53 protein-coding genes and 1 tRNA gene (1 of these 54 running past the window's edge) are annotated in these 57,671 nt (G+C 48.3%); 23 read left to right on the top strand and 31 right to left on the bottom strand.

All coding sequences use genetic code 11. The features are described from left to right. From surE to BM299_RS09245, 9 genes are all read left to right on the top strand, one after another. On the top strand, positions 1-371 hold the 3' end of the coding sequence (gene surE / locus BM299_RS09285) for a 5'/3'-nucleotidase SurE (RefSeq protein WP_092483307.1). Its footprint begins 418 nt before the window's first position; 371 of the gene's 789 nt are visible here — the last part of the coding sequence; the start codon falls outside the window, past its left edge; it ends in the stop codon at positions 369-371. A 231-nt stretch (positions 372-602) separates the two neighbouring features. Next, the gene (fusA, locus tag BM299_RS09280) at positions 603-2,624 is read left to right on the top strand and encodes an elongation factor G (RefSeq protein ID WP_092483305.1); all 2,022 of its coding nucleotides are present in this window, start codon (positions 603-605) and stop codon (positions 2,622-2,624) included. Positions 2,625-2,844: 220 nt separating this feature from the next. Further along, on the top strand, positions 2,845-3,708 hold the full coding sequence (gene panB, locus BM299_RS09275) for a 3-methyl-2-oxobutanoate hydroxymethyltransferase (protein ID WP_092483303.1): 864 nt from the start codon (positions 2,845-2,847) through the stop codon (positions 3,706-3,708). Further along, positions 3,709-4,647 carry a ketopantoate reductase family protein gene (locus BM299_RS09270; protein WP_092483301.1) on the top strand — a complete coding sequence of 313 codons (939 nt, stop codon included), beginning with the start codon at positions 3,709-3,711 and terminating at the stop codon, positions 4,645-4,647. A gap of 30 nt (positions 4,648-4,677) precedes the next feature. Next, complete coding sequence (locus BM299_RS09265) at positions 4,678-5,709, top strand: TRAP transporter substrate-binding protein (RefSeq protein WP_092483299.1); 1,032 nt, start codon at positions 4,678-4,680, stop codon at positions 5,707-5,709. 102 nt (positions 5,710-5,811) lie between these two features. Further along, the gene (locus BM299_RS09260) at positions 5,812-6,294 is read left to right on the top strand and encodes a TRAP transporter small permease (RefSeq protein ID WP_092483297.1); all 483 of its coding nucleotides are present in this window, start codon (positions 5,812-5,814) and stop codon (positions 6,292-6,294) included. Next, complete coding sequence (locus BM299_RS09255) at positions 6,291-7,580, top strand: TRAP transporter large permease (protein ID WP_092483295.1); 1,290 nt, start codon at positions 6,291-6,293, stop codon at positions 7,578-7,580. The genes BM299_RS09260 and BM299_RS09255 overlap by 4 nt, the downstream gene beginning before the upstream one ends. A 436-nt stretch (positions 7,581-8,016) precedes the next feature. Then, positions 8,017-8,241, top strand: a complete 225-nt coding sequence (locus tag BM299_RS09250) for a hypothetical protein (protein ID WP_092483293.1) — start codon at positions 8,017-8,019, stop codon at positions 8,239-8,241. 185 nt (positions 8,242-8,426) lie between these two features. Beyond that, entirely contained in the window at positions 8,427-8,690 is a 264-nt protein-coding gene (locus tag BM299_RS09245; RefSeq protein ID WP_092483291.1) for a hypothetical protein, read from the top strand. A gap of 260 nt (positions 8,691-8,950) precedes the next feature. Here BM299_RS09245 and BM299_RS09240 read toward each other — a convergent pair whose 3' ends face one another. Further along, the gene (locus BM299_RS09240) at positions 8,951-9,268 is read right to left on the bottom strand and encodes a cupin domain-containing protein (RefSeq protein WP_165608246.1); all 318 of its coding nucleotides are present in this window, start codon (positions 9,266-9,268) and stop codon (positions 8,951-8,953) included. A gap of 84 nt (positions 9,269-9,352) precedes the next feature. Beyond that, positions 9,353-9,922, bottom strand: coding sequence for an HPP family protein (locus tag BM299_RS09235; RefSeq protein WP_092483404.1), 570 nt, complete (start codon positions 9,920-9,922; stop codon positions 9,353-9,355). A gap of 377 nt (positions 9,923-10,299) precedes the next feature. Here BM299_RS09235 and BM299_RS09230 point away from each other — a divergent pair, with 377 nt between their 5' ends. Beyond that, positions 10,300-10,623 carry a nitrous oxide-stimulated promoter family protein gene (locus BM299_RS09230; RefSeq protein ID WP_342741329.1) on the top strand — a complete coding sequence of 108 codons (324 nt, stop codon included), beginning with the start codon at positions 10,300-10,302 and terminating at the stop codon, positions 10,621-10,623. A 58-nt stretch (positions 10,624-10,681) separates the two neighbouring features. Here BM299_RS09230 and BM299_RS09225 read toward each other — a convergent pair. Beyond that, positions 10,682-10,757, bottom strand: a tRNA-Trp gene (locus BM299_RS09225). Positions 10,758-10,896: 139 nt separating this feature from the next. On the opposite strand from BM299_RS09225, the gene BM299_RS09220 reads away from it, so the two are divergent. The 12 genes from BM299_RS09220 to BM299_RS09170 all read left to right on the top strand — a co-directional run bounded on the left by BM299_RS09220 (position 10,897) and on the right by BM299_RS09170 (position 22,023). Continuing rightward, entirely contained in the window at positions 10,897-11,832 is a 936-nt protein-coding gene (locus BM299_RS09220) for a D-alanine--D-alanine ligase (RefSeq protein ID WP_092483288.1), read from the top strand. Positions 11,833-12,050: 218 nt separating this feature from the next. Next, the gene (locus BM299_RS09215) at positions 12,051-13,076 is read left to right on the top strand and encodes a hypothetical protein (protein ID WP_092483286.1); all 1,026 of its coding nucleotides are present in this window, start codon (positions 12,051-12,053) and stop codon (positions 13,074-13,076) included. 95 nt (positions 13,077-13,171) lie between these two features. Next, positions 13,172-13,363 carry a hypothetical protein gene (locus BM299_RS09210; protein ID WP_092483284.1) on the top strand — a complete coding sequence of 64 codons (192 nt, stop codon included), beginning with the start codon at positions 13,172-13,174 and terminating at the stop codon, positions 13,361-13,363. A 54-nt stretch (positions 13,364-13,417) separates the two neighbouring features. Further along, a complete protein-coding gene (locus tag BM299_RS09205) occupies positions 13,418-16,174 on the top strand; it encodes a UPF0182 family membrane protein (RefSeq protein ID WP_245779711.1) in 2,757 nt (918 codons plus the stop codon). Positions 16,175-16,218: 44 nt separating this feature from the next. After that, complete coding sequence (locus tag BM299_RS19285) at positions 16,219-16,371, top strand: hypothetical protein (RefSeq protein WP_165608245.1); 153 nt, start codon at positions 16,219-16,221, stop codon at positions 16,369-16,371. A gap of 125 nt (positions 16,372-16,496) precedes the next feature. Beyond that, positions 16,497-17,255: an alpha/beta fold hydrolase gene (locus BM299_RS09200; RefSeq protein WP_092483280.1), complete on the top strand. Its 759-nt coding sequence runs from the start codon at positions 16,497-16,499 to the stop codon at positions 17,253-17,255. 25 nt (positions 17,256-17,280) lie between these two features. Further along, complete coding sequence (locus BM299_RS09195; RefSeq protein WP_092483278.1) at positions 17,281-18,378, top strand: 6-phosphofructokinase; 1,098 nt, start codon at positions 17,281-17,283, stop codon at positions 18,376-18,378. A 38-nt stretch (positions 18,379-18,416) separates the two neighbouring features. Beyond that, on the top strand, positions 18,417-18,689 hold the full coding sequence (locus tag BM299_RS09190) for a late competence development ComFB family protein (protein ID WP_092483276.1): 273 nt from the start codon (positions 18,417-18,419) through the stop codon (positions 18,687-18,689). A gap of 18 nt (positions 18,690-18,707) precedes the next feature. Next, positions 18,708-19,583, top strand: coding sequence for a radical SAM protein (locus BM299_RS09185; RefSeq protein ID WP_092483274.1), 876 nt, complete (start codon positions 18,708-18,710; stop codon positions 19,581-19,583). A gap of 97 nt (positions 19,584-19,680) precedes the next feature. Next, positions 19,681-20,154, top strand: coding sequence for a hypothetical protein (locus BM299_RS09180; RefSeq protein WP_092483272.1), 474 nt, complete (start codon positions 19,681-19,683; stop codon positions 20,152-20,154). Positions 20,155-20,184: 30 nt separating this feature from the next. After that, the gene (locus tag BM299_RS09175; protein ID WP_342741328.1) at positions 20,185-21,360 is read left to right on the top strand and encodes a glycosyltransferase family 4 protein; all 1,176 of its coding nucleotides are present in this window, start codon (positions 20,185-20,187) and stop codon (positions 21,358-21,360) included. Positions 21,361-21,483: 123 nt separating this feature from the next. Further along, positions 21,484-22,023 (top strand): DUF2179 domain-containing protein, encoded by a 540-nt coding sequence (locus tag BM299_RS09170; RefSeq protein ID WP_092483270.1) that lies wholly within the window; start codon positions 21,484-21,486, stop codon positions 22,021-22,023. Positions 22,024-22,285: 262 nt separating this feature from the next. Here BM299_RS09170 and BM299_RS09165 read toward each other — a convergent pair whose 3' ends face one another. The 11 genes from BM299_RS09165 to BM299_RS09115 form a co-directional block, all read right to left on the bottom strand. Then, positions 22,286-23,632 carry a pyruvate/oxaloacetate carboxyltransferase gene (locus BM299_RS09165; protein WP_092483268.1) on the bottom strand — a complete coding sequence of 449 codons (1,347 nt, stop codon included), beginning with the start codon at positions 23,630-23,632 and terminating at the stop codon, positions 22,286-22,288. Positions 23,633-23,686: 54 nt separating this feature from the next. Further along, a complete protein-coding gene (gene mdh / locus BM299_RS09160; RefSeq protein WP_092483266.1) occupies positions 23,687-24,613 on the bottom strand; it encodes a malate dehydrogenase in 927 nt (308 codons plus the stop codon). 180 nt (positions 24,614-24,793) lie between these two features. Then, a complete protein-coding gene (locus BM299_RS09155; protein WP_092483264.1) occupies positions 24,794-26,317 on the bottom strand; it encodes an acyl-CoA carboxylase subunit beta in 1,524 nt (507 codons plus the stop codon). An 18-nt stretch (positions 26,318-26,335) separates the two neighbouring features. Further along, positions 26,336-26,737, bottom strand: coding sequence for a methylmalonyl-CoA epimerase (mce, locus tag BM299_RS09150; RefSeq protein ID WP_092483262.1), 402 nt, complete (start codon positions 26,735-26,737; stop codon positions 26,336-26,338). Positions 26,738-26,824: 87 nt separating this feature from the next. Then, on the bottom strand, positions 26,825-27,226 hold the full coding sequence (locus BM299_RS09145) for a cobalamin B12-binding domain-containing protein (protein ID WP_092483260.1): 402 nt from the start codon (positions 27,224-27,226) through the stop codon (positions 26,825-26,827). An 18-nt stretch (positions 27,227-27,244) separates the two neighbouring features. After that, positions 27,245-28,915, bottom strand: coding sequence for an acyl-CoA mutase large subunit family protein (locus BM299_RS09140; protein WP_092483258.1), 1,671 nt, complete (start codon positions 28,913-28,915; stop codon positions 27,245-27,247). 34 nt (positions 28,916-28,949) lie between these two features. Then, positions 28,950-29,816: a succinate--CoA ligase subunit alpha gene (gene sucD / locus BM299_RS09135; RefSeq protein ID WP_092483256.1), complete on the bottom strand. Its 867-nt coding sequence runs from the start codon at positions 29,814-29,816 to the stop codon at positions 28,950-28,952. 43 nt (positions 29,817-29,859) lie between these two features. Beyond that, the gene (gene sucC, locus BM299_RS09130; RefSeq protein WP_092483254.1) at positions 29,860-30,972 is read right to left on the bottom strand and encodes an ADP-forming succinate--CoA ligase subunit beta; all 1,113 of its coding nucleotides are present in this window, start codon (positions 30,970-30,972) and stop codon (positions 29,860-29,862) included. A gap of 177 nt (positions 30,973-31,149) precedes the next feature. Then, the gene (locus BM299_RS09125; RefSeq protein ID WP_092483398.1) at positions 31,150-31,704 is read right to left on the bottom strand and encodes a Fe-S-containing hydro-lyase; all 555 of its coding nucleotides are present in this window, start codon (positions 31,702-31,704) and stop codon (positions 31,150-31,152) included. Between the two features lie 24 nt (positions 31,705-31,728). Further along, positions 31,729-32,571, bottom strand: coding sequence for a fumarate hydratase (locus BM299_RS09120; protein WP_092483252.1), 843 nt, complete (start codon positions 32,569-32,571; stop codon positions 31,729-31,731). A 252-nt stretch (positions 32,572-32,823) separates the two neighbouring features. After that, complete coding sequence (locus tag BM299_RS09115; RefSeq protein WP_092483250.1) at positions 32,824-34,518, bottom strand: sigma-54 interaction domain-containing protein; 1,695 nt, start codon at positions 34,516-34,518, stop codon at positions 32,824-32,826. 169 nt (positions 34,519-34,687) lie between these two features. Between BM299_RS09115 and lexA the strand changes: the two genes are divergently transcribed. Beyond that, positions 34,688-35,296, top strand: a complete 609-nt coding sequence (gene lexA / locus BM299_RS09110) for a transcriptional repressor LexA (protein ID WP_092483248.1) — start codon at positions 34,688-34,690, stop codon at positions 35,294-35,296. A 439-nt stretch (positions 35,297-35,735) separates the two neighbouring features. On the opposite strand, the gene BM299_RS09100 is transcribed toward lexA, so the two are convergent. The 17 genes from BM299_RS09100 to miaB form a co-directional block, all read right to left on the bottom strand. Then, complete coding sequence (locus BM299_RS09100; protein ID WP_245779710.1) at positions 35,736-37,157, bottom strand: TRAP transporter large permease; 1,422 nt, start codon at positions 37,155-37,157, stop codon at positions 35,736-35,738. Beyond that, a complete protein-coding gene (locus BM299_RS09095) occupies positions 37,154-37,663 on the bottom strand; it encodes a TRAP transporter small permease (protein ID WP_092483244.1) in 510 nt (169 codons plus the stop codon). The genes BM299_RS09100 and BM299_RS09095 overlap by 4 nt, the downstream gene beginning before the upstream one ends. An 88-nt stretch (positions 37,664-37,751) precedes the next feature. Continuing rightward, positions 37,752-38,789, bottom strand: coding sequence for a TRAP transporter substrate-binding protein (locus BM299_RS09090; RefSeq protein WP_092483242.1), 1,038 nt, complete (start codon positions 38,787-38,789; stop codon positions 37,752-37,754). 46 nt (positions 38,790-38,835) lie between these two features. After that, positions 38,836-39,873 carry a TRAP transporter substrate-binding protein gene (locus BM299_RS09085; protein ID WP_342741327.1) on the bottom strand — a complete coding sequence of 346 codons (1,038 nt, stop codon included), beginning with the start codon at positions 39,871-39,873 and terminating at the stop codon, positions 38,836-38,838. Positions 39,874-40,031: 158 nt separating this feature from the next. Further along, complete coding sequence (locus BM299_RS09080) at positions 40,032-40,736, bottom strand: response regulator (protein ID WP_092483238.1); 705 nt, start codon at positions 40,734-40,736, stop codon at positions 40,032-40,034. Continuing rightward, positions 40,723-42,342 (bottom strand): ATP-binding protein, encoded by a 1,620-nt coding sequence (locus BM299_RS09075; protein ID WP_245779709.1) that lies wholly within the window; start codon positions 42,340-42,342, stop codon positions 40,723-40,725. The genes BM299_RS09080 and BM299_RS09075 overlap by 14 nt, the downstream gene beginning before the upstream one ends. A 101-nt stretch (positions 42,343-42,443) precedes the next feature. Beyond that, positions 42,444-43,352, bottom strand: a complete 909-nt coding sequence (locus BM299_RS09070) for a selenium metabolism-associated LysR family transcriptional regulator (protein WP_092483234.1) — start codon at positions 43,350-43,352, stop codon at positions 42,444-42,446. After that, a complete protein-coding gene (locus tag BM299_RS09065) occupies positions 43,352-44,590 on the bottom strand; it encodes a methionine gamma-lyase family protein (RefSeq protein ID WP_092483232.1) in 1,239 nt (412 codons plus the stop codon). The genes BM299_RS09070 and BM299_RS09065 overlap by 1 nt, the downstream gene beginning before the upstream one ends. Before the next feature lie 34 nt (positions 44,591-44,624). Further along, the gene (locus BM299_RS09060) at positions 44,625-45,587 is read right to left on the bottom strand and encodes an AAA family ATPase (RefSeq protein ID WP_245779715.1); all 963 of its coding nucleotides are present in this window, start codon (positions 45,585-45,587) and stop codon (positions 44,625-44,627) included. A 102-nt stretch (positions 45,588-45,689) separates the two neighbouring features. Beyond that, positions 45,690-45,929: an RNA chaperone Hfq gene (gene hfq / locus BM299_RS09055; protein WP_092483230.1), complete on the bottom strand. Its 240-nt coding sequence runs from the start codon at positions 45,927-45,929 to the stop codon at positions 45,690-45,692. A 33-nt stretch (positions 45,930-45,962) separates the two neighbouring features. Beyond that, entirely contained in the window at positions 45,963-47,735 is a 1,773-nt protein-coding gene (gene miaA / locus BM299_RS09050) for a tRNA (adenosine(37)-N6)-dimethylallyltransferase MiaA (RefSeq protein ID WP_131820630.1), read from the bottom strand. A 14-nt stretch (positions 47,736-47,749) separates the two neighbouring features. Continuing rightward, positions 47,750-49,630: a DNA mismatch repair endonuclease MutL gene (gene mutL, locus BM299_RS09045; protein WP_092483226.1), complete on the bottom strand. Its 1,881-nt coding sequence runs from the start codon at positions 49,628-49,630 to the stop codon at positions 47,750-47,752. Continuing rightward, on the bottom strand, positions 49,612-50,970 hold the full coding sequence (locus BM299_RS09040; protein ID WP_092483392.1) for a histone deacetylase family protein: 1,359 nt from the start codon (positions 50,968-50,970) through the stop codon (positions 49,612-49,614). The genes mutL and BM299_RS09040 overlap by 19 nt, the downstream gene beginning before the upstream one ends. Continuing rightward, positions 50,970-52,655, bottom strand: coding sequence for a hydantoinase/oxoprolinase family protein (locus tag BM299_RS09035; RefSeq protein ID WP_092483224.1), 1,686 nt, complete (start codon positions 52,653-52,655; stop codon positions 50,970-50,972). Before BM299_RS09035 ends, BM299_RS09040 begins: the two co-directional genes overlap by 1 nt. A gap of 95 nt (positions 52,656-52,750) precedes the next feature. Then, on the bottom strand, positions 52,751-55,354 hold the full coding sequence (gene mutS / locus BM299_RS09030) for a DNA mismatch repair protein MutS (RefSeq protein ID WP_092483222.1): 2,604 nt from the start codon (positions 55,352-55,354) through the stop codon (positions 52,751-52,753). A gap of 190 nt (positions 55,355-55,544) precedes the next feature. After that, entirely contained in the window at positions 55,545-55,925 is a 381-nt protein-coding gene (locus BM299_RS09025) for a YlbF/YmcA family competence regulator (protein WP_092483220.1), read from the bottom strand. Positions 55,926-55,943: 18 nt separating this feature from the next. Next, positions 55,944-57,269, bottom strand: a complete 1,326-nt coding sequence (miaB, locus tag BM299_RS09020) for a tRNA (N6-isopentenyl adenosine(37)-C2)-methylthiotransferase MiaB (protein WP_092483218.1) — start codon at positions 57,267-57,269, stop codon at positions 55,944-55,946. Between the last annotated feature and the right edge of the window lie 402 nt (positions 57,270-57,671).

Raw genomic sequence — 57,671 nt, 5'->3', positions numbered from 1 at the left:
CCGCTTTTGCCGGTTTGATTATTCCCGGTTTGATGAAAGGGAATAATACCCGGGAATGCAACCTGGTGAATATCAATGTTCCGCCCGGTAAACCGAGGGGTATCAAGGTAACCAGGCTGGGTAACCGGCGTTATGTAAACATTTTTCACAAGCGGGTTGATCCGCGGGGAAGAACCTATTACTGGATGGCCGGCGAACCAGAGGATTCCGTGCCGGAAAACCCTGCAGTGGAAGCGGATGTTGATGTGGAAGCCATAAAAAACAAGTATGTATCAGTTACCCCGCTGCACTTTGATTTGACGGACTTTCAGGCAATCCACTACCTGCAAGATATGATTGACGGCCAAGAATTTAATATTTTTGAATTATAAAACACTTGGTTTTAAAATTTTTTTGCTAAATAAACCGTGAAACAAGGAATTTATCATTATTTTGTAGAAGTAAAATTCTAGCCGACTCGGAACCCGTTTCTATAATGTCTAAATGCGCCCTTCGGGCTATTTTTATGTCTAAATCCCATTTTTGGCCAATTTTGGCTTATAATTAGTATAGAAAAAGGGTCGAGGGGAAACCATTATTTACAAAAAAGGAGGCAAGTAATTTTGAAGAATTATGACACTGAACAACTCCGCAACATCGCATTTGTGGGGCATGGTGGTGCGGGCAAAACATCCCTGGTGGAAGCCATGCTTTTCAACACCGGGGTTATAAACCGACTGGGCCGTGTAGAGGACGGAACCACCGTAGCGGATTATCACCCGGAAGAAATCCAGCGTCAATCGACAGTGCATACAAGTCTGGTTCCTGTTGAAATAAACAACATAAAGTTAAATATTTTGGATACGCCCGGCTTTTCTGATTTTATCGGCGAAGTCAGGGGAGCCCTGCGGGTTGCCGATACCGCCTTGTTTGTCCTTTCCGCAGTGGACGGAGTACAGGTACAGCATGAAATTATCTGGAAGTTCACCCAAAAAATCAACCTGCCCAAAGTCGCATTTATCAATAAAATGGACCGGGAGAACGCCAGCTTCAGCAAGCTGCTTGACGAATTGAACGGCAAATTTAAAGCCAACTTTGTACCCATCAACTTTCCCATAGGTGAAGGTCTTGACTTCAAAGGCATTGTGGATGTACTAAATCAAAAAGCCTATGAGTTCGGTGGCGACGGCAAGCCCCGGGAAGTTGATATCCCGGGCGACCTGCAGGACCAATTGGAAGAATACCGCGAAAAGCTGGTAGAGGCCGCTGCCGAGGGCGATGACGACCTGACCATGAAGTACCTTGAGGGCGAGGAATTAACCCCCGGGGAAATCCTTACAGGGTTACAGAAGAGTATCGCTATTGCCAAGGCAGTGCCGGTTCTGTGCGGTTCCGCCACCAAAAACATGGCTATAACCAACTTGTCCGAATTCCTGGCCGGGTACTTGCCCGCACCGCAGTGCGAAGACGGCCCCATGGCCGCTCTGGTATTTAAAACCCTGGCGGACCCCTATGTCGGTCGCATGAACTTTATTCGCGTATTCCGCGGCACTTTCAAAGCCGACGCTCAGGTTTATAACGCCACCAAGGAAAAGAACGAAAAGATCGGCCAGGTGTTATTTGTTCGCGGCAAGCACACCGAGCAAACTTCCCAGGCAAGTTGCGGCGATATGGCAGTTGTCGTCAAACTCACCGATACCGGCTCCGGTGATACGCTGTGCGACAAAGACAAGAAAGAACAGTTGGAAGGCATTGACTTCCCGGTTCCCAACTATACCGTGGCCATTGTGCCCAAGAGTAAAAACGACGAGGACAAACTGGGCGACGCGGTGAACAAACTGCTGGATGAAGATCCTTCACTCAAGGTGGAGAAAAACACTGAAACCAAGCAGACTTTGCTGACCGGCATGGGCGAAGCCCACGTAAATATCACCATCAATAACTTGAAGCGCCGTTACGGTGTAGACGTGGAAGTGGAAGAACCGAAAGTGCCTTACCGGGAAACCATTCGCGCCAAAGTTGAAGTGGAAGGCAAGCATAAGAAACAATCCGGCGGTCGCGGCCAGTACGGTCACGTCTGGATCCGTTTCGAACCGCTGCCCGAGGGCGACTTCGAATTCAATGAAGAAGTATTCGGCGGCGCCGTGCCGAGAAACTACTTCCCGGCAGTGGAAAAAGGCTTGCGCGAAGCCATGGCGGAGGGCGCCCTGGCCGGTTTTCCCACCGTGGGTCTTAAAGCCACATTATATGACGGTTCCTATCACAGCGTAGACTCCTCTGAAATGGCATTTAAAATTGCCGCTTCCCTGGCCTTTAAAAAGGCGGTTCCCCAGGCCAAACCCGCACTGCTGGAGCCCGTCATGTACGTGGAAGTTAGCGTGCCGGATGAGTTCATGGGTGACATTATCGGTGACTTCAATACCAAGCGCGGTCGCGTGCTGGGCACCGATCAAACCGATGACGGCACTGTTATCAAGGCCCATGTGCCCCTGGCGGAAATGTTCAAATACGCCAATGACCTGAAATCAATGACCCAGGGTCGCGGCCAGTTCAAAATGGAGTTTTACAGTTACGAAGAGGTTCCCGCCAACCTGGCCGACAAAATTATTGAAAAGGCCAAAGCGGAAGCCGAAACCGAAAAATAAAAAGATACCGTATTCTGGAAGGGACCGGGGTTGTACCCGGTCCCTTTAATACTTCGCCTATTTTTCTAAAAAATCAATTATTTCAAGCAGGAATTTCGACAACTATAAAAAGAATTAAATAATTTACACATATTATTACCTGAACATTAAAAATTAGGCCGATGCCTTAGCAAGTTTGTCTGAAGTAAACTTAAATAAATATAGTGGGGAGGAGTACGTTATGGACAAAAAAAAGGTTAATATATTAAGGCTGCGGGAGATGAAGCAGCAAGGCCGGAAAATCACCATGGTTACGGCCTACGATTACGCGATGATGACCCAGGTGGATAAGGCCGACATTGATCTGGTACTGGTGGGCGATTCTGCGGCCATGACCATGCTGGGTTACGAAGGTACCGTACCTGTCGACATGGACACCATGCTTATTTTCAACCAGGCTGTTTCCAGAGGAGGCAAGCATACCTTCCTGGTGGGCGACATGCCCTTTATGTCCTATGAAGTTAGCATTGAAAAGGCCGTGGAAAATGCCGGTCGGATAATGAAAGAAGGATTTATGGACGCTGTCAAGCTGGAAGGCGGGGAACGAATGGCGAATACGGTGGCGGCCATAGTAAGAGCCGGCATTCCGGTGATGGGCCATATTGGCTTGACGCCGCAAAGCGCCGCCCAGTTGGGCGGGTTTAGCGTGCAGGGTAAGAATATCGATGGTGCCAAACAAATAGTAAAGGATGCTATCGCCTTGGAAAACGCCGGGGTGTTTGCCATTGTACTGGAAGCCATTCCCTCCGCCGTGGCCAAAATCATTACGGCCAAAGTGCAGGTACCGACCATCGGCATCGGGGCCGGACCTTATTGTGACGGGCAAGTTCTGGTGATTCATGACCTGCTTGGTTTGTTCGACAGGTTCACACCCAAATTTGTCAAACGATATGCCGCACTGGGCGAAGAAATGCAAAAGGCTTTAAACACTTTTGCCGGGGAAGTGCGCAGGGGCGAGTTTCCCGCCCGTGAGCACACTTTTACCATGTTGGAGGAAAACGAGGAAAGGCTGATCGCTGAATTAACAGAGGAGGGTATTTTGTAAGTGAAAATTGCTGTAATCGGAGCGGGCGCCATGGGTTCCCTGTTCGGCGCTTACCTGGCCGGGGGAGGTCACCAGGTCGCCCTGGTGGATGTTTGGCGGGAACATGTGGAAATGATCAACAAACAAGGTTTAAGAATAGAAGAAAAAAGCGGGGAAAAGATCGTTTCTTTGACCGCGGAGAAAGATACGCGCAACCTCGGGGCACAAGATCTGGTTATTATTTTCGTCAAATCCTATAATACCGCTGATGCTGTAAATACTGCCCGTAACCTGTTTACAGAAAGTACCGTCATACTCACCCTGCAAAACGGGCTGGGTAACGCCGAGATTATTGCCGACACCGTGCGAAATGCCACCGTGCTTGCCGGAACCACCGCCCACGGCGCCACCGTCCTGGGCCCCGGATACATTCGCCATGCCGGAGTAGGTGAGACCATTATCGGCATTTATAAAGGCGCCGGTGACCGCCGCGTCCATGACATCGCCGACACTTTTACCAATTGCGGTATCAAGACCAGGGTAGTCGATGATATTGCCAGCCAGCTATGGGGCAAATTGTTGATTAATATTGGCATCAATCCCCTGACAGCCCTTTTAAACGTTACCAACGGACGGCTGGTAGAATACGATGCCACCTGCGCTTTGATGCAAATGCTGGTCTCCGAGGGGGAAGCGGTGGCCCGGGCCGGGGGTATAAACATACCTTATGCCGATGTCCTGGAGAAAGTAAAGCAAGTGGCCGTAGCCACAGGTACAAACCGTTCTTCCATGCTGCAGGACCTCGATAAGGGAGGTAGAACTGAAATTGACTTTATTAACGGAGCAGTTGTACGGGAAGGCGCCAAACTGGGCATCTCAACCCCGTATAACGAGATGGTGACCCAATTAATTAAAGCGGTGGAAGCTATCAGAGAGTTTAATGTTAATAATAAACAATAACTAAAATATTTTTACGGAGGTGTGCTGACAATGTCATTACGCAAAGCGGCCTGGCTGGTTGCCATATTACTGGTGCTGTCCCTGGTTGTCCTGGGTTGTGCCGCAGAAGACAAAAATAAGGACCAGGCAGGCGGGGAGGCCGAGGGTAAAATTATTTTAAAAGCCGGACACGCTGTGGCGGAATCCCACCCGTATCACCTGGGATTGGAAAAGTTTAAACAGATAGTAGAAGAAAAAACCGGTGGACAAGTACAAATCGACATCTATGCCAACGGTACCATCGGCTCGGAACGCGACATGATTGAAGGGCTGCAACTGGGCACCATCGACCTGGTGCTGACATCCACGGGACCGGTCATTAACTTCGTACCGGAAATGGGCGTCGTTGACTTACCATTTTTATTTAGCAGCCGTGAACACGCTTACCAAGTGCTGGACGGAGAAATTGGCCAGGATTTGCTGGAACAATTCGGTGATATAGGCATCGTTGGACTGGCCTTCTGGGAAAACGGTTTTCGTAACCTGACCAACTCCGAGCGACCCATTAACAGCGTGGAAGATATCCAGGGGCTTAAAATCCGCACTATGGAAAACGAAGTGCACCAGGCGGCATTCAAAGAATTGGGCGCCGACCCCACCCCGATGGCCTGGGGCGAAGTTTATACCGCCCTGCAACAAAAAACCATAGACGGGCAGGAAAACCCTATACCTATTATTTATAACATGAAAATATATGAAGTCCAGAAATACCTAGCGCTAACCGGTCACTTCTATTCACCGGCCCTGCTTTTAATCGGACAAAAAAGCCTAGATAAACTTAGTCCCGAGCAGCAAAATATTATCAAAAAAGCAGCGGTAGAAGCTGCCACATACGAGCGGGAGCAAATTAAAGTGCAGGAAGATGAGCAGCTTGCCAAGCTGGAAGAAAAGGGCATGGTTATTACCAGGCCGGATAAAAACGCTTTACGGGAAGCCACCATGGCTGTTTACGAAAAATATGAAGGCCGTTTTGGCAAGGACACAATTCAAAAAATCCTGAATGCCGACCCCAACAAGAAATAAGGCAAAGGGGTAACAACAAGGGGGTTTGTTCCTATTAGGGACTTACCCTCTTTGATTTGATGCAAACTATTTAGGGGAACTTAACAGGAGGCTGACAAAAAAATGTATGCCCTTTCCCACCTGGCTAATTGTTTGGAAAAAGCCTGTAAAACTATCATTTTTACCCTCTTTATTGTTATGGTAATAACCACCTTTGCCCAGGTTATCTTCCGCTTTGTATTTTTTTCACTGAGCTGGTCGGAAGAGCTATCCCGTTACTGCCTGGTATGGCTAACCTTTGTTGGCGGCGCGCTGGGTGTGCGCAAAAAAATCCATGTGGCTGTGGAGGCCGTAACCTTACTCTTTCCTAGGAGCCTAAAAATAGCTGTATCTCGTTTTAACTACGTGTTGCTGGCCGTTTTGGCCATATTATTAATCAAATATGGTATTACTGTATCCGTTTTAAATATGCAGCAGCTTTCACCGGCCATGCACATACCCATAGGCCTGTCGTACGCCGCATTACCCGTAGGCGGCCTATTAATTTTAATTTTTTCCCTGGAATTAATCTTCCACCCCGAAAGAAAAGGGGGGGAAACCCGATGACTGTAGCCTTAATTCTATTACTTGTGTTGCTATTACTGCTGCTGGTCGGCTTTCCCATAGCTTTTTCCCTAGCAATGGCTGCAGTGGCGGCACTGCTTTCCAAGGGGACCATACCGCTTACGGTAGTTCCCCAACGTTTATTCACAGCCACAGATTCATTTATATTGCTAGCCGTGCCCTTTTTTGTGCTGGCCGGTGAACTGATGCAACATGGCGGCATATCCCGGCGGCTGGTTAACTTCGCCAGTGACCTGCTGGGCTGGATAAGCGGGGGCCTGGCCCTGGTTAGCATTGCTTCAGCAGCTTTTTTCGCCGCCATTTCCGGTTCCTCGGCTGCCACTACCGCAGCCATCGGTGGCGTAATGTACCCGGAAATGCGCCAAAGGGGGTATAAACCGGACTTCACCGCTGTTGTCCAGGCGGTGGGCGGCACGCTGGGTGTGGTCATCCCCCCCAGTATTCCATTGATTATCTATGGCGTGATCACCGGCGCCTCAATTGGCGACTTGTTCCTGGCCGGAATCATCCCCGGCCTCCTGGGCGCCGCGGTATACATGGCCGTAGCCTGGAAAATGGCCGGGAAACTCGGTTATAAAACCATGCAGCGCAGCAGCCTGAAAAAAACCTGGCACTCTTTCCGGGAAGCCAGCTGGGGGCTCTTAATGCCCGTCATTATTTTAGGTGGCATCTACGGAGGGGTATTTACCCCCACAGAAGCCGCAGTGGTAGCCGTTGTGTACGCCCTTTTGGTAGGGTTCTTTATATACAAAGAGCTCAACTGGAAAAATTTTTACAGTATGTTGGTCAAGTCCGGGCTCACCAGCGCCATGATTATGCTGCTAATTGCCACCGCCTCCTTGTTCACCTGGATAATGACTATCGAAAACATTCCTCAGGCGATTACGGGAGCAATCCTATCCATGACCGAAAGTAAATTAGTTTTTCTACTGCTGGTGAATATGGTTTTCTTAATAGCAGGGATGTTTCTGGACACTGTGGCTATCATATTACTGCTTATCCCGATTTTTTTTCCCATCGCTTTGCAGCTAGGGGTGGACCCCGTACACTTCGGAGTAATTGCGGTGTTTAACCTGGCCGTAGGGCAAATGACGCCACCCTTTGGCGTTTGCTTGTTCGTGTCCTCGGGTGTATCAGGCGTCAGCCTGGAAAAGCTGTTCAAAGCGGTACTACCTTATTTGCTGGCCGCTTTTATCTTAATTCTTTTGTTAACCTACGTGCCCTCATTAAGCCTGGGCATACTAGAATTATTTGCCAAAAGCATATGAAAATAGGGTAAACCCCCATGCCGCTAACGCGCCGCCAGCAGATAATGAAAAAGTATGCTAGTGGGCCGGTGGCTCCCCGCAAGTGATGTACGAAAGCACCGGTAACAGCAGCCGGCGAAGCCCTGGGCAAAACCGAACGAGCGGGCGTGATGCCCGCGAGAGCCCGAACTGAGCTAGAACGGCGAATTGAGGGCGATCCGGTTTTGACCGGGACGAGCCGTTGGTGCTGTCGGCGCGAAAGTTTTGAACGCAGCGGGGAGCACACCGGCCCTTAACCACAATTGTTCAGGATATTAAAAAGGGGTTGATTATTATGGAAGAACTGGTTTCCAGGTGGGTGACCGCCATGCAGGCCATTTGCGACCCCGCCTTCGGTCTCACGGCCCAACCACCTCCACGGCGGGCATAGCCATCCTGTTGGGTGGTTAACGGGCCGGTGGCCGGGCTATTGGGCATGAATTCCGGGCAAAACCTTTTCGGGCCGGGCAACCGGGCCAACGCCACCATCGGGCGGGCCGTACGCCTGGCCATGATGAACCTGGGCGGTTATGAATTTGACCGGGCCACCCAGGGAAATACACCTACTGCATTGCTGAAGATGAAACCACCCAGTGGGAACCCCTGCATGTGCTGCGGGGCTTCTCTCGGGAACAGAGCATAATTACGGTCTTTGCCGCCGAGGCACCCAACCAACCAGGTGCAGAACCACTCAGTTCTAAAGGGCGAAGAGATTTTATTCACCATAGCCGACCGCATGACCGCCCTGGGCACCTTTAACATGAAGGGCACCTGCCAGTGCGCTATAGTTATCTGTAAAGAACATTATAAAAACCTGGCTGCCCAGGGATGGGACAAAAAAGTGTACGCCAATTCCTATACGAAAACGCCCGGCGAGCAGCCAGCGATTTACAAAAATGCGGCCTGAGCCTGCGCAATGATAAAGTTGACCAGGAAGGTTTAGTTAAAGCCGTTTCTGCTCCGGAAGACATCCTGCTTATAGTGGCCGGGGGAGAAGCGGGGCGGTTTTCGGCATTTTTTCCGGGCTGGACCGGCACCAACAGCTCCCGCGCCATCACCCGGGAAATAAAGCTTTGCCCCGGCGGCGCCTGAAGCGTGTAATAATCGTTCGGGTAACGACAAGAAGGCGCGCTAAATCAGTTCCCTCTTAGCTCTGACCATAAATCGGGGACATTCCTTGAAGAGATGTGTCCCCATTACCAGCATTTTTTACATATTAGAATTTTCTTGGATTTCCCACCTGGAAAAGTATAATGCGTTGCGTCACCCAAACTAATAAAGCCGCGCATAACCTTGATTGCCAATGACAACCAGGTTAGCGCGGCTTTTTTTGATACTGCGGATGATAAGCTTTAAACAGTGGGTAGTTTCCAGACCAACACATGAAATTCTTGACCTCCTGCAGCTTTTAGCCCATGCGGAATTCCCTTGGGACTATAAACAAGCTCATCTTTTTTCACCTTGGATTCTTCATCCCCAATCGTAATTGTCCCCTCACCGTTTACCACGTAAAAGACTACATTTTGGGGGGTGGTATGCATTTCTAATACTTCACCGGGTTTAAAAAGTAAATTCATTAAAACCAGTCCGTCTTTATCCAGCAGTTTCCTGGCGGTTATACCCTTTGGGCTTTTGAAAGTCGGCAACTCACTCATTTTAATTATTTCCATACAGCAAAACCCCTTCATTATAGATTTCCATCCAGTAAGATAGTATGTAATGTAGCTTTGTTATTTAATACATTCTATGTTTTATTAGTACCAGTAATCCGGATATTTACGTTCACTGGACAGGTTATTTACCAGCAGGGCGATGATAATTAAACAAAGGGCGCCAACCCCGACGGGGGATATGATAAATCCAAAGTTTTGCCCGGTATACACGGCCACGAAAGCGGTAGCGCCTCCGGGCGGGTGCAGTGTATATGTTACCGTCATGGCTACAATGGCCAGCGTTACCCCCAGAGCAATGGTCCACCAAGCGTCGCCAAACATCTGATAGACCAGCACACCCATAAATGCTGATATTAGGTGACCGCCGATAACATTTTTGGGTTGGGCCATGGGGACGTGGCAGGCAGCGTATAGTAGTACGGCTGAAGCCCCAAAAGAAGGCAGCAGAAGCGGTAGTTTATAAATATCCGATAATATGGCCACCAACCCTATCCCAGCAAAACTGCCCAGCCCTGTACATAGCAAACCGGACAAGGACATTTTGGGCAGGCTTGCACACTTGCCGCCTTTCATTTTACACAGATAGCTTAATAATTTTTCCCCAATATAGGGTTGAGCAACCCGGCCAACCTGCTTAATGGTATCCCGCATAAATTTTACCACCCCCGAAAGTACTATATTAAACTGATAATAATCAAATTGGGGGGCAATTGCAGTCATACACCGCACAAAATCGGTGTGATAAATATCACACCGGATGGCTGGCATAATTGCCTGGCAAAAATACCAAAACCAGCTTTATTAACCGGAATGTGGTCACTTTACCAGAGTAACCGGTTATAATTGTAACTTGCAAATCATCTTTTTCATGCTCAGCCAGATTAAGCAAGTAAAAATGTAACGCAAAAACAAGTTTAAAAAAATGACGGAATTAGATAAACTGGTGTGATTAATATCACAAATGACTAATTGCTTGATCACAGACTTTTTAAGAAATTTTTACTAAGATTATTGGAAATGAGTCGGGGGTGTTTTTTGTGCAGTTAAAAAACTCCATTGAGATAGAGAAGGATACAGTTAAAAAAATGATCCACCTTTATTGCAAAAGTAAGCACGGTTTTAAAAAACAACTGTGCCAGGATTGCCAGGCTTTATTAGAATACGCAACAGAGAGATTGGAGGCATGCAAATTTGGTAATGCAAAACCCACATGCGAAAAATGCACAATACATTGCTACCGGCCAGATATGCGGGACAAGGTAAAAAAAGTAATGCGTTTTTCCGGACTACGTATGATTTTTGTACATCCCCTGAAGGCGGCCAGGCATATGCTTAAAAATATACGCAGCTAAAATAAACTTATTTTTGCAGATAAAAAAAAACCCTTTATAAACAAGGGTTTTTTTTATCTGGCAGGGGAGACAGGACTCGAACCCGCAGCCCACGGTTTTGGAGACCGTTGCTCTACCAATTGAGCTACTCCCCTATAAGCATATATTTTTCGCGACAAGTGTAATTATAAAATAATAAATAATTTTAGTCAAGGGGAATATGTGGTACACAAAGGATTTTTAGGACACCAACAGAATATATATTGAATAATCTATAATCTCGGAGGTGGCTTAATGGGCCCCAAAATAGGTGTATTACTGGGCGGTCGCTCAGCCGAAAGGGAAGTATCCTTGCGCACTGGCGAAGCAATTTACCAGACCTTGCTTAAAAAAGGCTATGACGCAGTGAAAATTGATGTGGACAAAAATATAGTGGAAAACCTAAAAAACAACGGTATCGAACTGGCCTTTATAGCTTTGCACGGTAAATATGGCGAGGACGGCACCATCCAGGGTTTACTGGAAATGCTGGATATACCCTATACCGGCTCCGGTGTTTTAGCCAGCGCTATCGCCATGAATAAAATCACGACCAAGAAAATATTGCTGCAAGCCGGACTGCCTACCCCTGAATTTGTTACTGTTACGTACCGGGAATACAAGGGCGGGTCGTTAAACAGTATTACGGAAAGAATTATGGCCCTGGGGTTGCCGGTGATGGTCAAGGCGGCTACCCAGGGGTCCACTATCGGGATATCATTTGTCCACAACCAGGAAGATATCCAACCGGCACTGAAAGACTCCTTTAAGTATGATACTGAAGTGATGGCGGAAAAAATGATCAAGGGAGTAGAAGTTACCGCTTCCGTGCTGGGTAACGAAGATCCTGAGGCGCTGCCCCTGATTGAAATCGTCTCGGCCACCGGGGTTTATGATTATAAAGCCAAATATACCGTGGGCTTGAGCGAGCATATCATTCCGCCCCGCATTCCGGAAGATATGCAGGATAAAGTTAAATCACTGGCGAAAAAAGCCTACCTGGCCATCGGTTGCAGGGGATTGGCCCGGGTGGATTTTATAATTGACCATGCTGGTAATCCTTATATTCTGGAGGCCAATACCATGCCCGGCATGACGGAAACCAGTCTGTTCCCCGACGCAGCCCGGGCAGCGGGTATTTCCTTTGAAGGGCTGGTAGAAAAATTAATAGAACTCGCATTAGAAAAATAATCTTTACACTGTGTACAGCACCGGCAGGGGATTGAATCAACTCCTTGCAGGGGAGGTGATACCCCGCCAACTGCTTGGTGGAGTGTCACCTCCCGCAGGTTGGTTATTTTTCAGGTGTTAAGGACTGTTATCGTCCAGGTTAGATAGTCAACTAAATCATGAACAGCCTGAAACTCATATTCCAATGGACAGGCTATTTAATAAAGGAGGGTTTACTAATGCCGGTTAAATTTATTAAAACCGTCAATAAATCTACCTTTCTGGATCCGGCCAACAATTTCGCGCCAAAAACGGTAAACACCGAAGTGCGTTACGACCCGTTAACGGGACAAATATCACGCATTTTTCCGTTTCGCAAGCTGATTTTGCACCGGCATGACTGGACACCTTTCGTCGAAGAGTCAAAACAAAAATTTTGCCCCTTTTGTCCCGCGGTGGTGGAGAAGGTCACCCCCAAATTCCCGGCGGATATTGCCCCCGAAGGACGCATCAGAGTCGGAGACGCCCTGGCCATTCCCAATTTAAACCCCTACGAAAAACATGCCGCGGTAGTTATTATGTCCTCCCGCCATTATATTCCCATGGAGGAAGTGGATGTCCGGTTAATGGTGGACAGTTTCCGAGCCGGTTTGGAATACCTGCAGAGGTCCACCGGCGCTGACCCGGACGGGGCTCGCTACGCTTCCGTTAACTGGAATTACATGCCCTATGCCGGGGGATCGTTAATCCACCCGCACTTGCAGGTGCTGGCCGGCGCCCGGCCATGTACCTATGACAGGCATTTGATAAACGCATCGGTTGAATACTTCAAATCATACAACAGCAATTACTGGACTGACCTGATTGACGCGGAAATCAAGCATGGCGAAAGATACCTGGGAAAAACCGGCCGGGTGCACTGGTTAAGTACATTTGCGCCACGCCATGTCGGCGACATCACCGGCATTATACCGGGCAAACAAACTGTTGACGACCTTAACGATAGCGATTTGACCGACCTGGCAGGCGGCTTTAAAAAAATAATAGATTATTATAGCCGGTGCAACATTGTATCCTTTAATGCCGCCCTCTACTTTGCCCGCCGGGAGGATACCGGTTTTACGGTGCACGCCAGAATTGTGGGGAGGTTTACCATATTCCCGCTGGTAGGAAGTGATATTACGCACATGCAGATTTTGCATGACGATCCCTGGACTGTTATTCTGCCGGAAACAATCGCCGGTGAATTGAGAGCCTTATTTTAAGCAGCACCTGCCAAATACATGTTTTTCCCCCAAGCAGGAATCGCACCTCCCGTGAAGAATATATTTTTTATACCAAGTACGGAGGAGGACCCCTGATGGCCGAGAAAAAATGCATTATGTGCGGTAAAATGTTTGATCCCGAAGAGGTTGCCAATGCCAATAAAAACCCGTATCTTGATGACGACGATGAAGACATGCCCAAAAAAGAACCGTCATTTTGCCAGCTTTGTGAGGCAAGAATAAGAAATGAGGCGGATAAGTCCCAAAAAAGCCCGAAACCGATGTAATATCTGATCATTGCCTGCACCCGGTCCGGTTTCTTGCTGCAAGGAGGAATGTATTTGCATAAAGGGTTAAAATGGCTTACTTCAGTAGCCGCCATTATTATTATATTGTTTTTGCTTGTGGCCAGGTGGGGCGCTAATCTTTATGTAGAATGGCTCTGGTTCCAATCCCTGGGTTACAGCAATGTATTTAAAACCATCCTACTGTCTGAACTTGGTCTGAGATTCCTTGTTGGGGTATTAACTTTTATTTTTATCTTCGTTAACTTGATGTTGACCCGCAAGACAGTACTACAGCGCGTTAATACCCGGCAGTATTTTGAAAACGGCGACGTAATCACCATTCACAAGTCACAATTAAACAAGTATTTGACACCGCGTTTTTTAACCGTTACTTATCTGGCAATCAGCAGTACCCTGGCGTTTTTTGTAAGCACGGCGGTAACCGGCGATTGGGTTATCTTGCAAAAATTCCTGCATAGTACCGCTTTTGGGTATACTGATCCGATTTTCCATAATAACATAGGCAAATACGTCTTCAGTTTACCCTTTTACCAGTTTATCTACCAGCTAGTCAACTGGTTTATCATTTTGGCCGCCTTTACTGTAGCCCTGGTTTATTTCCTGACTGAAACGGGCCAAGAAGGCTTTGGTAAGTTATTTTCTTCCATCTCCGCCCGGTTACACCTTTCTTTCCTGGCGGCACTGTTTTTCCTGGCCCGTGCCTGGGGCTTCCGGCTGGAACAATACATGTTATTATACTCCGATCAGGGCGTAGTCTTCGGGCCCGGCTATACCGACATTCATGCGCGTCTTTTAGCCTATAAAGCGCTTTTTATTATTGCCATCCTGATCGCCCTTGTCATAATCATCAACTTGTTCCTGCGCAGATTCAAGTTAATTCTGTACAGTATAGGCGCTTTATTCCTGGCCTCGGTAATCCTGGGCGGCATATACCCTTCGATCATTCAGAACCTGGTGGTCAAACCAAATGAGTTAAACAAAGAACAGCCATACATTGCAAATTCCATAAAATATACCCGGTTAGCTTACAACCTGGATAACGTAGAAATCAAAAAATTCCCCGCCGGTAAAAAACTTACCGCGGCTGATATTGAAAACAACCGGGATACCATTAAAAACATCAGGCTTTGGGACTGGCGACCGCTTCAACAAACCTATGCGCAATTGCAGGAAATCAGGCCGTATTACGAACTGCAAAATATAGACATTGACCGGTATATGATAAATGACACCTACCGGCAGGTAATGCTGGCCGCCCGTGAACTGGACCAGGAACAATTGCCAAGAACCGCTCAGACCTGGATTAACCAGCGACTAAAGTACACCCATGGTTACGGTATCGCCATGAGCCCGGTTAACGAAATGACCACTGAAGGCTTGCCCGAATTTTTCATAAAAAACATCCCCCCGGTCGAGGTTATTGAAAAAGAAGTAACGCAGCCGGAAATCTATTTTGGGGAATTAACTGACAATTATATTATTGTTATTACAAAAGCCAAAGAATTTGATTACCCGGTGGGCGGCAACGAAAATGCTTATACAACATATCAGGGCCGCAACGGAGTGCAAATGGGCGGCCTGTTCCGCCGAGCGATTTTTGCCCTGGCCTTCGGCGATTATAAAATGCTGCTGGCCACCGATGTGAAAAACTCCAGTCAAATACTTTTTTATCGCAACATCCATGACCGGGTACCCAGACTGGCCCCATTTTTAAGGTATGACAGCGACCCGTACATCGTGCTTGGCGATACCGGCGCTTTATACTGGATGTGGGATGCCTATACGGTATCGGACATGTATCCTTATTCCCAGCCGTTTAGCGGCAGAAACAACTATATACGCAATTCTGTCAAGATCGTAGTCAATGCTTACACGGGTCAGGTAGATTTCTATATAGCGGATAACAAAGACCCGTTAATACAAACTTATGCTAAAATATTCCCCGGGGTTTTCAAGCCGTTGGCCGAGATGCCGGAGGACTTACAAAGGCATATCCGCTACCCTGCGGATTTGTTTTCCATTCAAGCTGAGAAATATACTGTTTACCACATGACAGACACTGAGGTATTATATTATCAAGAAGATAAGTGGAGCTTACCCACAGAAAAGTTTTTCAACGAAGAAGTGGACATGGAGCCATATTATACCATTATAAGATTGCCAGGTGAAGCAAAACCGGAATATGTATTAATTTTGCCGTTCACTCCCAAAAACAAAACCAATATGATCGGCTGGATGGCTGCCCGTTCGGATGAACCGAATTACGGTAAATTAATTGTGTACGAGTTTCCAAAACAGGAACTTATTTACGGTCCTATGCAAATTGAAGCCCGTATTGACCAGGATACTACCATATCACAACAACTGACGCTATGGAACCAGCGTGGATCATCGGTGATCAGGGGCAACCTGTTGGTTATACCGGTCAAGGACGCACTGCTTTACGTTGAACCGCTGTATCTGCAAGCTGAGCAGAGCAAAATGCCCGAACTGCGACGGGTTATTGTGGCACATGGTGACCAGGTGGTTATGGAACCCACCCTGGATATAGCTCTACACAAGATTTTCGGCGATGAAATTGACATGGATCGGACTATAAAAGAACGGCCTCCAGTACCAGGCGACAACCCGCCGGCGACACTTAAAGACTTGATCAACCAGGCCAACCAACTGTATAACGAGGCTCAGGCCAGGCTGAAAGACGGCGACTGGGCAGGATACGGGGAAGCAATTGCCAGGCTGAAAGATACCTTGAACACCATGTCCGAACAAGCGAAACAAGAACCGTAATATTATTTATTTTACATTTTGCACAGGAAAGGAGTTGAAACCAGATGTTCTTCCAAACCTGGTGGCAGGGAATATTATTTGGGCTGGTAACCACAATCGGTATGCTGGCGGTTTGCTATGCCTTCGCCATGTCGTGGAAAAAATACGAAGGGACAGATAAAAAAGCCAACCAGAAATCCTGTAACGCTCACCACTAAAATAATGATTTAGCTAGTGTCCCCAAGAATAATATCAGGCACTAGCGACCGGTTTCTCATTATCAATCACCAAGGAAACTACCGGTTACTGGTGCCGGTAGTTTTTTTTCAGTGGGGGGATTAACGTGCCAAGCGTGGTTATCGATAATAAAAAATATCATTACAGCGCCGGGGTACCGCAAATCGACTTTAATCAGGCTATCCTATTTGTGCACGGGGCAGGCGGTAGCCACAGACACTGGATTTACCAGGTCGCGGGACTGGGACAAAAGTATTTGACGCTGGCGGTCGATTTGCCAGGCCATGGCGAATCTGAAGGCAATGCCTGCAATGAAATAGACGACTACAGCAGTTTTATTTATGATTTTGTCGAGCGGGTATTGGGTACCCCGTTTTACCTGGCCGGCCATTCCATGGGCGGGGCCATTGCCATGCATTTCGCCACTCGTTTTCCCGAAATGTTAAAGGGACTGATACTAATCGGCACAGGTGCCCGGTTGCGTGTGGCACCCGCCATTCTGAACGCTTTTGCAGCCGGCCAAACATTTACAGAATTTGTGCATTTGGCTTACTGCAGCAATGCCGAAGCAGAACTGCTCAACCAGGCCAGACAAGAAATGGCTAATACCGACCCCGAAATATATTACAACGATTTTTTGGCCTGCGACAGATTTGATATTATGGACCGATTACAGGCAATTAAGGCCCCCGCATTGGTAGTTGGGGCGGCGGAAGACCGCTTGACCCCGCCCAAATACAGCACCTTTTTGGCGGACAATATCAGCAACGCTCGATTGCACATCATAGCCCGGGCCGGACATATGATGATGCTGGAAAATCCAACTGAAACCAATCAGCTTATTGAAGAATTTATAGAAGAGTAATTTATTTATAAAGGGGGATCATGTTTTGGGCAAATCGGTTGTTAAACGTATCGGGGTATTAACCGGAGGTGGCGATGCCCCGGGGCTGAACGCAGTAATCCGTGCAGTGGTAAAGACAGCCATTCGGGAATACGGTATGAACGTGGTTGGTTTTGAAAACGGTTTTGGCGGTTTAATCAAAAACCAGGCCAGGGAACTTACAGAATTTGATGTAATCGGCATTTTGCCGCGGGGCGGGACCATACTCGGTACCACCAACCGTGACAATCCCTTTCATTACCCGGTAATAAAAGGGGACAAAAAAATTTTTGCCGATGTTTCGGACCGGGTCTTTGAAAATATAAGTATCCATGGTATAGAGGCTTTAGTCGTTATTGGTGGGGACGGTAGTTTGGCTATTGGCAAGGAACTGAATGACCAGGGATTAAAAGTTGTGGGCGTACCCAAAACTATAGATAACGACCTTTCAGCAACCGACCAGACCTTCGGTTTTGATACCGCCCTGGCCACTGCCACAGAAGCCATTGACAAACTTCATACCACAGCCGAATCGCACCACAGGGTTATGGTACTGGAACTCATGGGGCGCTATGCCGGCTGGATTGCCCTGGCCGCAGGCCTTGCAGGTGGTGCAGATGTTATCCTTATACCGGAGATTCCCTATAATATCGATGTAGTGGTGGAAAAAATAAATGCCCGTAGTCAGGAAAGAAAAAAATTCAGTATCGTAGTGGTGGCAGAAGGCGCCAAACCACTGGGCGGAGAAATGGTGGTCAGCAAACACGTGGAGGATAGCTTTGATCCTGTTCGGTTGGGGGGGGTCGGCAATGTAGTGGCCCAGGCAATTGAATCGGCGACCGACAAGGAAACCAGGGTCACTGTGCTGGGCCACCTGCAGCGGGGTGGGTCCCCAACGGCTTACGACCGCATACTTGCCACCCGTTACGGCACGGGTGCCGTTAACCTGGCGGCCGAGGGAAAATTTGGACGTATGGTCTGCTTAAAAGGACAAAACATTGAATCAGTACCCCTGGAACAAGCGGTGGGAGAGTTGCATACGGTACCGGTAAATGGAGAACTTATAAAAGTGGCCAGGCAACTGGGTATTTGCCTTGGTGATTAAACAAAACAAGCCAATATTTATGAAGGATAGTGATTGCCATGATACTAAATTATCCTGAATTAGCTGTGCAAGAGCTTATTGATGAAGTGCTGAAAGAATATGCGCAAAATAACCCGCACACCTGTAATTGTGAACGCTGCAAAAATGATATTATGGCCCTGTCGTTAAACAATTTACCCCCTAAATATGTGGTAACTGACCACGGTAACATTTTGACCAAAACAATTTATGACCAGGTTGGCGGCAAAGCGCAGGTAGTCGCCGCGCTGACCGCAGCCATCCAGAAAGTGCAAAAAAACCCCAGGCATTAAAATACGGGAGGTGGCTTTATGCGTCTGGAACAACCGGTTTTCAGGCCACCAAGCGAGGCTTTCAGTTTAATATTACAGCTCACCATTGGCTGTAAACACAATGCCTGCAGTTTTTGCGGCATGTACAAGGGGAAAAAATTTCGCAGCAAGACTTGGGAGGAGATAAAAAAAGATATTGATGAATGCGCCGCCCAGATGGGTAGTGTACGCAGGGTGTTTTTGGCGGACGGTGACGCCCTGACGGCTGCAACCCCTTTAATTCTCAAGACCGCACACTACCTGTATAAAAAATTTACCAGCTTAAAGCGGGTAAGCATGTATGCCGGCCCCAAAGATATTTTGCAAAAGTCAACAGATGAATTACATGAAATCCGCGCCAATGGAATTGAATTGTTATACATGGGCGTGGAAAGCGGCAGCGATAAAATTTTACAGGCGGTAGGCAAGGGAGTTACCGCAGATGAAATGATTAAGGCGGGTCAAAAAGCGCTGCAGGCGGGCTTCAAACTTTCGGTCACTATCATCAATGGCCTTGGTGGCACAGCCATGTGGCGCGAACATGCCATAGAAACCGGCAAAGTTCTAAGTAAGATTGACCCCACTTACCTTGGCGCGCTAACATTAATGGTCGTTCCCAATACACCCCTGCACCATCAGGTACAGCAGGGGAAATTTCAAGTACCAAACTCCACGGAAATTTTACGGGAAATGAAATTACTATTGGAAAACATAAATATATCCAACTGTATATTCAGAACCAACCATGCTTCAAATTACCTGCCCCTCAGAGGCACTTTAAATAAAGACAGGGAAAGTTTAATAGCTATACTGGAAAAAGCTATCACCAGTCCTGCAGCCATTCCATTGCGCCCCGATCACATAAGAGGCTTGTAAAATAAAAATAAATATTTAATTTAAAGCAAGCTCTCCCATTTTATGGTAATATATAACTATACCAGGAATAAATATATGGCAAGGGAGAGGTTGCATTTTGTTTGTTAAGCCCTGTTTAACCGTATTGATAGGTGTCGTTATATATTTCAATTCATTAGCTGTAGTAAGTAGTGTCTGCGAACCCGACAAGACAAAAGAAAATCAGCTGGTTCGGCAAATTGTCAAGCAAGCTGTAGAATATAATGACTGGGTGAATGGGGAAAATTATGAGCAGGATTTAATTAAATACTATACCGGACAAGCGTTGGAGAATATTTTAAACGCCGTGAAGGATTTTCGAAAAACCAGCACAGATTGGTATAGCTTGACTTTTTTGCAAAATTGTCATATTGTTTATAACGATGGAAATTTAGCTATTGCAGTCGTATTGCTTAAAGAAGTTGACATAACTAATTATGACCTACAATTGTTACAGGCTATTTTTACTTTACATAAAACAACCGATGGTTGGCGCATTATCAATGTGGATTTTCCACAAACACCATATGACAATGGCTTTAATAATAATTAAAGCTTTTTACATGCCGGGAGGTGACTATGCTTGGGCCTGAAAATTGGTATTTTTACCGATAGCTACCGTCCTTATACCAGCGGGGTGGTTCGTTCCATTGAAACCTTTTCCGCTGAACTGCAGGCTCAGGGTCACGAAATATATGTTTTTGCTCCGGATTACCACAATTGTCCTAAGGAAGATAAAGTATATCGTTTTTCATCAATCCCAGCACCAACAAATCATGAATATACCTTGGCTGTACCATTTTCCATTCGGTTGCGTCCTACATTAAAAAAACTTAACCTGGATATCATTCACGTTCATTCACCATTTTTATTGGGGAGACTGGGTGCCCGATGTGCCAGAAAAATGAACATTCCGCTGGTTTTCACCTTTCATACCCTGTATGACCAATATGTTCATTATGTGCCCTTCGGACAGAATATTACAAAAGAGATTACTAAAAAATTTTGTGCAGATTTTTGCAATAATTGCGATTTGGTAATTGTACCAACCCAGGTCATCGGCAAGCATTTACACAATTGGGGAGTAAAAACTGAAATAGCCGCCATCCCGACAGGGATAAAAATTGATGACTTCAGAACCAGACAAAGGGATTGGTTGCACAAGCGGTTTGACATTGATGCTTCATGTAAAATACTGATCTCTGTTGGCAGGTTGGGAAAAGAAAAAAATTTCACCTTTGTTCTGCAAAGCTTTAAACAAGTGTCAGTATCTTTTCCGGAAACCAGGTTAGTGCTGGTGGGCAATGGTCCGGAAAAGGAAAACCTGGTCAGCTTGGCCGGGGAGCTCGGGATAAACGACAAAGTTATTTTTACCGGTACCCTGGCTAAGGAAGAAATAGCCAAGGCTTATAACAGCGCCGATATCTTTGTTTTTGCATCAGTCACCGAAACACAGGGCCTGGTAATCGGAGAAGCAAAAGCAGCAGGCTTACCCGTAGTGGCAGTTAAAGCCTTTGGCACTTCTGAAATGGTGGAAGATGGTATAGACGGATTCCTAACAGATTTAAATACAGAGCACTTTGTAGATAAGATTAGCCTGCTGCTGCGGAACGAAAATAAACTAAAATTATTGGGTAGGAATGCGGCCACCAACGCTGAAAAAATTTCTTCCCAAAATTGCGCCAACCGGCTGGTACGGTGCTACAAAGAAGTAATAGAAAAAAACAAGAAAAATTACAGTTATCAATTTAGGACTTGAATCAAAGTGGGGCAGGATATAAAATACAGGCAATTGAATATTTAATAATAATGGGAACGCGATACGGTGTTCCCATTTTAGCTGTTATTTATTAAATCGGGGTTATATTTTGGAGGGTAAAAATTGGAAAACTGGCTCCCTTTAATACTGGGTTATCTTTTTATCTTCGGTGCCCGTGTGATTGACATGTCCCTGGACGTACTGCGCATATTAATGCTGATGCGAGACCGGCGCATGCAAGCTGCCATAATCGGTTTTGTTGAAGTAACAGTTTTTGTACTGGCTTTAAATGAAGTTTTAAAGGGAGGACTGCACGATCCGGGAAAAATAATAGCTTATGCCGGTGGTTTTGCTACGGGCAATTATATAGGCAGCCTAATAGAAGAAAAGCTGGCCATGGGTTTTATATCCATTCAAATATTCCCGCCCTCGGGACTGGCAAATCAATTTGCCAGCATATTACGTAAAGAAGGATTCGGAGTGACCAGCGTCATCGGCTGTGGCCGTGACGGTGAAAGAACAATCTTATTTGTATTAATTAAACGAAAAGACCTGAACAAGGCCCTGCAATTAATCGATCAAATTTGCCCCGAAGCATTTTTCAATATTTCCGACGCCAAGCGCATTCACGGCGGCGTATTTCCGGTAAAAAAGGGAAAGTAAATATTTCCCATCCTCTTTTTTTAGTTTACATAATATCTATTATCGGAAGTAATTGTGGGGCTTGTGGTACTAATCACCGAAATATATAACGCTACATTTGTCAGTAATAGCCATTCAAATTGGCCGGGGCACTTTCACCTTTAACCATACTTTTCAAGGTTCCCAGCTTTACTCTTTTGTCAGGTGAATTACATACAGGACTCCGGGCCATTAGTTAAAAAAATCAGGCCCTCAACAGGCCTGATTTTTACCTTATTTATCTTTATTGATTTGCTTTGCGTTCTTTTAAAAAGTTGGGAGCCACTTGCGGGAACAGGGCCAGCGATACAACATCGTCCTCGCTCTCGATCAAGTCAGCAAATTCTTCCCGCACTTTCGGCAATTCCGGTTCAATAAGGTCAGCCGGACGGCACTCAATAGGCTCTTGGTTACCAATAATTTTATTCCTTACTTCTTCATTGACCGGCGCAGGCGGCCGACCATAGAAACCGCGCATGTAGTTTATAACTTCATTAGTGGCCACCTTATAGCGTTCGCCCATTAAAACATTCAGTGCCGCTTGAGCGCCCACAATTTGGCTGGACGGGGTTACCAGCGGCGGATAACCGAAATCTTCCCTTACTCTAGGCACTTCTGCCAGCACTTCGGGTAATTTATCCAGGGCATTCATTTCCTTAAGCTGGCTTATAAAGTTAGAAATCATACCACCAGGAATTTGGTAAGTTAACACATTTGTGTCCGGGCTGCAGCTGGCGTTATCAAAATCAGCATATTCCTTGCGTACTTCTTTAAAGTACTGGGATATTTCAGAAAGCAGGTTCAAATCCAAGCCGGTATCATAAGGGGTATCTTGCAGGGCGGCCACAATGCTTTCAGTAGCTGGCTGTGAGCTCTGCATTGCCATTGAAGATGCAGCACAATCAAGCACATCCACACCGGCCTCCACGGCTTTCAGGTAAGTCATGGATGCCATGCCGCTGGTGTAATGGCAGTGCAGCTGCACCGGTATATCTAGCTTTTCTTTCCAGCCCTTGATAATATCATAGGCAGGCTGCGGGGCCAGGATGCCGGCCATATCCTTCAGGCAAATAGAATCAACACCCAATTCTTTTAGTTCAGCACCCATGCGCATGTAAAAATCATAGTCGTGCACCGGGCTGATGGTATACACAACCGTGCCCTGGGCATGGGCCCCTTCGCGCTTCACATACTCAATAGCCTTTTCCATGTTGCGAATGTCGTTTAAAGCATCAAAAATTCTGAAGATGTCCAAGCCGTTGGCCACAGTTCTCTTCACAAACAACTCCAGAACATCATCCGCGTAGTGCTTGTAACCTACCACGTTCTGGCCGCGCAGCAGCATCTGCAATTTGCTGTTCTTGAAAGCTTTACGAACAGTACGCAATCTTTCCCAGGGATCTTCATTCAAAAACCGCATACATGAATCAAAGGTAGCGCCACCCCATATTTCTATAGCGTGAAAACCAACCTGCTCCACCTTCTCAGCGATGGGCAGCATGTGTTCCGTACGCATACGCGTAGCCAACAGCGATTGGTGACCATCACGCATCGTAGTATCCATAATTACAACTTTTCTAGTTTCACTCATAATTTATTATACCCCTCCCGTTTTTTTCACAACATAAGTGATGCAGGCAAAATCTTAATCAACTACAGCCATAACCTTCCTGACTGAATCAATCGACTTTTGCAAAGCCGTTTTTTCCTCTTCCGTTAAATCAACTTCAATAATCTTTTCCACGCCATTGCCGCCAATAATGGCCGGTACACCTAGGTAAATATCTTTTTCACCGTACTCGCCCTTGAGATAAGCTGCAACCGGTAAAATACGCTTCTTATCTTTTAAAACGGCCTCAACCATTTCAATTACGGAAGCACCAGGAGCATAATAAGCACTCCCTGTTTTCAGGTAATTGACTATTTCCGCTCCACCTTTTCTGGTTCTTTCCACGATAGCATCGATACGTTCCCTGGATATTAATTTTTCAATGGGAATACCGCCGGCATAACTATAGCGCACCAGCGGTACCATATCATCGCCGTGACCGCCAAGTACAAAAGCACTGACGTCTTTGTAGGAAACCCCCAGTTCCTGGGCGATGAAAGTCCTGAACCGCGCGGAATCCAAGACCCCGGCCATACCAAACACACGGTTTGCGGGGAAGCCGCTGGCTTTGTATGCTGCATACACCATGACATCAAGAGGATTTGTTACAACAATTATAAAAGCGTTGGGTGAAAATTTAGCAGCTTGTTCCGCGCATGATTTTACTATTTTTACGTTTGTATTTACCAGGTCGTCACGGCTCATACCCGGCTTGCGGGCAATGCCGGCAGTAATCACTATAACATCGGATCCGGCTGTATCTTCATAATTATTGGTACCGATAATATTAATATCATAACCTTCAATAGGCGCCGCTTCCTGCATATCAAGTCCTTTCCCCTGCGGCACTCCCTCTACGACGTCCATCAAAACAATATCTCCCAGCTCTTTTGTTGCCGCCCAGTGTGCACAGGTGGCACCAACATTGCCTGAACCAATTACGGTGATCTTATTTCTTTTCATGATATTACCTCCCGTTTTGCCTAACATGATAAGTTCATAATTAATTATACTACAGATCAAAGATTCAACGTTATCTATGGCCAGGAAACAGCCATTTTGTCAGGTGTTAAGGATGGGGTGTTTACTGCTGAACAAGCATAAATTACTAATTCAGCAGTAAACATATGTTAATCCCCTTGATTAAACCGGTAAATTACCGTGTTTTTTACCGGGGCGGCTTTCCCGCTTGCTTGACAGAACTTGCAGAGCGTCAATTATTCTGGCCCTGGTATCCCTGGGGTCAATTACGTCATCCACAAACCCACGGGAACTGGCCACGTAAGGATTGGCAAAGTTATCCCGGTACTCCTTGACCAGACGTTCCCTTTCTTGCATGGGATTCTCCGCATTGGCGATTTCGTTGCGGTGAATAATGTTTACCGCGCCCTCCGGCCCCATCACGGCAATCTCAGCGGTTGGCCAGGCATAGACCATGTCAGCCCGCAGGGAACTGCTGCACATGGCCAGGTAGGCGCCACCGTATGCCTTGCGCAAAATGATGGTAATCTTTGGCACTGTGGCTTCCGAATAAGCGTACAGCATCTTGGCCCCATGCCTGATGATGCCGCCGAACTCCTGGGCGGTGCCGGGCAAAAAGCCGGGCACATCCATAAATGTTACCAGGGGAATATTGAACGCGTCACAGAACCTGACAAAACGGCTTATTTTATCGGAGGCATTGATATCCAGGCAGCCTGCCAAAAAATCCGGCTGGTTGGCCACAATGCCCACCGACTGGCCGTTCATTCTGGCAAAACCAATCACAGCATTTTTAGCGTATAATGGCAAAACTTCTAAGAATTCGCCGCCATCAACAACAGCTGATATTACCTTTTTGACGTCATAGGGCATATTGGGCTGAGTGGGCACAATATCAAGTAATACTTCTTTGTCTACAGCCGGTTCTTGTGCCTCATAAGCGGGTGGCTGTTCATTATTGTTTAATGGCAGGTAGCTTAATAATTGCTTTACCATATCCAGGCAGTGTTCCTCGTCTTCCCCCATAAAGTGGGCCACACCGCTGGTCTGGTTATGGGTCATGGCGCCGCCCAACTGTTCCATGGACACTTCTTCGCCCGTCACCGCTTTAATTACCTGGGGCCCGGTGATAAACATCTGGCTGGTCCCGTTCACCATGAAAATGAAGTCCATCAAGGCCGGCGAATAAACGGCTCCCCCGGCGCAGGGCCCCATGATTACGGACAACTGGGGAATCACGCCCGAGGCAATGGTATTGCGGAAGAATATTTCCCCGTAGCCGTTTAATGCATCTACGCCTTCCTGAATCCTGGCCCCGCCGGAATCGTTCAGGCCAATTACCGGGGCGCCCGTGCGCATGGCTAAATCCAGCACCTTGCAAATTTTCTGGGCGTGGATTTTACCCAACGAGCCGCCGGTTACGGTAAAGTCCTGGGCGTATATATACACCTTCCTGCCGTCAACCAGACCATAACCGGTTACCACACCTTCGCCGGGATTTTTGTTCGGATCGCCGGCAAAGACATCTATCTCCCGAAACGTACCCGGGTCAAACAGGTAGTCTATCCTTTCCCGGGCCGTCTTTTTACCCGCGGCATGTTGTTTGTCGATTCTTTTATCGCCGCCGCCAGCCTGTACCTTGGACCTTAAAACTTGCAACTGTTCCAGCTTTTCCTGCATACTCATTTACCCGTTAAACCTCCTCTAATCGCGTTCACACAATTCCACCAAGGTGCCAAAAGTGGCTTTGGGGTGTAGGAACGCAATTTTTGCGCCGCCGGCACCCCGCCTGGGTTTTTCATCTATCAGCCTGACGCCTGCCGCCTTCAGTTGGGCCAGTCTCTCTTCCAGGTTATCCACCCTGAAAGCAATGTGCTGTATTCCTTCACCATTCTTTTCTATATAACGGGCAATCGGCCCGTCCGGTGTCGTGCTTTCCAGCAGCTCAACCTCACTGTCACCGGTGGGAATGAAAGCCACCTTGACTTTTTGCTCTTCCACAACTTCTTCCTCAGTCACTTTCAGACCCAGAACATTTTCATAAAATGCCTTGGCCGCCGCCATATCCTTGACGGCTATGCCAATATGATCTATCTTTTTAATCATGTCCTACCCTCCTGCTTAAAGTCCCGGTCTTTAGAGGCTATTAAAAATTATTTATTTTAATATAATTTTTTACAGCTTAAATAATTTTTAAGCCTTCCCCACTTTTTCTTTGATGTAATTAATCACCGCTTTTGTATTTGTTCCCGGGGTAAAAATTTCCACTATACCTTTCTCCTTTAGTTCGGGTATATCCTCATCCGGGATAATGCCGCCGCCCAGTACCAAAATGTCCCCGGCGTTTTGCTTTTGCAAACCTTCCACTACAGCGGGGAACAGGTGCAAGTGGGCCCCGGACAGGCAACTTAGCGCCACCACATCCACATCTTCCTGCAACGCCGCCCCCACTATCTGGTCCGGGGTTTGCCGCAATCCCGTATAAATTACTTCCATGCCGGCATCCCGGAGAGCCTGGGCGATAACCTTCGCACCGCGATCATGGCCGTCCAGCCCCGGCTTGGCTACCAACACCCTGATTGGTTTTTCGCTCATCCACGCACTCCTCCTATACTAAAAAACAATTTGTTGCTGATACTCCCCAAAAACATTTCTCAGCACACCGCAAATTTCGCCCAGTGTGGCGTAATTCTTCACCGCCTCAACGAAGTAAGGCAGCAAATTCTCGTTTGTGCCGGCTGCCCGTTCAATTTCCTGCAGCATCTTTTGCACCTTTTCGTTATCCCGCTCAGCGCGCAGCCTGGCCAGTTTAGCTTCCTGGCGCTTACCCACTTCCGGATCTACTTTCAGCAAATCTTTCGGCCGTTCTTCCTGCATCTGGAACTTGTTCACACCGATAACAATTTTCTTACCGGACTCAATTTCCTGTTGATATTTATAGGCGCTGGTATGAATTTCCTTTTGCATGAATTCAATGGCCTTGGGCGCTCCACCGAGATCATCTATCTTTTTGATGTATTCCAGGGCCTTTTGCTCCACCGCGTCAGTCAGGCTTTCCACAAAATATGAGCCGCCCAGCGGGTCCACCGTGTCGGCCGCGCCAATCTCGTAACCAATGACTTGCTGGGTTCTCAAAGCGATCAATACCGAACTGTCGCTGGGCAAAGCCAAGGCCTCGTCCCGGGAGTTGGTATGCAGGGACTGAGTGCCGCCCAGAACGGCGCTCAGGGCCTGGAAGGCAACCCGCATGATGTTGACATCCGGCTGTTGGGCCGTCAATGTGCAGCCGGCAGTTTGCGTATGGAAGCGCAGCATCATTGACTTGGGCTTCTTGGCGCCGAAACGCTCTTTCATGATCCTGGCCCAGAGGCGGCGCGCTGCCCTGAACTTGGCCACTTCTTCAAAGAAATTAAGGTGCGCGTTAAAAAAGAAGCTTAACCGCGGAGCAAATTCATCAACATCCAGCCCCGCGTCAATGGCGGCCTCCACGTAAGCTATCCCGTCAGCCAGGGTAAAAGCAACTTCCTGTGCCGCCGTGGAACCCGCTTCCCGGATGTGGTAGCCGCTAATGCTGATGGTGTTCCAACTGGGCACATTTTTGGCGCAATAAGCGAAAATATCCGTGATCAGGCGCATGGAGTGCTCCGGTGGGAAAATGTATGTCCCCCGGGCCACGTATTCTTTAAGAATATCGTTTTGGATGGTCCCTTTCAGTTGTTCCTGCTTGACCCCCTGCTTTTCGGCCACAGCAATGTACATAGCCAGCAAGATCGCCGCCGGGGAATTAATGGTCATGGAAGTGCTTACTTTGTCCAGGGGAATCTGGTCAAACAGGGTTTCCATATCCAGCAGGGAATCGATGGCGACACCTACTTTACCCACTTCCCCCATAGCCAGCTGGTGGTCGGAATCGTAACCAATCTGTGTAGGTAAGTCAAAAGCTACACTGAGCCCCGTCTGCCCTTGCTCCAGCAGGTAACGGAAACGCTTGTTGGTCTCCTCGGCCGTGCCGAATCCGGCGTACTGCCGCATTGTCCACAGCCGACCCCGGTACATGTTGGGCTGCACGCCCCGGGTATAGGGGTAATCACCTGGAAATCCCAGGTCTTTTTCGTAATCCAGGTGGTCAATGTCCTCGGGCGTATACAGGGTATTTATATCAATTTCGGAATCGGTAACGAATTTTTCCTGCCGTTCAGGGCGCTTGGCCGTAAGGGTTTCCAGCTTTTGCTGGTATTTTTGTTTTTGCTCCTTTATTTTCTCCAGAGAGTCCTTGTCAAACAAACTATCTCCTCCTTTCCCAGGCGAACCCGGGGATTTACTTGAGAATCTGGCGTATTAATTCGGGCACTTCAAACGGCAGGGTGGCCACTTTGGCCCCGGCGGCCTGCAGAGCTTCCACCTTACCGTTAAAGGTCCCCTTGCCCCTTTCAATGATGGCCCCGGCATGGCCCATGCGTTTTCCGGGGGGCGCGCTCTTGCCGGCAATGTACGCCACCACGGGCTTGGTCATTTTTTTAATATACAGGGAGGCCTCTTCCTCGGCATTACCGCCGATTTCGCCCACCAGCACCACCGCCCTGGTTTGCGGGTCCTTTTCAAATTTCTCCAATACGTCCACAAAAGACAGTCCAACCACCCGGTCGCCGCCCAGACCGACCACGGTGGACTGGCCGAGACCGTTGGCGGTGAGGTTGCCGACAATCTCATAGGTCAGGGTCCCACTACGGGCCACGACGCCTATCGGTCCTTCCACAAAAAACTGGTTTGGCGGAATACCTATTTTACATTTTCCGGAAGATACTATACCAAAGGTATTGGGTCCTACAACAGTAGTTCCCTTCCGGCATGCCAGTTCTACAATATCCATCTCATCGTGCACGGGGATATGCTCGGTAACGATAACCAGCACCTTGACTCCGGCCGTAATGGCTTCAAAGGCGGCGTCTTTGGCAAAGGGCGCCGGAATGAACAAAACGGAAGCATCCACCTGCTGATTATCCACGGCTTCGTAAACCGTATCATAAACCGGAATCCCTTCCACTTCCTGCCCGCCCTTACCGGGAGAAACGCCGCCCACGATTTTGGTGCCGTAGGCCAGCATCTGGCAAGTGTGAAACCGACCCTGGTTCCCTGTGATGCCCTGGACAATAACATTGGTTTTTTCATTTATAATAATGGCCACTTAATATACACTCCTTTATGCTGTCCTTTAAATACAATTAGAATTAACTAGCGTTGGCTATTTCCACAGCCTTGGCTGCCGCCTCATGCATAACCTTATAAGCCTCAAAACCGTTTTCCTTGAGGATCCTGACCCCTGCTTCCTCATTGGTGCCTACCAACCTGATGACCACGGGGACTGGTATTTCCCTAGCATTCTTAACCTGCACCAGAGCGTTAGCCACATCATCACAACGGGTGATGCCCCCGAAGATATTGATAAAAATCACCTTGGGATTAGTTTGCAGCAACAACTCGATGGCCTTCGTCGTTCCTTCCACGCCGGTTCCACCGCCGGCATCCAGGAAGTTCGCGGGCTTGCCGCCGTAATAGGCCAGCGTGTCCAGACTGCCCATGGACATACCCGCACCATTGGCCATCACGGCAATATCGCCGCCCAGTTCCACAAAAGCCAGGCCCAAATCGTGCGCCTGTTTTTCAATGGAAGTGCGGTCCTCCACATAAGGAACAGCTTTTTGCCGAAACAGAGCATCATCATCCACCGTCATTTTGGAGTCTGCCGCGATTAATTTATCGCCACTGATCACCAACGGGTTGATTTCCACCAGTTCAGCATCCTTTTCCCGGAATATCTTGTACAATATCGGCAGCAGACGGTTAAATTCCTTGCCGATCGATCCGGTCAGCCCGAGTTGCCTGGAGATTTCCCGGCCCAGGTACGGGTAGACCCCGATAGAGACGTCAACGTACTGTTTAACTATATGCTCATCAGGTACTTCCTCAATGTCCATACCACCCTGAGCGGACGCGATGATTACCGGTTTTTTGGCTGACCCGTCCACTGTGATGGCCAGGTAAAGCTCCTTGTCAATTTGGATTTTTTCTTCCACCAGCACCTTTTCCACTTTATGGCCGTTTAAGGTCATGGCCAGCACCTGCGCTGCCGCTTCCCCGGCTTCTTCCGGGCTGGAGGCAAATTTGATGCCGCCGCCCTTGCCCCTTTTACCGGCCAGAATCTGGGATTTGACCACTACCGTACCGCCAATTTCCCGGGCAATATTAGCGGCATCTTGAGAATTATCTGCCATCCGGCCCCGAGGTACGGTGATCCCGTAAGATGAAAAAATTTCCTTGCCCATGTACTCAAAAAGTTTCACTATATATCCTCCTCTTACTTAATGCTGATAGAATTTTCTAATTTCCGAACAAATTTTTATTACAGCAAAGCCTGCTAAATACAAAATGTATCACCAAGATGGCGTCCATTCCTTGTAAGTAATCATGGCAAATAAATATGGCAGAAATTTATTTTTTAAATGCACCTCCCTTGTCTTTTAACTGGTCGCGTAAATTTTAGTCCCTTCGGCGTAAAGATCCCCACCCAGGGTATCATTAACCACGATGACCGGCATATTTTCCACTTCCAGACGGTGTATAGCTTCGGGCCCCAGTTCCGGATAAGCCACCACTTCGCATTGTTTGATACACTTGCTGATCAGGGCTGCCGCTCCTCCCACGGCGGCAAAGTAAACTGCTTTATGCTGTTTCATGGCTTTAATAACTTCCGGCGAACGCTTGCCTTTACCCACCATGCCCTTCAGACCCAACGCAATGAGCCTGGGGGCGTATAAGTCCATGCGCCCGCTGGTGGTTGGCCCGGCAGAGCCGATAACCTGTTCGGGTTTGGCCGGAGACGGTCCCACGTAATAAATGATTTGACCGTGTAGGTCCAGGGGCAATTCCTGGCCGTTATTCAACAATTCCACCAGCTTTTTATGTGCAGCATCCCTGCCGGTGTAAATAACACCATTCAACAACACTTTCTGGCCGATACGCAGTTTCCGGACGTCCTCATCTGAAATAGGCGTGGTCAACTTTATTTTCGTAATGGTCACAACTATCACCCCGCAGCCTTATAAAATCACTTCTTTATGCCGGCTGGCATGACAATTTATGTTTACCGCCACCGGCAGGCTGGCTATATGAGCCGGATATATGTTTACATGCACCGCCAGGGCGGTGATACGTCCGCCCAGACCCTGCGGGCCAATGCCCAGGTTATTGACTTTTTTCAACAATTCCTTTTCCAACTCGGCGATTTCCGGCTTGTGGCTGGGCACGCCCACAGGCCTTAGCAGTGCTTCCTTGGCCAACAGCGCCGCTTTTTCAAAGGTACCGCCGATACCTACTCCAACAATAATGGGCGGACATGGATTGGGCCCCGCCTCTTTTACAGTATCCAACACGAATTTTTTGACGCCGTCCACCCCTTCAGCGGGCTTAAGCATTTTAATGGCGCTCATATTCTCACTGCCGCCGCCCTTGGGCGCCACGGTAATTTTTAACTGATCGCCCGGCACCAGTTTAAGATGGATGACCGCCGGCGTATTATCCCCGGTATTGACCCGTTCCAACGGGTGCCCCACAATGGACTTACGCAAATAGCCCTCGGTATAACCCTGGCGTACGCCCTCATTTATCGCGTCCTCCAAAGATCCACCGACAATATGCACATCCTGCCCCAATTCTACAAATACCACGGCGAAGCCTGTATCCTGACACATGGGTACATCCTCCGCCCGCGCTATATCAGCGTTTTTAATTAGTTGCTCAATAATTTCTTTGCCTGTAAGGGAAAGTTCCTGTTCATAGGCATTATTAAATGCTTCAATCACATCTTCGCCCAGATAATAATTGGCGTCCTTGCAGAGTTTAGCCACCGCTTGCGTAATGCGTCCCACATCGATTGTCTTAATAGCTGCTCCCCCCCTTAACGATGTATATACCCATTCAATTTTGCAATAAATATGCCATTAAAAATCTAATACATCGAAGTCTGAAAAAGGCCAAAAATACTATTGATCTAAGCAAAATTTTAACATATTTTGTTTTTAAAAAATACAATAACCTTTAATACACACGCTAAATTTTTACTTTTTAGAATGGGTATCGCTTAATGACTTATTTATGCTATACCATTTGCGTTATCTAAATTTTTTAACTTTTTTCTAGGTATTTGAATTTTCAAACTTAGCCCGTTTGATTTTATTGTATAAAGTAGCCAGGGATATATTGAGTGCCTGAGCAGCCCGTCTTTTTCCTTCCACCGAATTACCGAATTTCATGAGGGCTTTTTGAATTAAAATTTGCTCCATTCGATCAATGGGTATTAACTCTACATCCGTCTCCGGTACAGGCTTGAATTGGCTTACGTGCTGAATAAAATTTTTTTTAGTTAGAATTTCTTCATCAACGGTAACCATTACCCTTTCCACCACATTCTCCAATTCACGGACATTACCCGGCCAATCGTAGCTGTATAACACTTCTTCAGCATCCCGGGACAGTCTCTGAACTTTTTTACCCAATTTGCGATTTAATTTAACAATCAAATGGTTAACCAAAGCAGGTAGGTCTTCTTTACGCACGCGCAGCGGGGGGATAGTGACTTCCACAACATTTAGCCGGTAATAAAGATCCTCTCTGAATTTCCCCGTCCTTATAAGATCCCGCAGATTCCTGTTGGTGGCCGCTATTACCCGCACATCCACATGGATGGTTTGATTGCCGCCCACCCGTTCAAACTCCATTTCCTGTAATACACGTAATAACTTACCCTGTAAGCTTAAATTCATATCACCAATTTCATCTAAGAAAATCGTTCCCCCGTTAGCCAATTCAAATTTACCGATTTTTGATTTGACCGCCCCGGTAAAAGCCCCCTTGGCATATCCAAAAAATTCGCTTTCCAGCAAATTCTCCGGTATTGCGGCGCAATTCACTTTAATGAATGGCTTTTCGCGGCGCGAACTGGCATAGTGTATGGCGTGGGCGAATAATTCCTTCCCGGTTCCGCTCTCTCCAAGCAACAATACCGTGGTATTGCTCTGGGCCGCTCTTTCAGCCACCTGGATACATTTTTTCAATTCGGGGTTGTTGCCCAGAATATCGGCAAAAGTATATTTACAAGTTGTTACTTGACCGAATTTATCATTGAGACTTTCGATCATGGTGGTACGCTTGCGCAGTTCATCCATCAACTTCATCACATCGGTAAAGTGTTGAAATACCACGACCGCGCCTTCCAGGCTACCGTCAACCACGATGGGCGAAGCATTGCTGATTACTTCGGCGTTGCTTCCTCCAACCCGGGTGCGGTGGCCGGAAACCATTTTACCGGTACGCAAAGCCATGGCCAGCGCGCCGTCCGGCGATATTTCCAGAACATTTTTTCCTATACGCTCTTCAGCGGGAATGCCCGTGATGCGGGTGAAAGCCGGGTTGACGTACTTGATAACCCCGAGTTTGTCAGCCACTTCAACCGCTTCCTGTACAGAATTCAGCACCGTGGATAATTCTCCCTGAATTCTTTTTATGTGCAGCAACTCTTGCTTTTCTTTAAAAAGATGTACCATCAAATTAACCGCGTTAACGTCAACAACCGAAATGTTACCCTTGATATTTTTTACCCTGGCCTCCACATCCGGATCCCTCAAGGTATTAATTATTACATCAAGGGGTTCTATTTCGGAAATTTTATCTAAATTAATAATTTTTATATTGCTTTTACCCGACCATTCATCCGGACTGTTTTTTTTGTCTGTTTTAATAAAACACGCAATTTCAATTCCTTTGATATCTTTTAACAATCTATACACCGCAAGGCCGTCTCCGCTTGTGCCAATAATGGCTATCCTCTGCATAATAAATCACCTTCTCAACAAATGAGGAATATTTTTTACTTTCTGATTAATTCGACGACTTATAAACATATCCTTCTAAAAAATAAAATAAACTTTTCACGAACAAATGTTTACTGTGTAAATATTTATGATATAATTTAGAATTAATACTGGGAAAGGTTGTGCTAAAATGAAAAAAAATATTAGCCAACGCGAACAAGAGATTTTAAGATTTATTAAACATAACATTAAATCAAAAGGCTATCCTCCTTCAGTAAGGGAGATCGGCCAAGCCGTAGGGTTAAAGTCCAGTTCCACCGTACATAGCTACCTGCGCAAAATGGAAGAAAAGGAATTAATCAGAAGGGATCCCACCAAACCCAGGGCCATGGAGATACTGGACGGGGAAGCTGAGTCTTTCAAGGAAATGATCATGGTGCCGGTACTGGGCCGGGTCGCAGCGGGCGTTCCGTTGCTGGCGGTGGAAAACCGGGAAGACCTGTTTCCCCTACCGGCTAATTTCGCCGGCCATGGAGAATTTTTTATGTTGCAGGTCAAAGGGGATAGTATGGTCGAGGCGGGTATCCTGGAAGGTGATCTGGTGCTGGTCAGGCGCCAGCCCAGTGTGGAAAACGGTGACATTGCCGTAGCCCTTATTGAAGACGAAGCCACCATCAAAAGATTTTATCATGAAAAAGACCATATTCGGCTGCAGCCGGAGAATTACAGGCTTTCACCGATTATCGTAAAAGATGTTGAAATCTTAGGTAAAGTAGTGGGGCTGATCAGGAAATTTTAAACAAAAAAACAAAAAGGTGACAGACACCCATACCGCTGCACGGCACCAGCAGAGGATGAAAAACCTCTGGTTACACCTGTCCCGGTCGAGCGATTTGCGGGAGCGCCGGTAACGGCACCCGGCGCAGCGAGGTGCGAAACCGGACGAGCGGCTACCCGTTCCGGGCACAAGCAGGATGGCCGCGAGAGCCATAACCCGAACCATGGATGGTGAGTTTATGGCGGTCCGGTTGAGCCCAAAGCAAGCCGCTGGTGCCGTCGGCGCGAGAGCCTATGAGCGAGTTGGGACAGGTGTAACCGCACAAAGACAACAAAGTATTTTCAAGATAGGCACCGTAAAAGGGGACTGGCTCCGATTCGTTTTGTGAATCGGTGCCTGTCCCCTTTTTACCGGAGCCAGTCCCCTTTTTGTTTTTTTATGCCCACCGCAAAGCATCTAATTACAAATTGTAAAGCAGTTCGGGCAACCACAAACTGATGAACGGTACATACGTAACCAGTGCCAAACCGACCAAAACCGCCAAAAGCCAGGGTAACGCCGAACGAGTTACGTCAACCAAGGGCATGCCGGTCAAACCGCTGGCTACATACAGGTTCAGCCCAACAGGCGGAGTGATCATACCGATTTCCATATTGACCGTCATGACAATCCCAAAGTGGATGGGGTCGACGCCAAGGGCCATGGCTACAGGAAACAATATTGGCGCCAGAATGGTAATAATAGCCGTTGGTTCCATAAACTGGCCGGCAACAAATAATAACATATTAACAATTAGCAGAAATAAAACCGGCCCTACATGCCAGTTGATAATCCATTGCGCAACGGCATGGGGTATGCGCTCCAAGGTCAGAATATGCGCAAACAGCATGGCCATGGTAATTATAAAAAACAACATGGCCGTTGTCTTGCTGGAGTCCACAAGTATCCTGGGAAAATGCTTTATCTTTAAATCTTTATGAATAAACAATCCTACCACTGCGCCGATCATCACCGCCACCGCCGCCGATTCGGTGGGCGTAAAAGCTCCGGTATAAATACCGCCCACGACGATTATCGGTAAGGCCAGACTCCAAAATGCCTCCCTTGTGGCCTTAACCCGATCAGCCAATTTGGCTTTTTGAGCTTTCTGATAATTGTTTTTCCTGGCAACAAAAAAACTTACGGATGAAAGCAATACAGCCAGCAAAATTCCCGGCACTATGCCGGCCAGAAATAACTTGCCCACCGATTGGTCAACCGTGACCGCGTATACAATCATGGGAATACTGGGCGGAATTAATATCCCCAGGGACCCGGCGGTGCAAATTGAGCCTACCGAATACTCCCGGGCATAACCATGTTTAATCATGGCAGGTATCATAATCCCCCCGATGGCCACAACTGTCGCCGGGGAGGACCCGGAAATAGCTGCAAAAAGGGCGCAGGCAAAAATACCCGCTATGGATAATCCCCCGGGGATATGGCCTACCCAGGCATTGGTAAAGTTAATAAGGCGCTTGGCTACGCCGCCGGTGGTAAAAATATTGCCGGCTAGGACAAAAAAAGGAATAGCCATTAAAGGAAATCTGTCCAGCCCGGAAAATATTTTAGCCGCCAGGTCCGGCAGGGGGTCCGTGGTGAAAAAATATATGGCAAACAACGATGCCATACCCAGAGATATGGCTATGGGCAGGCCCAAAAACAAACAAGTGAATAACAGGGCAAAAACGGCCAGGGCCATATTGTTCGACTGGATAGCCACCGCCACGCCCGCAATGCTGAACAAAACCAGCGTAACCGAAATAATTCTGCCCTTTAACGATCCATGACCGGGTGTTTTTTTCTGACCCTTATCCAATTGGGTATCCAATACTGCATTCATTGCTGCACACCTTCTTCCCGGGAAAAAATCTCTTCCGCCGGCACCTTTATATTTTTTATCGTCTCTTGCAAAAACCGCAAGGTCATTAAACCAAAGGCCACGGGTACAATGGACTTGGGAATGTAAAACGGTATCTCCATTTCAGGCGTTACCTGACCCAATTGCACCATTATCTGGGCATGCTGAAAGCCCAGAACGGCAAATATAAGACAAAACAGGGCACTGGTTAACAAACCGGTCACCACTATTATTTTTTGCAGGGCACAGGGAAAGTATTGTACAATAATGTCTACACCAATATGAGTTTTTTCCCTGACACCGATAGACGCCCCGATAAGCCCGGTGAAAATCAGTAAATAAATTACCAGTTCCTGGGTAATTCCCAAGCTGGCGCCGAATCCGTAACGCAAAATAACTTCCACAAAAGTTAAAATGGAACCCAGGGTTAAGGCTGCAGATACCAGTATTTCTTCCAACCTGTTCAAGAAAGTATTTATGACAGTCATAGCGCAACTCCTTTGTCGGTATCTACCTTATTGATCACCGCTTGCATATCAAGTAACCTAAAGGGGGCTCAAAGCCCCCCGGTTAGACCTACTTGCGCAATGCCATAACAGCATTGATTAAATCTTCCCCGACTTCCTCTTTGAACTGTTCATACACAACATCCGTAGCTTTCATCCAGGCCTCTTTTTCTTCCTGCGTCAATTCATGAATTTCTACCAGCGTACCATCCGCCTTAATCTTTTCCAGGTTCTCCTGGTTTAAACGCTGTGCGTTTTCCCGTACCCATCTGGTGGTTTCGTCCAGGGCCTTCTCCAATCCCTCGCGCACATCCGTGGGCAGCCCTTCCCAAAATGCTGAGTTGGTAATGACGGCATATCCAAGATAACCGTGGTTGCTGATTGTCATATATTTCTGTACTTCGTGAAACTTTTTAGAATAAATATTTGACAGCGTGTTTTCCTGACCGTCGATAACCCCCTGTTCCAAAGCGCTGTACACCTCGCTAAAAGGCATTGGTACCGGGTTGGCCCCCAGTGCTTTAAACTGAGCCTCCAGGACTCTGCTGGACATAACCCTAAACTTTTGGCCCTTAAAATCTTCAGGCATATAAAGTGGATGTTCATCCAGGGTCATTTGTTTAAACCCGTTATCCCACATGGCCAGTCCCAATAACTGCTGTTCCTTTAACATGCTGAACAGTTTGCCGCCAATTTCTTCGCTTTCCATGGCCGTCTGCACCGCGTCAGTATCGGGAAAAGCAAAGGGGAAGTCAAATATCGTCCACTGCGGGAACAACTTGGAAACCTTGGACGTTGCCGGGGCGGCCATCTGCACATTATTTTGCTGCACGGCGGCCAGCACTTCATCATCGTTGTAAAGCTGACTATTAGGAAACACCTGTACGTCTACGCGGCCTTCGGTATATTTTTCTGCCAGTTCCTCAAACATGATGGCTGCTTGCCCCTTGGGCGTATTTTCCGCCACCACATGGGAAAATTTGATAACAATTTTTTCATTTCCGGCTTTGGTGCCGTTTTCAGAACCTTGTTCGGAACGTGCTCCACAGCCCGCCATCAAACCTGAGACCATAAACACGGCCAGTAACAGGGCAAACCATTTTTTCATGATAAGACCTCCTCGTTGTTAATATTTTGATCATTCATCAAATCCGTCAGTTATTTGCTTTGTTGGTGCTTCCCCCCCCCGACGGCAAATTTTTACAGGCATTCTTCTCCCTGAGCAACTCATCAATCAATTCTGCGCCTATTTCCCTGGCCAGGTAATCATATACCGGGTAAAAAGCCTTTTCCCAAGCCACCCTTTCCCGAGGGGAAAGGGTGGTTATCTTTATTGCATCATTGTTTCTTAACCGTTTATAATATAACTCGTTTAACTCAGCTGCTCTGGCCCGTTCCCATTCAGTAACCTCCGCCATGGTTTCATGTAAAATATCCCTTATATCAGCAGGTATACTGTACCAGTATTTTTTATTGACCAGCACCACATAACCCATGTAACCGTGATTAGTTACCGTCATGTACGGTTGAACCCGGTAAAATTTTTTAGAATAAATGTTGGACAGGGTATTTTCTTGCCCCTGAACTTTGTTTTCCTCCAGTAACCGGTAAACATTGTTAAATGACGTTGGAACGGGTTGGGCACCCAGCATTTTAAATTGTTCTTTTAATACGGAACTGTTGATCATCACCCGGAATTTTAATCCCCGGACGTCTGCCGGGTTGATAATGGGCCGGACATTATTAGTGAGGACCTTGAAACCATTGTCCCAAAAAGCCAGCGCCAGCAAATCCTGCTCTTCCAAGCTGCGAATCAGTTTTTGACCAACAGGGCCCGCCATGGTCTTGTGTACCGCCTCAGTATCTACAAAAGCATAGGGAAGATCCAGCAATTGCCAACTAGGAAACAACCCCGCCAACTTGGATGTTGCCGGGGCTATTATCTGCACCGCCCCATCCCGCAAGGCCTGCATTTCCTCCCCATCAGCATAAAGTGTGGAATTGGGAAAAACCTGCACCTCCACGCGGCCACCCGTTCGTTCCTGCACCAATCTGGCAAAACGCTGCGCCGCCATGCCCTTGGGCGTATTTTCAGCCACCACGTGAGAAAATTTTATTACCAGTTTTTGTTCCGGGCTAATTTGCTCATTATCCACTACCCTTTTTGCACAACCCGACATTACCAGGATCAAAAAAAAACCACCGGGATTAACCATGTATTTTTAAACAAACATTACACCCCCCTGTGCAGAGACAATTCAATATTTTATAAGTTATTAAATTTTTCTGTTAATTTACTAAACTAATTTTATCTTTTATTGCCCAGGACAACAATAATTTGTTCATATTGTTAATTTTGTTCTTTATGTACATGATGTGCAAGGGAAAATTTCTTGACCGGCCGACCAACAGAGCCATACTTAAATTGCACGTTGACCTTTCCCGCACTCTCCAGGTATTCCAGATATCGCCGGGCCGTAACGCGGGCCAATCCCAACTCCCCGGCCACTTCCTCTGCCGAGAGGGGTTTTGTTTCTTTAACCAGACACATCAACACTTGCTTCAACGTGACCTCGTTAAGTCCCTTGGGCAAAATTTCCCCCGCATCCTGTACTGTATTGCGTTTAAATGCCAATCTGTCCAGTTCCGCTTGGTCCAGCACCGTTTTATTATTAAAACTGTTATACATGGCCGCATAAGCTTTCAGCGCGCTACACAGCCTGCTGAATTTGAAGGGTTTGATAATATAATCCACAGCGCCGTACCTGAACACGTTTTGTATCACCTCAGCGTCCTGTACGGCAGTAACCATGATTACATCAATGGCCAGGCCGTTTCTTCTGAACTCCCGCAATAAAGTAAAACCGTCCATATCGGGCAGGTAAATATCCAGTAAAGCCAGATTAAAATTCTGCACTTGCATAATTTCCAGCGCTTCCACCCCTGTTTTGGCTATCCCGGTCACCTTAAAACCCGGCACTTCATTTACAAATTCCCTGTTGACCTCCACCACCATGGGATCGTCTTCTACAATTAAAACATCAATGGATGTCATCGTCTTTTACCCCCGCATCTTTCTTTACCGGTAAAGTTACCACCATTTTTACGCCGCCGTCTTTCGGGCGCGTAATTTTTATATCTCCGGCCAAATTCAACACGTTTCTCCTGACCAGGTATAAGCCTATCCCCCTACCCGTTCCCTTGGTTGAATAGCCATGGTCAAATATTTTTTCTTCCATCCCGGGATCAATTCCCGCCCCCCAGTCCCTTACCACGATATTTAATGTTTCTGGCGTTTCATTTATCCGGAAATAAACTCTGCGCCTTTTTTCATCCTGAGCCCGCACGGCATCAAAGGCGTTTTCCAGCAAATTACCCACAATGATAACCAAAACGCTGCTGCTAATGCTTTCCGGCAGCTTGTTCAAACAGCTATGACGATCAATGACAAAAACAATCTTTAATTCCTTGGCCCTGGCGTATTTTCCAAGCAGCATACCGGCCAGACGAAAGTCATTGATCTTTTTACTGACCAGTTGCGTGATCTTGTGCTGTTCCTCAGTTATGTCAAAAATGTAATCAAGGGCCTGTTCGTAATGCTTTAATTGAATCAACCCGGCAATGGTATGTAACTTATTCATATACTCATGGTTTTGCACCCGCAGAGCTTCCACAAAGGCTTTAACGCCGGTTAGTTCTTCCGCCAGGTTGTTGACTTCCGTTTTGTCCCTGAAGGTAGCCACCGCCCCCACGATTTCATCCGCAACCCTGACAGGCAGTCGATTGCTGATCACCACCGTGTTATGCAATACCGTTTCCTGATTATGCTCCGGTGCTCCGGAGGCAATTACCCCGGGCAAACCGGTATTGGGTATCAACTCGTGTATATGACGACCCACGGCATTGTCCTTTACCCCCAGCAGCCTTGCCGCCTCATTGTTCAGAACAGTTATCCGGCAGTCAGTGTCTATGGCTACCACTCCCTCCCCCATAGCTTGAAAAATGGCCGTCCTTTCCTGCAACAGCCTGGCAATTTCCGCCGGCTCCATGCTAAACATGGCCCGCTTAATGTTCCGGGCCAAGAATAAAGAGCCCGCCAAACCAATCAACAGTCCCACTGCCAGAAAGGAATAAATCTGCACATGTACGTTGCGTATAATGTGAACCGCTGTGGGGGTAAGCACACCCACTACGACCACTCCCACCTGGCGGTTTCCTTCCTCGATTTTAACCGGTACGAAGGCCCGAATCGAAGGGCCCAGTACCCCTTCCGCCCTGGATATGTATTCATGGTTCGCCAGGGCCGCGCCGATATCCTTATCGGTGAACATTTTGCCAATACGTTCTTTCACCGGGTGTGAGTACCTGATTTTTTGCATATCCAGCACCACAATATACGCCACCCCGGTGGCCAGGCGGGTTTTTTCCGCTATTGGCTGAATGACTTCCCAACCCCCAGGGGCGCCCACATTATTGCGAATTTCATCCATCTGGGCCAGGGTGCGGGCAATGGCCAGCGCCCGCAAGCCCATTTCTTCTTCAAACATATAGGTAATTTTCTGTATTACCAAGAATCCCCCGACTAAAATGGCCACCAGCACCAGCAGAAATGAAAATGCCGCCATTTTGGCACGTAACGTTAGGGGTTTAAAATTAGACAACCAATTTATCTCCATTTGCACCACTCAAACCAAAGAGATAGATAATTAAAAATATTTTTATGCTCCTTTATAATAATTATAAGCCTTGCGTCAAGCAAGGCTTATTCCTTAATATCCCCGATGGCGGAAAATCGACCGAGAAAATCTATGAATGCATCGGCGGCATAATTAACCAAGCCCGGGGAATAACGGGTCAGGAAAAAATTCCGGGTCAAATCAATACCTTTCAGCCCGGCCTCGCCCAGCTTGCCGGCAGCCAGCGCGTTAGCGGCGGCCAACCGGGAAACAAACCCCACGCCCAAACCCGCTTCCACGGCGCTGATTACCGCCCTGGTACTGCCCAGTTCCATTTCTACAGCCAGTTTTTCCACAGCCAACCCGTTTCGGGACAAAATTTGCTCCACTGTTCTGCGGGTACCCGACCCCTCTTCCCGCACGATTAATTTTTCACCCAACAACTGGTCAATATTAATGCTTTTCCCTGACCAGACATGCCCCGGCGGCACGATCAAAACGAGTTCATCACTTAGCCACCTGATAAATTCCAGGTTATCCGCCCCGGAAGCCGTACCCACCACCCCCAGGTCGATTTCCCTTTCCTGCACCCAGCGCAACACGTCTCCACTGCCCGCAATACGTAAACTTACCCTTATCCCGGGATATTTTTGGCGATACAAGCCCACGCATGCGGGCAGCAGGTATTCCCCCGGGATGGTGCTGGCCCCGATCACCAGGCGTCCCACTTTCAGGCCGCGCAGCGCCTCCAACCCCGTCCTGATTCTCTCAAAATGGCCCAGCATTTGTTTAGCCTCGGGATAAAGCAACCGGCCCGCCTCTGTGAGGGTTACCTTTTTTTCATTACGTTGAAAAAGCGTAACCTGCAGGTCCTCCTCCAGTGCTTTGATCTGAAAACTTATGGCCGGCTGGCTCATGTAAAGTTGTCTGGCCGCCCGGGTGAAACTTTGTAATTCCGCCACCCGAACAAAAGCTTCCAGTTGCTTGAAATTCATTATTCCTCACCCTGCAAGATTTCCCGGGCCGCAGCCAACAGGCCCAGCCTGGTATACATCATGGAAAGCCCGCCCTGGAAATAAACCACGTAAGGCTCCTTGACCGGGGCATCGGCGGTAAATTCCAGCGAAGCTCCCTGCACAAAGGTACCGGCAGCCATAATTACCGGGTGATTGTAGCCGGGAATGGGTGAAGGAACCGGCGAAACGTGGCTGTCCACCGGCGACGCGCCCTGCACGCCCCGACAAAATGCCTGCAGCCGCTCCGCCGAGCCCAGTACCACCGCCTGAATGATGTCAGTCCGGCGGTCCAACGGGGCCGGATATACTTCAAAGCCCAGTTTTTGAAAAAACAGCGCCCCCCAAATTGCGCCGCGCAAAGCCTCCATAACCACGTGCGGGGCAAGATAAAACCCCTGAAAGAACTGCTGCTGCCAGCCCAGCGTCGGCCCGACTTCGGCACCGATGCCCGGCGCGGTCAGCCGGTGGGCTGCCATCTCGACCAATTTTTTCCTACCCACCACGTAACCACCGGTGGGTGCCAGACCGCCACCCGGGTTTTTGATCAGCGAGCCGGCCATAATATCGGCGCCGTGTTCAGGCGGCTCAGATGCCTCCACAAATTCACCGTAACAGTTATCCACAAAAATAATTGCCTCCGGCTGCCTTTGCTTTATAAACAGGCAAAGCTTGTCCAGTTCGTCCATCTTTAGGGACGGTCTGGTACTATAACCACAGGACCGCTGCACCAGCACCATTTTTACCGGCTGCCGCAGCGCTGCATCAATGCTTGTCCAGTCCAGTTCACCGTTGGGCAATAAATCAACTTGCCGGTAATAAACACCCATACCGGTTAACGAACCCTCAGACTCTACCCGGGCGCCGATTATTTTTTCCAGCGTATCATACGGTTTTCCCTGTACCGCCAGCAACTGGTCACCGGGTCTCAATGTCCCATACAAGCACAGGGCAATAGCGTGGGTGCCGCTGACAATTTGCCCGCGCACCAGCGCATCTTCGGCCCCGAATACCCGGGCGAATACTTTTTCCAATGCTTCCCGGCCGTCATCATCGTATCCGTAACCGGTGGAACCCCGGAGATGAAAGGAACTTACCCTGGCTTCCCGGAAAGCATTCAGCACTTTACGGTGGTTGGCTAATTCCACCGGGGCCAGCTCACGATATATTTCCCCTGCTTTTTCGTCAATTTCAGCGGCAATAGACTGCAAATCCTTCAATTAACTCTGTTCACCCCTTAGCATTCTTTGCACATTAATTCTGTATACTGTCCCGCGCGCCGACCATGTCTTCCCGATTGATGACCATCAAATCCTCTCTGGTCAGTTCCGGCATGCCAATCAAGCGCACCGCTTGCACGCGCATGGCCCTTTCGATAAGGTTGCGCACCAGCCTGGCGTTGCCGTTATGCTCATGTAACCGGGACATGGATTCTATGATCAGACGCAACTCTTCCCGGCCACCGCCCGATAATCTGTACTGCCGCTGTTTCAACATCATGTCGGCAATGGCCAGCAACTCCTCCGTTGAATAATCAGGAAAATTAATATGGATGGGGAACCGTGAGCGCAGGCCGGGATTGGTTTGCATAAACCGGTTCATTTCTTCCTTGTAACCGGCCAAAATTATAACCAGGTTATCCTTATAGTCTTCCATGCCCTTGACCAGCGTATCAATGGCTTCCTTGCCGAAATCTTTTTCCCCGCCCCGGGCCAGGGAATAGGCCTCGTCAATAAACAAGATGCCCCCCTGGGATTTTTTAATTTGTTCCCTGGTTTTCTGGGCGGTATGACCGATGTACTCCCCCACCAGGTCGGCCCGTTCAACTTCCAGTAAATGGCCTTTGGGTAAAATGCCCGCCTGCCGGAACAACTTGCCCAGTATTCTGGCCACCGTGGTTTTTCCTGTGCCCGGGTTGCCCTTGAAAACCATGTGCAGCACCTGGGCTTCGGTGTGTAATTTTTCGCGGGAGCGACGTTTTTGAATTTCTACGAAGGCATATATTTCATTTATGTGCTTTTTTACATTATCCAATCCCACCAGCGATTCCAGTTCCTGCATTATCTCCTTTATTTTTTCGCCGGCATCATTAACCTTTGCCCCGTGCCTTTCCGGAATTAATTTCAGCCTGTCGCTGCCGCTGACTGCCTGATCGTTTTGCTCAGCTATGGCGGTATTCTTATCACCGGAAGCATGCCACATTTTTATTTTTACCAATTCCTTCACCTCAACGGGCGCCTTTTTATAAATGTTTATGCGCCCCGTGCGGTGAAACTGCCCAAAAATTAAAGTCTCTCACAAAGAGAGACTGGATCGTGATTAAGCTTTTGTTTCCGAAAAGGACGTATTCACCGGTTTCATGGGACTTACAGTGGAGATGGCATGTTTGTAGACCATCATTTGCTTGCCGTCACTTTCCATGATCACAGTGAAATTATCAAAACCCTTTACCATACCCTTCAACTGAAAGCCATTTACCAGAAAGATGGTAACCGGAATATTGTCCTTCCTAACCTGGTTTAAAAATGCATCCTGTAGATTTATTTGGGGCTTGGTCATAAAATTCCCTCCATATATGTATATTTTTTCTTTCTACCGATTTGGAAATTGCGCCGCCACGTATTCCTCAATTACCCCTGCAACACTGTCTATTGTATCATATTTCTCCATATCTATCCATTTGATGTTACTATAACGTTTGAACCAAGTCAACTGCCGCTTGGCAAAACGTCTGGTATTTCTTTTTAGCATATGCACTGCTTCCGCCAGGGAATATTCATTATTTAAAAAACCGATGATTTCTTTATATCCCAACCCCTGCATGGAAACCAATCCCCGGTGATAACCGGCATCCAATAATCCCCTGACCTCCCGCACCAGCCCTTCGGCGACCATCCGGTCCACCCGGGCCTCAATTCTCTTGTACAATTTGTCCCGTTCGTAATAAAGTCCCCCAAATAATATGTCATAACCCGGGTACGCCACTTTATTTTTTTCGCGAAACATGGCTCCCTTAACGCCGGTTTGATAATATATTTCCAACGCGCGGATGGTTCTTTTTAAATCATTGACGTGAATACGGGCGGCTGTTTCCGGATCCACCTGCCGTAGTTCATCATGTACAGCATCATTTCCTTTTTGCTCGGCCAAATGCTTATAATGCGCTCTTAACTCCTCATTCGCCGCCGCGGCACTAAAATCATAGTTGTAAATCACGGCGTCGATATAAAACCCTGTACCGCCCACCAACAGCGGCAATTTGCCGCGTTGATGAATATCTTGAATAGCCTGCCTGGCCAGCGCCTGAAAATTGGCCACCGTAAAATCAGCATCGGGATCGACCACATCTATTAAATGATGCGGCACACCCCCCATTTCCGCGACAGTAGGCTTAGCTGTTCCAATATTCATGTAGCGGTAAATCTGCATTGAATCCGCCGATACCACCTCGCCCGCCAGGTGTTGCGCCACCCTGACCGCAACCGCGGTTTTTCCCGTGGCAGTGGGGCCGGCGATGATCAATAGCGGTATTTTTTCTCTGGTGTTCATAATATCCCCCGTCAATCGCCCTTGGTCATAATGCCATATATCACCGGCGCGTTTCCCCCCCCCCTCAAAACGATTAAAACCAAGTTTATGCAACACGCTGCCCCGCTTGCTGTCCTTGACCACCACCCGCCGCGCGGCTACCCGCATCGCCTGAGTGATAATTTCCGGCGTCAGGGGGCGATGATCGGCCAGCGGCCGAAAGGCGTTGATACCGCTTGATTTCATCTGCGGCAACCGAAACATGGGATCAAAATAAACCACATCATATCTATTATCGGGTAAAACCTCCAGTAACCTACGATGGTCTTCGTTTTGCACCACCACCCGTTGCATGGCATCCAATACCTCCCGAGCCGCCTTCCGGTAGGTCTGCATACCGTGACGCACTATGGCCGCTACAATGGGAGACGACTCCAACCCCACCACCACGCCTTCTTTTCCCAGCACATAACTGGCCACTATGGCATCACTGCCCAAACCCAGGGTACAATCCAGCAATCGCTGCCCCGGCTGCAAATTCATAGCATTAATCATCGTATCATTTTTCCCTGATTTTATCTCCTTTATACGCAAGGCGGACATGCCGGGGTGAAAAAAAAACTCATACTGGCCGGTAATGCAGGCCACCTTTCCGGCCTTGACCACTATCACATGGACCGCGTTCCACTCACCGGCCAGCTCTTCGACAGCTTTTTTACCCCTGGGCACCAGGGGCAGTCCGGTCTGGGCACTGATGCGGGCGGCCAGCGCCAATTGTTCCCCCCGGGCCTTGAGTGAGGTTGTCACTATACCAGGCAGCTTATCCCATCCGGCCAAAAAAATCCCCCCGGTCAAGTGCGTTTAAACATGGCATCCAACTCCCGACGGGTAAAGGATACTATTGTCGGGCGGCCGTGGGGACAGGTGTACGGCTCATCAGCCAGGGCCAACCGATCCACCAGGGACTGCATGGCCTCCATGGTCAGACTTTCCCCCGCTTTTACCGCCGCCTTGCACGCCAGCAGCGCTGCCATGGCATATTCCACTGCTACTTTGCTAACCCTGCCCTGTTCCAGTATCTCTTCAACCATATCCATGACCAGCCGTTCACTTTCGCCTGGCGAAAAATGAGCCGGAATGCCACGTAATAAATAGTTATTCCGACCAAAGTCTTCAAAAATAAACCCCAGATCTTTTAAACTGGTTTTATATTCCCTGAGTAATTCCTTTTCACTATTATTCAAATTGATATTAACCGGCGCAAGTAAATATTGCACTTCGGGCGCCGCTTTTCCCGGCATACCGATATACTTTTCGAATAAAATACGTTCATGGGCGGCGTGCTGGTCAATAATGTATACTCCACCCTCGCCCTCGGCGGCGATATAAGCGTTCATTAGTTGCCCGGCAACCCGTAAATCCGGAAAATGTGTCCGCCGGTATCCGGCCGGCACTTCAGCCACCTGCCCGACTTCTCCGGCAACCGCTGACCTCTCATTAGAAGTTTCATCAGCCCCGGACACCGGTTGGAGACCAGAGGAATGCTCATCCATATTGGTCCGCCCCTCTTCCGACGTCCCCGATGCTGCCGCCGCCGGTTCCGCACGCGGAAGCGTTTCTACAAGTTGCGGCACCGGCAAATCCAATTTAAACGGTTCGGCGGTAGGCGCCATTTTGGGGGTCCTGGGGGCCACACCGCTTATTACCGGCGTCAAATTTGTGTCCCGCAATACGCTGCGCACCGCCCGGGCTACCAGTGACCTTAATTCTTCCTCACGGTCCATTTTTATTTCCATCTTGGCCGGGTGAATATTTACGTCCAATTTTTCCGGTGACAACCGGATCGACAGTACAGCCACCGGATGGCGCCCCACGGTGAGTAGACCCCGGTAAGCGTCTTCCAGGGCCAGGTTGACCGTTGTGCTGCGCACCGTTCTACCGTTTACCGCCACGGTTATTTGCTGCCTCGTACTGCGGCTCAATTCCGGTTTGCCAACATAACCGTCAATTTCTATTCCGGCCTCCACGACGTTTACCGGCAGCATTAATTTCGCCGCCCGCAAGCCGTAAACTGCAGCCAGTACATCCGGTATATTTCCCGACCCCGGCGAACGTAATACTTCCCTGCCGTTGTGTATAAAAACAAACCTCACCCGAGGCCGGACAAGTGCCATTTTATAAACCAGGTCGTTAATCAGTCCGCCCTCGGTGGATTTGGACTTTAAGTATTTCCGGCGAGCCGGGGTATTGTAAAATAAATCCTTGACCTTGATACTTGTCCCCACCGGACATCCGGCCGGCCCGCTGTCCAGCATATTACCGCCCCGGATATGCATGTAGTACCCTTCGCTACTTTCCGGTGTCCTGGTTTTGATAGTTAAGTCCGCCACCGCGGCAATGCTGGGCAACGCTTCCCCCCTGAACCCCAGGGTGGTAATGCGGTCCAGATCGGCAGCATTCTTTATCTTGCTGGTGGCATGGCGCTGAAAAGCCAGGGGGGTATCCTCCTGGCTAATCCCACAACCGTTATCCACCACCGTAATTGATTCAATACCACCGCCGGTTATGGATATGTTGACCAAATCCGCCCCGGCATCCAGAGAATTCTCCACCAATTCCTTGACCACGGAAACAGGACGTTCCACCACTTCGCCGGCGGCAATGCGGCAAGCCGTCTGTTCATTCAACACCATAATTTTGGGCATGGTTCGCTCTACCCTTCCGTCATCCATTCCTGTCCTTTTTTCTTATCAAACGCCATACATGTATCCGTTGTCTTATCTTGCATGTAAACATAGTCATACTTCGCCCGGGCCTTATACTGTTCATATATTTCATAAGCCTCGTTCTGGCAGGCATTACAGGCCTGAAAGGGTACGGAGATGGCGTAAATCCTGATCGGTTCCCGATAGTTCCTTTCCCCCCGCGATTCAATCAGTATATACCCGGGGCAATCTGGACAAATGCACACCTTTTCCAGTTGCTCTTCCTCAATGTAATCGGTATCGTAATAAATAAACTTTTTGCGCTGGTAATACTTGCCGGTGCCGAATATTTTTTGCAGGTCAACCTGATCTCGTTTTGCCCAGGTTTCCAACAACTGATCCACCATTTTATGCACCTTGGACATTCTTTCCGGGCTTTCCTTGAACCGGCCCGGCCAGTAATCAGGTTCCATCACGTAAGAATAATCGGCACCCGCCAGGGCCAGGATAATGGCCAGATTGATATACGGCAGGGCCGTTTCTATGGCATAACCGCCTTCCAGCACTACCAGGTCCGGTTTTAGTTTCCTGGTAAAATCGGCGTAGGCCCTGGCGGTGAACCGCATGCTGCCCAGCGGGTCCGTATAATGATTATCCTGCCCGGCCGAGTTGATAATGATTTCCGGCTGGAAATCCCTGACCACCGGTAATACCAGGTTATCCACCACGTACATAAAAGTTTCATCCGCGGTGCCGGGGGGCAGCGGGACATTTAAAGTTCTGGCGTAAGCGCCGGGCCCGCCCAGCTCATTGGTAAATCCGGTGCCCGGAAAAATTGTGCGCCCGTCCTGGTGAAACGAAATGAATAAAACGTCCGGATCATGGTAAAAAATGTCCTGGGTCCCGTCCCCATGGTGCGCGTCCGAATCCACGATGGCCACTTTCCTGATGCCGTGGCGGCGGCGCAGATATTCAACAAGGATAGCTTCGTTGTTAATACTACAAAAACCCCGGTTGCCGTGCACCACGCGCATGGCATGGTGTCCCGGCGGACGCACCATGGCAAACCCGTTTTTAATTTCCCCGTTGATAACACTGTCTCCCAGTTGCAGAGTGGACCCGGCAGCAATCAGGTGCGCCTCGGTTACCTGGCTTTGCACCCGCGGCACACAAAAATGCGTTCTGGAAATGTCGTGCATAGAGGCCAGCCGGGGAGCATATTCATGAATCTGGGGTAGGTCCATTACGCCTTCCTCAAAAATCTGGTCCCGGGTGTACAAGAGCCGTTCTTCCCTTTCGGGGTGAGTGGGGGATATGGCCCAGTCGAACGCCGGGAAAAATATGAGCCCTGTTTTTTTCGCAGACATTAAATCTCACCCCTTGTTCCCGTTCCTATATGCGCAACAATTCCCCGGGGCGTCTGCACGCAAATATCATAAATCCTTCCGGTGGTAATCCAGTTGCGCACCATGGTAAATACATCCCGCCGGGTGCATTCCGTCTTTTCAATCATATTACCCAGCCCGTATTTTTCAGCCCGCTTTCTCAGCCATTCGTTGGCCAACTGCAGGGCATCCTCCTCCCCAAACGGGTCTTTTTCAATTTTACCCTGGAAGCCCTCCTGCTCAATGGTATAAAACCCCTGTTCGGTATCGGCCCTCAGGCTAACCTGTAATGTGGGCATCGCCACCGCCGCGCCAATGGCATTGGCCACCGGGGCGTAAGGGGGAATTACCGGGTTGCAACCGATCCGGGCCGCTATCTGGGTAATGAAACCGGATGCGCCACCGCCGACGCCAACAACCATGCCCGGCCGCTCCTTGCGTTTCTGCAAAACCTCCCAGACGCGGTAAGCCGGTTCTTGCTCCCATTGTATAAACATTTCCTCAATTTCCTGGGTGATAATATCGATAACCATTTTTACTACCCGCTGGGCCACTTCACTGCAACTCATACCCAGCGGCCGGCCCAGCATCTCCATTGCTTCATGGGCCTTTTTATCGCTGCCCAACCTGGTCAGGCCCAGCACCCGCAACGCGTCCGAGGGGGTGGGCATGGGCCCGCCCAGGCAATACGGAGGTCCCAGCCGCTCTGAATAAACCAGAATTTCCCTGCCCACCCGCTCCACAAGGCTGTCTCCGCCCACGGGCACGGATTTAACCGCCAGTGCCCGCACTTGGGTAAGTTGCTCATACACGGGCGCCCCTCTGGACGCGAGCAACGGCTGGCCACCCAGTATCAAAGCCAGGTCCGTGGTAGTGCCCCCGATATCCACCACAACCGCCGTTTCCCCCGGCGGAAGCAGTGCCTGCACCCCCAGCGTACTGGCTGCGGGACCGCTGAAAATAGTTTCAATGGGTACGCCGGTTACCTTGTTCAAGGGCATCGTCCCGCCGTCGGCCTTCAATATAAATACCTCTCCCTCGATTCCCCGCCTGGTTAAGGCTTCCCGCACCGAATCCACAAAAAAAGAATATTTTTCCCTGGTAGCACAGGTCAGCATGGTTGTAACTGCCCGCCGGGGAAAATTCAACTGGCCGGCCACCTGGTGCCCCATTTCCACGTGCCATTCCGGGTGCAGCCATTTCACCCGGGAAGCCACTTCCTTTTCATGCTTGTTGTTGCGTACGGAAAACTTGCCGACCGCCGCCACTTTTTTATAACCCTTGTTATTTAAATCTTCCACCGCTTTTTCAATATCTTCATAGCGCAGGGGCATAATTTCCCGTCCCCTGTAGTCGATGGCACCGGGAATAATATATGTTGCCGTGTTATATTTATAATGATCATGGCTCAACCCGGGTCCGGGAATTAAAATCAGTCCCACGGGATCATATTTTTTTTCCGCAATCAGATTTGTTATCAATGTAGTGCTGAAAACTACCCGTTCAATAAGTTCCGCGGGCACACCCTTCATAATTTGATCGAGTGCCTGCAGCAGGGACGAGATAATATCGTCACTGCTGGGGACAATGGCAGTGGCCCGCACCAAACCGTTATCCAACAGCACCGCATCGGTACAGGTACCGCCTACATCTATACCGATGTACATATTTTTCACCCCCAGACCCGACTAAACCCTTGCTTTAAAATAATCAATTCTCTGAGTAAAAATTAATTCCTGCAATAAATTTCCCATTGTTCATTTCATTTTAATTTTTCTTGCCAGTGCGCCAGCAAATTCAGCGCCTCCAGAGGAGTCATGCGCGACGTATCCAAATCCGCCAACTCATCGGTCAGGCGTTTAATCAAACACTGCCTGCAATGCCCGTCCCTTTTTGCTTCCCTTTGCTTGACGCCGGCAGGATCTATCTGACAGTCAGCGGTGCTTCTGCCTTGACCACCGCGGCTTTCCATGTCCAGCAAAATTTCTTTCGCCCGTCGCAATATCCGTTCCGGCAAACCCGCCAGCCGCGCCACCTGGATGCCGTAACTTCTATCCACCTTACCGGGTAAAACTTTGCGCAAAAAAATTATTTCATCATTTATTTCCCGAATATTGATAGTGTAGTTAACTACGCCGGGCAGGATATCCAGATCGGTTAATTCATGGTAATGAGTGGAAAAAAGCGTCCTGGCGCCGATAGAGGCGTTGATGTATTCTACCAGGGCCCTGGCTATGCTGATTCCGTCGTAGGTACTGGTGCCCCGGCCCACCTCATCCATGATAATTAAACTGGCGTCGGTGGCATTGTTTACAATATCCCGACATTCGCTCATCTCCACCATGAAAGTGCTGCGACCGCCCGCCAGGTCGTCCGCCGCACCGATGCGGGTAAAAATCATGTCCACCACGCCTATTTCGGCCCGGGCTGCCGGTACGAAACTACCCGCCTGCGCCATTAGCGCGATCAGGGCCACCTGGCGCATGTAAGTGCTTTTCCCGGCCATGTTGGGGCCGGTAATCAGGACCAACCGGTTGTCGTCGTCCAGCAGCGTATCGTTGGGCACAAAACTTCCCGCCTCCAGCACCCGTTCGACTACCGGATGCCGGCCTTCCTCAATAACCATTTTTCTGCTGTTGCTTACCAGGGGCCGCACGTATCCGGCCCGCTCAGCAGCCTCAGCAAAAGATACCAACACATCGAGCTCAGCGATGCGCCCGGCGGCATCCTGGATGCGGTCCACCTGTTCGGTTAGTTTTTGCCTCAATTCGCAGAACAATTGAAATTCCAATTGGATCAGGCGGTCTTCCGCACCCATGATCATATCTTCATATTCTTTCAACCGGGGGGTAATGAAGCGCTCGGCGTTAACCAGCGTCTGGCGTCGAATGTAATAGTCCGGAACCTGGTTCAGGTTGGCTTTGGTTACTTCCAAGTAGTAACCGAACACTTTGTTGTACCTGACTTTAAGCGATTTGATGCCGGTTTTTTGCCGCTCCTCCGCTTCCAATTCGGCCAGCCAATTTTTGCCGTCCCGGCTGGCTGACCGTAAGCGATCAACTTCGGGATGATACCCGTCCCTAATAATGCCGCCGTCCCGAATAGACACCGGGGGATCATCCATAATAGCCGCCCGCAGCAATTCGTTGATGTCCGACATGTCATCCAGGGACGTGGCAATTTGTGTGATTAACCGGGTCTTACAATGCCCCAGAACTTTTTTGAGTTCGGGCAGCACGTCAAAGGATTTGCTCAACGCTAACAGGTCCCTGGCGTTGGCACTGCCGTAGGCTACGCGACCCGCCAGCCTTTCCAGGTCATAAACCTTTTTCAGCATTTCTTTTATCTGTTCCCGCAAAAACATATTCTGCACAAACTCTTCCACCGCATCCAGGCGCCTGTTAATCAGGGTCGGGTCCACCAGGGGTTGCTCGATCCAGGTCTTTAACAGCCGACCGCCCATGGCCGTGCTCGTTAAGTCCAACACCCAAAGCAGGGTGCCCCAGCGTAAGCCGTCCCTTATGGAACGGGTTAATTCCAGGTTGCGCCGAGACGCAGCGTCAATTCTCATAAATTGATTGGTAAAATACACCTGGGGCTTATTAATTTGCTTTAGACTTCTTTTTTGGGTTTCCTGTAAATAATACAAAATGGCGCCGGCGGCGCGCAGGCCGAATTCCAGTCGGTCCGCACCATTTTCCGGCCAATCCCGACCAAACTGGCGGCGCATGATATCCCGGGCCCGGTCATAATCAAATATTTCATCATCAACCGCATTCAGCAACACATTCCCCGCCCCGGTTAAAATACCGGCCACTGCCCTGTGCTTTTGCCGGGATACCAGCAATTCCGCCGGCTGCAAGCGCATCAACTCGTCGATTGACTCATTGAAAGAATTGCTCCCTGTAAACTGAGTAATACAGAATAATCCCGTGGAAATGTCGGTATAGGCCAGCCCGCAGCCGTTTTGATCCACCAGCAAGGAGCCCAGATAATTATTGTTATTCTCCTCCAGACATTGATTTTCCATCACGGTGCCCGGGGTGACAATCCTGGTAACTTCTCTTTTTACAAGCCCCTTGGCTTGCCGAGGGTCTTCCATCTGGTCACAAATAGCAACCCGACGGCCCTTTTCAATGAGCCGGGCAATGTAAGATTCCGCCGCGTGGTGGGGCACGCCGCACATCGGCACCTTTTCCCCACCGCCTCCGTCCCGGGCGGTGAGCGTTATTTCCAGGTCTCTGGCGGCTGTTAACGCATCATCAAAAAACATTTCGTAAAAATCGCCCATACGAAAAAAAAGAATATAATCTTTATACTGTTGTTTAATTTTCAGGTACTGTTGCATCATTGGCGTGTAAGCCACATTATTTTCCCTCCCGGTAATATTATAACATAAAGCAATTAATCAACAAGAAAGGCGCACACTAAATCAGTTCCCTTTAATGTGCGCCTTTCGGTACTTTATTCCTTAACTCTGGCTGGCCGGGTATAATTTCCTAAAATTATAAAAAAATAAACCCCGGTTTTGGATAACCGGGGTTTGTGCATCCCTGTTAGCTGCAGCCGCCGCCGCAGGTGGTGCAGCAATCGTCACTGCAGGAAGCGTGTTGACCGGAAATGGCCTGGGAAATAATTTTGTTAATTTCCTCCAGTACCTTTTCAAAATTCTGCTGTGCCTGAAAAAAATTATAAATTAAAGGGTTGTCCAGCATACGCTTTTCCAGATCTGCCACTTCCTGCTTTTGGCTTTCCGTTAGTTGCTGTCCTTGCTGCTGCAACATCATATAAGTTTTTTGTTTTTCGTTAAACTCCTGGATGATTTTCTGCGCCTCGGCGTCCTGCATCATGTTCAGTTCGGCGTCTTTCATAGCCGCCAGTTCTTGGGATTCCGCGATTTCCTGGCCCAGTTCATAAGCCTTTTCCAAAATTGACATCTAATACCTCCACTTTATTTATTGTGCCGGGACAACTTCACCTTCCAGGTGGGTAAGGCTGTAACCGGTAATGCACAATGGCAAAAATTTACCCACCATGTTTTGTTCACCCCGGAAAACAACAATTTTATTGGTTCGGGTCCGGGCGCTCATAACGCTGGCATTGGTTCTGCTCGGCCCTTCCACCAGGCATTCCAGTATCTTGCCCGTTTCAATTTCGTTTTTGCGCAATGTAATTTCATTTTGCAGTTCAATAAGTTCCTGAATGCGGGCGCTTTTTACCTCTTCGGGAACCTGTTCTTCCATTTTAGCGGCCGGCGTACCTCTTCTCTTGTTATATATAAAGGTAAAGGCGCTGTCAAATTCCACCCGCCTGACCAAGTCCACGGTATCGGCAAAATCAGCATCTGTTTCCCCGGGGAACCCCACCATGATATCGGTGGTCAGTGAAACACCCGGCAGGGCGGTTCTGATTTTTTCCACCAGGCTCAGGTAATATTCCCGGGTGTACCCCCGGTTCATTTTTTGTAATATGCTATTACTGCCGGCCTGCACCGGGAGGTGAATATGCTCGCATGCTTTAGGCAAATTTTGAATTGTTTCAACCAGTTTATCACTAAAATCCCGGGGATGGGAAGTCATATAGCGAATTCTTTCAATGCCCTGGACATCATTAATTTTAACCAGTAAATCGGCAAAGTCCATGCCCGGGCTTAAATCCTTGCCGTATGAATTTACATTTTGACCCAACAGGGTTACGTCTTTGTAGCCCTGTTTCCCCAGTTCGGTGATTTCCTTTATTATCGCTTCGGGTTGCCTGCTTCTTTCCCGGCCGCGTACATACGGCACAATACAATAGGTGCAAAAATTATTGCACCCGTACATTATGCTGACCCATGCCCGGACGCCGTGAAATCTTTTAACCGGTACGTTTTCGCTGATTTCTTTGCTATCCCGCCAGACATCAATTATTTGTTGTTTTTTTTCGCACACCTGGGCGATTAAATCCGGCAGCGTATGGAGATTATGGGTGCCGAAAACAATATCTACATAAGGAAACCGCTGTTTGATCCGCTGTCCGATGTGCTCCTGCTGGCTCATGCACCCGCCCATGGCAATAACCATGTCTTTTTTTTGCTTTTTCAATTTGCCCAGCCGACCCAGCAGGCCAAATACTTTGTTTTCCGCCGTCTCCCGCACGCAGCAGGTGTTGAGAACAATCAAATCAGCTTCATGCTGGTCTTCCGCCGGCACATATCCGCTGTTTTCCAGCATACCGGCAATTAATTCGGAGTCATGCTCATTCATTTGACAGCCAAAAGTTATTATGTGGTAAGTTTGCAAATTTACACCATTCCTCAGATTTTTAACTATTGCTTATTATAACACAAATCTTTCGGCTGGATACAACTGAAAATCTCTGTTTCTGAAAATTGCGCTGCCCTGTAGAGGCTTGTTTGTCCCTTTTGCTCCAGAGAATGCTTTTACTTAAACCTGAATCCGTGAAAATGTCATAATTAGCAATAATAGCAGCAAAATAATAGAATTAACTGCCATAACATATCAATAAATATTTGCTGTATGTCATTAATTTTATTGCGTAAAATTAAGCCATTTTAACACCTCCACTTAAAACAGGATTTAGGCAATAACCAACAAGCCCAACCAAATAATATTCTTGGTAAGGTTATATCACACATTAATATCTTGCCAAGAACCAGTGTTTAGTTTAAAGCCAAGGCAATA

This window comes from Desulfoscipio geothermicus DSM 3669, from assembly GCF_900115975.1.
In the GTDB taxonomy this organism is placed as follows: domain Bacteria; phylum Bacillota; class Desulfotomaculia; order Desulfotomaculales; family Desulfallaceae; genus Desulfoscipio; species Desulfoscipio geothermicus.
Note: the sequence above shows the minus strand (reverse complement) of the source record. Positions and strands in the feature narration are given on the sequence as shown.

Excerpts from the sequence above, each read along its gene's own strand:
- BM299_RS09080 (WP_092483238.1), bottom strand. The coding sequence starts at position 40,736 with ATGACATCCATTGATGTTTTAATTGTAGAAGACGATCCCATGGTGGTG.
- lexA (WP_092483248.1), top strand. The coding sequence starts at position 34,688 with ATGAAAAAAAATATTAGCCAACGCGAACAAGAGATTTTAAGATTTATT.
- BM299_RS09260 (WP_092483297.1), top strand. The coding sequence starts at position 5,812 with ATGTATGCCCTTTCCCACCTGGCTAATTGTTTGGAAAAAGCCTGTAAA.
- BM299_RS09220 (WP_092483288.1), top strand. The coding sequence starts at position 10,897 with ATGGGCCCCAAAATAGGTGTATTACTGGGCGGTCGCTCAGCCGAAAGG.
- BM299_RS09155 (WP_092483264.1), bottom strand. The coding sequence starts at position 26,317 with ATGAGTATGCAGGAAAAGCTGGAACAGTTGCAAGTTTTAAGGTCCAAG.
- BM299_RS09255 (WP_092483295.1), top strand. The coding sequence starts at position 6,291 with ATGACTGTAGCCTTAATTCTATTACTTGTGTTGCTATTACTGCTGCTG.
- BM299_RS09115 (WP_092483250.1), bottom strand. The coding sequence starts at position 34,518 with ATGCAGAGGATAGCCATTATTGGCACAAGCGGAGACGGCCTTGCGGTG.
- BM299_RS19285 (WP_165608245.1), top strand. The coding sequence starts at position 16,219 with ATGTTCTTCCAAACCTGGTGGCAGGGAATATTATTTGGGCTGGTAACC.
- BM299_RS09215 (WP_092483286.1), top strand. The coding sequence starts at position 12,051 with ATGCCGGTTAAATTTATTAAAACCGTCAATAAATCTACCTTTCTGGAT.
- BM299_RS09240 (WP_165608246.1), bottom strand. The coding sequence starts at position 9,268 with ATGGAAATAATTAAAATGAGTGAGTTGCCGACTTTCAAAAGCCCAAAG.
- BM299_RS09265 (WP_092483299.1), top strand. The coding sequence starts at position 4,678 with ATGTCATTACGCAAAGCGGCCTGGCTGGTTGCCATATTACTGGTGCTG.
- BM299_RS09210 (WP_092483284.1), top strand. The coding sequence starts at position 13,172 with ATGGCCGAGAAAAAATGCATTATGTGCGGTAAAATGTTTGATCCCGAA.
- BM299_RS09190 (WP_092483276.1), top strand. The coding sequence starts at position 18,417 with ATGATACTAAATTATCCTGAATTAGCTGTGCAAGAGCTTATTGATGAA.
- BM299_RS09095 (WP_092483244.1), bottom strand. The coding sequence starts at position 37,663 with ATGACTGTCATAAATACTTTCTTGAACAGGTTGGAAGAAATACTGGTA.
- mce (WP_092483262.1), bottom strand. The coding sequence starts at position 26,737 with ATGATTAAAAAGATAGATCATATTGGCATAGCCGTCAAGGATATGGCG.
- mutL (WP_092483226.1), bottom strand. The coding sequence starts at position 49,630 with ATGGATGACGGAAGGGTAGAGCGAACCATGCCCAAAATTATGGTGTTG.
- BM299_RS09245 (WP_092483291.1), top strand. The coding sequence starts at position 8,427 with ATGGGACAAAAAAGTGTACGCCAATTCCTATACGAAAACGCCCGGCGA.
- panB (WP_092483303.1), top strand. The coding sequence starts at position 2,845 with ATGGACAAAAAAAAGGTTAATATATTAAGGCTGCGGGAGATGAAGCAG.
- BM299_RS09090 (WP_092483242.1), bottom strand. The coding sequence starts at position 38,789 with ATGAAAAAATGGTTTGCCCTGTTACTGGCCGTGTTTATGGTCTCAGGT.
- BM299_RS09035 (WP_092483224.1), bottom strand. The coding sequence starts at position 52,655 with ATGTACATCGGTATAGATGTAGGCGGTACCTGTACCGATGCGGTGCTG.
- hfq (WP_092483230.1), bottom strand. The coding sequence starts at position 45,929 with ATGACCAAGCCCCAAATAAATCTACAGGATGCATTTTTAAACCAGGTT.
- BM299_RS09185 (WP_092483274.1), top strand. The coding sequence starts at position 18,708 with ATGCGTCTGGAACAACCGGTTTTCAGGCCACCAAGCGAGGCTTTCAGT.
- BM299_RS09025 (WP_092483220.1), bottom strand. The coding sequence starts at position 55,925 with ATGTCAATTTTGGAAAAGGCTTATGAACTGGGCCAGGAAATCGCGGAA.
- BM299_RS09235 (WP_092483404.1), bottom strand. The coding sequence starts at position 9,922 with ATGCGGGATACCATTAAGCAGGTTGGCCGGGTTGCTCAACCCTATATT.
- BM299_RS09070 (WP_092483234.1), bottom strand. The coding sequence starts at position 43,352 with ATGAATTTCAAGCAACTGGAAGCTTTTGTTCGGGTGGCGGAATTACAA.
- mdh (WP_092483266.1), bottom strand. The coding sequence starts at position 24,613 with ATGAAAAGAAATAAGATCACCGTAATTGGTTCAGGCAATGTTGGTGCC.
- BM299_RS09100 (WP_245779710.1), bottom strand. The coding sequence starts at position 37,157 with ATGAATGCAGTATTGGATACCCAATTGGATAAGGGTCAGAAAAAAACA.
- BM299_RS09145 (WP_092483260.1), bottom strand. The coding sequence starts at position 27,226 with ATGAGCGAAAAACCAATCAGGGTGTTGGTAGCCAAGCCGGGGCTGGAC.
- BM299_RS09040 (WP_092483392.1), bottom strand. The coding sequence starts at position 50,970 with ATGTCTGCGAAAAAAACAGGGCTCATATTTTTCCCGGCGTTCGACTGG.
- BM299_RS09165 (WP_092483268.1), bottom strand. The coding sequence starts at position 23,632 with ATGAGTGAAACTAGAAAAGTTGTAATTATGGATACTACGATGCGTGAT.